Source organism: Flavobacterium sp. (assembly GCF_965262375.1).
In the GTDB taxonomy this organism is placed as follows: domain Bacteria; phylum Bacteroidota; class Bacteroidia; order Flavobacteriales; family Flavobacteriaceae; genus Flavobacterium.
Genome location: NZ_OZ253527.1, coordinates 57,672 through 115,017, shown reverse-complemented (window position 1 = coordinate 115,017; position 57,346 = coordinate 57,672). Strand labels below are relative to the sequence as shown.

The following is a 57,346-nucleotide window of genomic DNA, read 5'->3' as shown; positions in this document are numbered from 1 at the left end:
GAAAACATGTTTACTTCGTCAACTCCCTCAGCTAATTCTTTTACAATTGTTTTGTATTTTGTAAAGCCAGCTTTTATATTCCAATTGAAACCATTTTCATTTCTGATAGGGTTTAAGCCTAAATCAATTTCAAAACCTTTGTTTTCAAGTTTACCTGTGTTACTTAATCTTGTGTTTAATCCAGATGCTCTTGAAGTTGTAGCGTTGGTGATTAATTGGTTCGTATCAGTGATGTAGTAGTTTGCATCTAAAGTAATTCTGTCTTTTAACCATGCAGATGAAAAACCAACTTCTTTAGTTATTACAAATTCAGGTTGAATATTTGGATCTACATCGCCTCTTCTAGGAATGAATGACAACTGTCCGTTGAATGGGAATCCAGCACCTACTTTAACTACATCTGTAAGGTCGTAAGAAGAAACAGCAGTTGTGTTACCTACTTTACTGAAGTTAGCATAAAGCTTTAAGTAATTTAAAGTATTTTTATCTTTAAGTGCATTGATAGCTTTTGTAGGGATGAATGATACACCAGCTGATGGGTATATGAACCATTTAGGCATAACTGAGGACTTTTCATATCTTGCAGTTGCGTTTAAGAACAAATAATCTTTATAACCTAAGTCGATATTTCCAAAAAATGACGTTCTTCTTACATGATAAACTGCATTTTCTAAATCAGTGATTGTAGCTGGATTAATAACGTTTTTAATGTTGTACCATCCTGGGATTTTCAATTGTGTACCACCTTGTTCAGACACACTTCTAAAATTATCTTGAATATTATTTCCAAGGTTTGCTTTAAGGTTTAGATTTTGAGTTAAATCGTAATCAAAATTTAATAAGAAATCATTATAGTAATTTCTTGAAGAATTATTTTTAATGAAAAAATCTGATTTTTCGAAGTTTTCTGCTCCTCCCATTGCTGAGTAATGTTCAGTAGGTCCATTTGCTTCAGATAAAGTAAATGGTGAGTAATCTACTATGTAATCTTCATTAAATCCATCATTGTGCGATGTGCTAATAATGCTGTTAGTTTGAACATTTGTAGTATTGCTAGCTGAAATGTGCTTGTTGAATTTATATTCAAATCTAATGTTTCCGTTGAAATTATTGGTAACATCTTCAAATCTTTTTCTATTGATAACTTCCCAAGGATTCAAAATATATGCAGACCAGCTGCGTGCATATCCTGAATTTTTGAATTTTGTAATATCAATATGTGTTGGGGTTTGAAGTAATTCATCTAATAAATTAGAGTCTGTTTGTTGTACTGTTTGATTTGTATAGCTTGCTATACCATCTACTTTTAATTTACCAAAAGATTTTCCTGCTTTAAATAAAAAGTTGTTTCTTTTTAATTTATCATTTTCAACAATAAAATCAGTTCTTAGGTTACCCATGTTGAACATAGCATATCCATCTTCGTTACCTACGTTGATGTTTAAACCAGTTTGAAATATTGTTCCAGTTTGATAAAAATCTTTAATATTATCGTAACCTCTACTTTCGTACTTTTCAGTAATTATCGTTCCGTCTGCTTGTGGTAAACCAACAGGCACTGTGGTTCCTGTCCAATTAGAATTTGAGTAAGATGGTCCCCATCCTCCATTTTCCCAAGGAGAAAATTGAGTGTTCCCGTTTCTAGGGTCGTTTCCAGGGAATAAAAAGTCGTAGTTGTCTACCACCCATCCTTGTCCGTATTTGTCTTGTCTTTTAGGTAAGTATGATACGTTTTGAAAGTCAATAGAAGAGTTTAAAGTTACTTCTAATTTAGAAGATTTAGCTCCTTTTTTTGTAGTAACTACAATTACACCATTTGAACCTTGTTCTCCGTATAGAGCGGCGCCTTGTTGTCCTTTAATTACGTTCATTGATTCAATAATTTCAGGAGGTAATTGTTGTAATGTGTTAGCATTAGAAATAGCTCCGTCAATAACAACTAACGCTTCGCTGTTACCAGTTAATGATCTAGTTCCTCTAAGTACAATTCTACTTGTTGGATTTGCACCGTTTGAAGAGTTGTTTACTTGTAAACCAGATACCTTTCCAGCTAATGCTTGTAAGGCATTTGGGTTTGAAGCCTGCGTTAACTCCTTTGTTTTGATTTGTTGTGAAGTTGAAGTGATTGCGTCAGTTTTTTTCTTAATCCCTACAGCAGTAACCACTACCTCTGTTAATACTTTAGAGTCATCTTGTAAAATAGTGTTAATTACATTCGATGCTCCTACTTCTTTTGAAATTTCTTTCATTCCCATGAAAGAATAAACAATAGTTTCTCCTTCTTTGGCTTTGATGGTGTATTTTCCGTCAAAACCTGTTGAAACTGCTCTTTTAGTTCCTTTGATCGTAACGTTAGCCCCTGGGATTGGCCCGTTTGCGTCAGATACAATTCCTGTGATTGTTTTCTCTTGAGCAAAAGAGAACTGCATTGTAAACGCTAATAAAAGCGTAAAAATCCATTTGAATTTTGATCTCATAAAATAATTTATTGATTAGTTAGCGCAAATATGTTGATTTTTTTTGAGATTGTGATAATATTAACACTTTTTTTTTAGTCCTATAATAGGAATTTTGTTTTTATCTGAAATAATCCATTTTTTAAATTAAAATCTTGTTGGTTGTTTTTAGGGATTGCGTAAAGCAAATTGATTAAGGATTTTTTAGAAAGGAAGTAGAGTCCTAGTCCTAGGCTGTAAATTTGATTGCTTTGGGTTTGATTACTGTCTTTAAAATGAGCAAAATCGGCAACGGTGTGTATCGTAAATCCAGTGTTTATGGTGTAGCTGTATTCGGTTTGTAGTGTGCTTAGGTAATTGGCTTGTAAGCTGTTTTCTCTAAATCCTCGGATCGAATTGAATCCTCCGAATCGGAATAATTCATTGGTTAGATAATGATCGCTTATCAAATTGAAATTTTGATTCTTCATGTTTAGCGCATGTTGGTTATTTATCTTGAAATGATGTTCGATTAAAAGGTTGAGTAGAGTTTGTTTTTGTTTTTGGATGTCATCTGTTCTAGTTCCATAACCCATCTTAAAAAGGACTTGTGTTTTGTTTGGGTAGAGTAGGTCGTAGCTGTTTTTTTTTGTATATAAATAGGAGAGTGTATAAAAATGGTTTGTGAAATCACTTAATAGAAGTGAAGTGTTCTTTTGAAAACTGCTGGATTCGGTTTCTTGGTAGCCTAAATATAATCTGTGATTGTAGTTTAGGTAGTAGCCCAGTTCAATTTCTGTTTTGGTACGCTGAAATAAACTGTCTTGTCTGTAGATATTTAAGTTACCTTTTAATGCAAGCTTGCTTTTAAATAGGTAAGGGAGTTCAATGTTAGATTCGAAAGTTTTTTGTTTATTCTCGTCGTTTTTCCAATACACATTGAATTTTTCACCCGAGTTCAATAGGTTGGTGAGTTTTAAATCTAAATAGCCGTTAATTTTAAATTGATTGTTTGTGTTGTTAAAACCTATGTAGCCGTCAAAAGTGTTGCTTTTTTGTTTTTCTAAGAAGTAATAAATAGTTGTTGAGTCTTTAGTGAATAAAATTTCTGCTGGTTTTGTGGTTTTGCAAAAAGGGTATTGGTTAATTTCTTTAGTAATGTTAGCGAATGTTTCTGTGTTAAATGTTTTTTTTGTGAAAGTTTTACGGAGAATAGTAAGGTGATTTTTTGGGAAATTAGGGTAGTTTTTTATGTTGATATTATTTATTTTTCTTGGGATTTCTTTAGAAATGTGTAAGTTGGAGTAAAGTTGGTTGCTTTTGGTCTTAAAATCGGTTGCTTTGATTTGTGATAGCGAATAGCCTTTGGTTTCGATGATTTTTAATAGTTGAGTAATTTCATGCTCAAATTGACTGTATTTTATTTTCAGTGTGTCCTTATTCTGGTTTAATAATGTTTTGTGTGGTTTTATATATAAATGTACATAAGTGTATCGTTTTCCAAGGTTGAGTAAGACGCTATATGTGCTGTCATTTTTTTGAGTGGGAGTGGAATGTGTTAAATCAATAAAGCCTATTTTTTTTAGTACTGAAGTAGTTTTGGTTAATTCAGAGGAAAGACTTAAATAATTTTTGAAAATTCGCTCTTTATAAATTGAATCTATTACTTTTTGTTCTGATGAGTTACTGCTTGTTATTTTTAAATGCAGATTTTGTCCTGTGAAATTAGGATTGAATAAGATAATGAAAATGATGCTAAAAAACTGTTTCAAGGTTTTGTTTTTGAAGTAAAAATAACGCAAAAAAACGAGATAGATTGTTCATAAAACAAGGGTGCTGAAAATTAATGTTTTAGAGTTTGTTTTTTAGAAAATTATATATACATTTGCAACCCCGTAAATAGCGGGATTTTATAAACTAGTAAATAATTTAGTATTAATTATGCCAACAATTCAACAATTAGTAAGAACTGGAAGAGCCAAATTAACTAAGAAGAGTAAATCGGCTGCTTTGGATTCTTGTCCTCAAAGAAGAGGGGTTTGTACGCGTGTGTATACTACTACGCCTAAAAAGCCAAACTCAGCAATGCGTAAAGTTGCGCGTGTGCGTTTGACTAATGGTAATGAAGTAAATGCTTACATCCCAGGAGAAGGACACAATCTACAAGAGCACTCGATAGTATTAGTTAGAGGTGGAAGGGTAAAAGATTTACCAGGAGTTAGATACCACATCGTACGTGGTGCTTTGGATACTGCCGGAGTTAACGGTCGTTTACAAAGAAGATCTAAATATGGTGCTAAACGCCCTAAAGACAAAAAGTAATTTTTAATTAAGTAAAGAGTGAAAAGTGAAAAGTAGTTAGTGAAAAGCGAAGAGTGAAAAGTGAAAGTTCTTAAGGTGGTGTTATACTTGAAACCTTAAACTTGATACTTGAAACTTGAAACTTGAAACTTTTAAACTTTTAAACTTCAAACTTCAAACTTTAAAAAAGTAACAAAAAGAAATGAGAAAAAGACAGGCCAAAAAAAGACCTCTTTTACCAGATCCAAAATTTAACGATCAATTAGTTACACGTTTTGTGAACAACTTAATGTGGGATGGTAAAAAATCGACTGCTTTTGCAGTATTCTACGATGCTTTAGAGATCGTTGAAACTAAAAAGCAAGATGCTGAAAAGACATCATTAGAAATTTGGAAAGATGCTTTAACTAATGTTATGCCTCACGTAGAAGTTCGTTCTCGTCGTGTAGGTGGTGCTACATTCCAAATCCCAATGCCTATTCGTCCAGATAGAAAAATTTCTATGTCGATGAAATGGTTAATTCTTTATGCTAGAAGAAGAAATGAGAAATCTATGGCAGCTCGTTTAGCGTCTGAAATCTTAGCTGCGGCTAAAGAAGAAGGTGCTGCTGTTAAGAAAAGAATGGATACTCATAAAATGGCGGAAGCTAATAAAGCATTCTCTCACTTTAGATTTTAATTCGTAAAGAAATGGCAAGAGATTTAAAATATACTAGAAATATTGGTATTGCTGCTCACATCGATGCAGGTAAAACTACCACTACAGAGCGTATTTTGTTCTATACAGGTAAGTCTCACAAAATTGGTGAGGTGCACGATGGTGCTGCTACTATGGACTGGATGGCTCAGGAGCAAGAAAGAGGTATTACTATTACTTCTGCGGCTACTACTTGTACTTGGAATTTCCCAACAGATCAAGGAAAAGCTATTGCTGGTTCAAACCCGTACCACTTCAATATTATCGATACTCCAGGTCACGTTGACTTTACAGTAGAGGTAAACCGTTCATTACGTGTATTAGATGGTTTAGTATTCTTGTTTTCTGCGGTTGATGGTGTTGAGCCTCAATCTGAGACGAACTGGAGATTAGCTGACCAGTACAGAGTTCCTCGTATGGGATTCGTAAACAAAATGGACCGTCAAGGTTCTAACTTCCTTAATGTGTGTCAACAAGTTAAGGATATGTTACGTTCTAATGCAGTAGCTATTACGTTACCTATCGGTGAGGAAAATGATTTTAGAGGGGTAGTTGACTTAGTGAAAAATCAAGCTATTGTATGGCATGATGAAACACAAGGTGCTACTTTTGATATTATCGATATTCCTGCGGATATGGTTGATGAAGTAAAGCATTACCGTTCTATCTTAATTGAAGAAATCGCTTCTTATGATGAAAACTTATTAGATAAGTACATGGAAGATGAGAACTCAATTACAGAGGAGGAAATCAACAATGCATTACGTGCTGCGACTATTGATATGGCTATTATTCCAATGTTATGTGGATCTTCATTCAAAAACAAAGGAGTTCAGTTCATGTTAGATGCAGTTTGTAAATATTTACCATCTCCTTTAGATAAAGAAGGTATCGAAGGTATTCATCCTGATGATGCAGATTTATTAGAAGAAGATCAAAAGAAAATTTTACGTCGTCCAGATGTAAAAGAGCCTTTTGCTGCTTTAGCATTTAAAATTGCTACTGACCCTTATGTAGGTCGTTTAGCATTCTTCCGTGCTTATTCTGGTCGTTTAGATGCTGGTTCTTATATCTTAAACACGCGTTCAGGAAATAAAGAGCGTATCTCTCGTATCTACCAAATGCACGCTAACAAGCAAAACCCAATCGAATATATCGAGGCAGGTGATATTGGAGCGGCAGTAGGTTTCAAAGATATCAAGACAGGTGATACAATGTGTGATGAGAAAAATCCTATCATCCTTGAATCAATGAAATTCCCTGATCCAGTAATTGGTATCGCTATTGAGCCTAAAACTAAGGCTGACGTAGATAAAATGGGTATGGCTTTAGCTAAATTAGCTGAAGAAGATCCAACGTTTACAGTTAGAACTGATGAGGCTTCAGGTCAAACAATTATCTCTGGTATGGGTGAGCTTCACTTAGATATCTTAGTAGATCGTATGAAACGTGAGTTCAAGGTTGAAGTTGATCAAGGTGAACCTCAAGTTGAGTATAAAGAAGCTTTCACTAAAACTGCTCAACACCGTGAGGTTTATAAAAAGCAATCAGGTGGACGTGGTAAATTTGGTGATATCGTTTTCCGTTTAGAGCCTGCTGAAGCAGGAACTGTTGGATTAACGTTTGTTAATGAAGTTAAAGGTGGTAACGTTCCTAAGGAATATATTCCAGCTGTTGAAAAAGGTTTCAGAGAAGCTATGAAGCAAGGTCCTTTAGCAGGATATGTGGTAGATAGTTTAAAAGTAACTTTATTAGACGGTTCTTACCACGCGGTGGATTCAGATGCTTTATCTTTCGAATTAGCTGCTAAATTAGGTTACAAAGAAGTAGCAAAAGCTGCAGGAGCTGTAATCCTTGAGCCAATCATGAAAATTGAAGTTATCACTCCAGAAGAAAACATGGGTGATATCGTAGGTGACTTAAACCGTCGTCGTGGTCAAGTAAATGATATGGGTGATAGAAACGGTGCTAAGACTATTAAAGCAAACGTTCCATTATCAGAAATGTTTGGTTATGTAACTACTTTAAGAACTTTGTCTTCAGGTCGTGCTACATCAACAATGGAATTCTCTCACTACGAAGAAACTCCATCTAACATTTCAGAGGCAGTAATTAAGAAAGCTAAAGGTAACGCTTAATTTTTAAGAAAATGAGTCAAAAAATCAGAATAAAATTAAAATCTTACGATCATATGTTGGTTGATAAATCAGCAGAAAAAATCGTAAAAACTGTAAAAAGTACAGGTGCAGTAGTTACTGGTCCAATTCCATTACCTACTAACAAAAAGATTTTCACTGTGTTACGTTCTCCGCACGTAAACAAAAAATCAAGAGAGCAATTCGAAGTGAGTTCATACAAAAGATTGTTAGATATCTATTCTTCATCTTCAAAAACTATCGATGCTTTAATGAAATTAGAGCTTCCAAGTGGAGTAGAAGTTGAAATTAAAGTGTGATAAATCACTCAAATTAAAATATTTAAGCATTATGTTTTGAAATTCAAAACATAATGCTTACTTTTGCGCACTCAAAATTAGAGTTTTATATATTATTAATAATTAATTATTTAAGTATGTCTGGGTTAATCGGAAAGAAAATCGGAATGACTAGCATCTTCGACGAGAACGGGAAAAACATCCCTTGTACTGTTATTGAAGTTGGTCCTTGCGTTGTTACCCAAGTCAGAACCAATGAGGTTGACGGGTATGAGGCTCTTCAACTTGGTTTCGATGACAAATCTGCAAAGCACACTACAAAAGCTGCTGAAGGTCACTTCAAAAAAGCTGGTACGGTTGCGAAAAAGAAAGTTGTTGAATTCCAAGGATTTGAAACTGAGCACAAATTAGGTGATGTTATCACTGTAGACTTATTCGCTGAAGGTGAATTCGTAGATGTTCAAGGTGTTTCTAAAGGTAAAGGTTTCCAAGGGGTTGTTAAACGTCACGGATTTGGTGGTGTTGGACAAGTTACTCACGGTCAGCACAACCGTTTAAGAGCGCCAGGTTCAGTGGGTGCTTCATCTTATCCTTCTAGAGTATTCAAAGGAATGCGTATGGCTGGAAGAATGGGTGGAGACAATGTTAAAGTTCAAAATCTTAGAGTTTTAAAAGTAGTTGCTGAAAAGAACTTACTTGTTGTTAAAGGATGTGTTCCTGGTCACAAAGACTCTTACGTAATCGTTCAGAAGTAATGGAAGTAAAAGTATTAGATATCAACGGAAAAGATACTGGAAGAAAAGTTCAACTTTCTGATTCAGTTTTCGCAATTGAGCCTAATAACCATGCTCTTTACTTAGATGTGAAACAATATTTGGCTAACCAACGTCAAGGGACACACAAAGCTAAAGAAAGAGCTGAAGTTACTGGAAGTACTCGTAAAATTAAAAAACAAAAAGGTACTGGTACAGCTCGTGCAGGAAGTGTTAAATCACCTGTTTTCAAAGGTGGAGGAACAATTTTTGGTCCAAGACCAAGAAACTACTCTTTCAAATTAAATAAAGCATTAAAACGTTTAGCGCGTAAATCTGCTTTAACTTTAAAAGCGAAAGAATCTAACTTAATCGTATTAGAAGACTTCGGTTTCGAAGCTCCAAGTACTAAAAATTTCATTAACGTGTTAAAATCGTTAGGGTTAGAAAACAAAAAATCATTGTTCGTTTTAGGTGGTGAAAACAAAAATGTTTACTTGTCATCTCGTAACTTACAAAAATCTTCTGTGATCACTAACTCAGAATTAAGTACTTATGCGATATTAAACGCAAACAATTTAGTTCTTTTAGAGGGATCTTTAGAAGGAATCGAACAAAATTTAAGCAAATAATAGGCCATGAGTATCATTATAAAACCTATCGTTACAGAAAAAGTAACTAAAGACGGAGAAGTATTCAACCGTTTTGGTTTCGTTGTATCAAAAAAAGCGAACAAAGTAGAAATTAAGAAAGCTGTTGAGGCTGCTTATGGTGTTACTGTTGTTAACGTGAATACAATGAATGTACGTCCTGATCGCACTACTAAATATACAAAAAGTGGTATGATTGCAGGAAAAACAGCTTCTTACAAAAAAGCTATCGTACAAGTTAAAGAAGGAGAAACAATAGATTTTTACAACAACTAAGTAAAAAAAGATGTCAGTAAGAAAATTAAAACCTATTACCCCGGGTCAGCGTTTTAGAGTTGTTAATGGTTTTGACGCTATTACAACTGATAAGCCGGAGCGTTCATTATTAGCTCCGAAAAAAAACTCAGGAGGTAGAAATAGTCAAGGAAAGATGACTATGCGCTATACAGGCGGTGGTCACAAACAAAGATATCGTATCATCGATTTCAAAAGAACTAAAGATGGAATTCCAGCTACAGTAAAATCAATCGAGTACGATCCAAACAGAACTGCTTTTATCGCGTTATTAGCTTATGCTGATGGTGAAAAAAGATATATCATTGCTCAAAATGGTTTAAAAGTAGGGCAAACTGTTATTTCAGGTGCTGATGTAGCTCCAGAAATCGGGAACACTATGCCGTTAAGCAAAATTCCTCTAGGAACAGTAATTTCTTGTATTGAGTTACGTCCAGGTCAAGGTGCAACAATCGCTCGTTCGGCAGGTACATTTGCTCAGTTAATGGCTCGTGATGGTAAATATGCTACTATCAAAATGCCTTCTGGAGAAACAAGATTAATCTTATTAACTTGTACTGCTACAATCGGAGCAGTTTCTAACTCTGACCACCAGTTAATCGTTTCTGGTAAGGCAGGTAGATCTAGATGGTTAGGTAGAAGACCAAGAACTAGACCAGTAGCAATGAACCCTGTTGATCACCCAATGGGTGGTGGTGAAGGACGTTCATCTGGAGGTCACCCACGTTCAAGAAAAGGTTTACCAGCTAAAGGTTATAGAACCCGTGCTAAACAAAACCCGAGCAACAAGTATATTGTAGAACGTAGAAAGAAATAATAAGATATGGCACGTTCATTAAAAAAAGGACCTTTCGTACACTATAAATTAGAGAAGAAAGTATTGGAGAATGCTGAAGCAGGAAACAAGAATGTTGTTAAAACTTGGTCTAGAGCTTCAATGATTACTCCTGATTTCGTAGGACAAACAATCGCAGTTCACAACGGTCGTCAATTTGTTCCAGTATATGTTACTGAAAACATGGTAGGACACAAGTTAGGTGAGTTTTCACCAACTAGATCTTTTAGAGGTCACGCTGGAGCTAAAAATAAAGGTAAAAAATAAAAGAAGACATGGGAGTTCGTAAAAGAGAAACAGCAGAGGCAAGAAAAGAGGCTAACAAGTCTATCGCATTTGCTAAGTTAAATAACTGCCCTACTTCACCTAGAAAAATGCGCTTAGTAGCAGACTTGGTAAGAGGTCAGAAAGTTGAGAATGCACTAAACATATTACGTTTTAGTCAAAAAGAAGCTTCAAGAAAATTAGAAAAACTTTTATTATCTGCAATCAATAACTGGGAGCAAAAAAATAGTGAAGGTGATGTAGCTGAAGCAGGCTTATTTGTAAAAGAGATCAAAGTGGATGGTGGTGTGATGTTAAAAAGATTACGCCCAGCACCACAAGGTCGTGCACACAGAATTAGAAAACGTTCTAATCACGTAACAATCGTATTAGGATCAATTAATAACACACAAAGCAATTAATAAAGATGGGACAAAAGACTAATCCAATCGGAAATCGCCTTGGTATCATCAGAGGATGGGATTCTAACTGGTATGGTGGTAATGACTACGGTGATAAAATCGCTGAAGATTACAAAATCAGAAAGTATATCCACGCTCGTTTATCAAAAGCTAGTGTATCTAAAGTAATCATCGAGAGAACTTTAAAACTTGTAACCGTTACTATCACTACTGCTAGACCTGGTATCATTATCGGAAAAGGTGGTCAAGAGGTAGACAAGTTAAAAGAAGAACTTAAGAAAATTACTGACAAAGAGGTTCAAATCAACATCTTTGAAATCAAAAGACCTGAGTTAGACGCTTATTTAGTTGCTAACAGCATCTGTCGTCAAATTGAAGGTCGTATTTCTTACAGAAGAGCAATCAAAATGGCTATTGCAGCTTCTATGAGAATGAACGCTGAAGGTATCAAAGTAATGATTTCTGGTCGTTTAAATGGTGCTGAAATGGCACGTTCTGAGAATTTCAAAGAAGGACGTATTCCTCTATCAACTTTCAGAGCTGACATCGATTATGCTTTAGCTGAAGCACATACTACTTACGGTAGAATGGGAGTTAAAGTATGGATCATGAAAGGTGAAGTTTACGGAAAAAGAGACCTTTCTCCACTTGTAGGTATGGATAAAAAAGCTGCACAAGGTGGTAAAGGTGGTGATGCTCCACGTGGTGGAAAATCAAACGGTAAACAAGGAGCTCGTAAAAGAAAGTAATTTTTAAATTAAAGAAAAATGTTACAGCCTAAAAGAACAAAATACCGTAAGGTACAGAAAGGTAGAATGAAAGGGAACTCTAATAGAGGTCACGAACTTTCAAATGGAATGTTTGGAATTAAATCAGTTCACGAAACTGGTGCTTTCTTAACTTCACGCCAAATCGAAGCGGCTCGTATTGCAGCAACTCGTTTTATGAAACGTGAAGGGCAATTATGGATCAAAATTTTCCCAGACAAACCTATCACTAAGAAGCCTCTTGAAGTACGTATGGGTAAAGGTAAAGGTGCAGTTGAATACTGGGCTGCTGTTGTTAAACCAGGAAGAATTATGTTTGAGGTAGGTGGTGTGCCACTAGCAGTTGCAAAAGAGGCTTTACGTCTTGCAGCTCAAAAATTACCAGTAAAAACTAAATTCGTCGTTGCTAGAGATTTCGAAGCATAATATATAAAATTATGAAACAGTCAGAAATTAAAAATCTATCTGCAGCTGAGTTACAAGAAAAGCTAGTTCAATTGAAAAAGACCTATGCCGACTTAACAATTGCTCATGCTATTTCTCCAATTGAGAATCCACTTCAAATTAGAAGTTTAAGACGTTCAGTAGCAAGAATTGCAACTGAATTAAGCAAAAGAGAGCTTCAATAAAATTCAGCTGAAAAGATGGAAAAAAGAAATTTAAGAAAAGAAAGAATTGGTGTAGTTACTTCTAACAAAATGGATAAGTCTATTGTTGTTTCTCAAGTAACAAGAGTAAAACACCCATTATATGGTAAGTTCGTGTTAAAAACTAAGAAATATGTTGCACACGATGAAACAAACGACTGTAACATTGGTGATACAGTAAAGATCATGGAAACAAGACCTTTGTCTAAATCTAAATGTTGGAGATTAGTTGAAATTATTGAAAGAGCGAAATAATTATGGTACAACAGGAATCAAGACTAAAAGTAGCAGATAATACGGGAGCTAAAGAAGTTTTAACTATCCGTGTTTTAGGTGGAACAAAAAGACGTTACGCCTCAGTTGGTGACAAAATTGTAGTAGCTATCAAAGATGCAACTCCTAACGGTAACGTTAAGAAAGGTGCGGTTTCAACTGCAGTTGTTGTTAGAACTAAAAAAGAAGTAAGAAGAGCAGATGGATCTTACATCCGTTTCGATGATAACGCTTGTGTATTATTAAATGCAGCAGGTGAAATGAGAGGAACTCGTGTATTCGGTCCTGTAGCTAGAGAACTTCGTGAAAAACAATTCATGAAAATTGTATCATTAGCACCGGAAGTGCTTTAATTATTATTATGATGATGAAGCTAAAATTAAAATCAGGAGATACAGTAAAAGTTATCGCTGGTGACCACAAAGGTGCTGAAGGTAAAGTTTTACGTGTAATCCGTGAAAAAAACAAAGCGGTAGTTGAGGGTGTAAACATGGTGTCTAAACACACTAAGCCAAGTGCTAAAAATCCTCAAGGTGGAATCGTTAAAATGGAAGCTCCTATCCACGTTTCTAACTTAATGTTAGTAGATGCTAAAGGTAATGCTACTAAAGTTGGTTTTAAAGTAGAGGGAGATAAGAAAGTAAGATTTTCAAAAAAATCTAATCAAGTATTATAGTAATGGCTTATATACCTAGACTAAAAGAAGAATATAAGAGCAGAGTAATTGCTGCTCTTACAGCTGAATTCGGTTACAAAAACGTAATGCAAGTTCCTAAATTGGAAAAAATCGTTTTAAGTAAAGGAGTTGGAGCTGCAGTGTCAGATAAGAAACTTATCGATTACGCTGTTGAAGAGTTAACGAAAATTACTGGGCAAAAAGCGGTAGCTACTATCTCTAAAAAAGACGTTGCGTCTTTCAAATTGAGAAAAGGGATGCCAATTGGTGCTAAAGTAACTTTACGTGGAGAAAGAATGTATGAATTCTTAGACCGTTTAATCACGGCTTCTTTACCGCGTGTAAGAGACTTCGGTGGTATTAAATCTACAGGTTTTGACGGTAGAGGTAACTACAACCTTGGTGTTCTTGAGCAAATCATCTTCCCTGAAATTGATATCGATAAAGTGAATAAAATTACTGGTATGGATATCACTTTCGTAACATCTGCTCAAACAGATAAGGAAGCAAAATCATTATTAGCTGAATTAGGTTTACCTTTTAAAAAGAATTAAGACATGGCTAAAGAATCAATGAAAGCCCGCGAGGTGAAAAGACAAAAAACGGTTGAAAAATATGCAGAGAAAAGAAAAGCTTTATTAGAAGCTGGTGATTACGCTGCATTACAAAAATTACCGAAAAATGCTTCGCCAGTTCGTTTACACAATCGTTGTAAATTAACAGGTAGACCAAGAGGGTATATGCGTCAATTCGGAATTTCTCGTGTTACTTTCCGTGAAATGGCAAATTCAGGATTGATCCCAGGAGTGAAAAAAGCTTCTTGGTAGTTTAAAAAAAGTTTTGTACTTTTGCAAACTGAAAATAATTAAGTTTAACGGGTTATAGGTTCAACTCACTAAAAAGTGAGTTGAAAACCATAACCACAATTTTGTTTATATGTATACAGATCCAATTGCGGATTTCTTAACGCGAGTTAGAAATGCATCGAAAGCTAACCACAAAGTGGTTGAGATTCCTGCATCTAAGTTGAAAAAAGAAATCACAAAAATCTTATTCGATCAGGGTTATATCCTTAGCTACAAATTCGAAAATGAGACTGTTCAAGGAACAATCAAAATCGCTTTAAAGTATGATAAAGATACTAAAGAAGCGGTAATCAAGAACATTCAAAGAATTAGTAAACCAGGTTTACGTAAGTATGCAGGTGCTTCTAAATTACCTAGAATCTTAAACGGTTTAGGTGTTGCTATCGTGTCAACTTCTAAAGGAGTGATGACTGACAAGCAAGCTAGACAGTTAAATGTAGGTGGTGAAGTAGTTTGTTACGTATACTAAAAAAAGTTAAGAGATGTCAAGAATAGGAAAAAGTCCAATCGCCATTCCTGCTGGGGTAACTGTAGAATTAAATGGTTCAGTTATCACTGTAAAAGGAAAATTAGGGCAACTTTCTCAAGAGATTACTGACAACGTAACAGTAACTGTTGAAGAAAATCAAGTTCTTGTTTCAAGAGCTGCAGATAGCAAAGTAGAAAGAGCGCAACACGGTTTATACCGCGCTTTAATCAATAACATGATTACAGGTGTTTCTACTGGTTTTACAAAAGAATTAGAATTAGTGGGTGTAGGTTACCGTGCTTCTAATCAAGGAAATAAACTTGATTTAGCTTTAGGGTACTCTCACAATATTATTTTAGAAGTAGCTCCAGAGGTAACTGTGGAAACTGTTTCTGAAAAAGGTAAGAACCCAATTGTAAAGCTAACTTCTTTCGACAAACAATTAGTAGGTCAAGTTGCGGCGAAAATCCGTGGTTTCCGTAAGCCTGAACCGTACAAAGGAAAAGGTATTAAGTTTGTAGGTGAAGTATTAAGAAGAAAAGCAGGTAAATCAGCTTAAAAGATAAGATTATGTCATTAACAAAATCTGAAAGAAGACAAAGAATACAGTACAGAGTTAGAAAAATTGTAAGCGGAACTGCTGCAAGACCTCGTTTATCTGTATTCAGAAGTAACAAAGAAATCTATGCTCAGCTTATAGATGATGTGAATGGTGTTACGTTGTTAGCTGCTTCTTCTCGTGAGAAAGAAGTGGATACAAAAGGTACTAAAGTTGAAGTTGCAGCAGTAGTTGGAAAATTAGTTGCTGAAAGAGCTTTAAAAGCAGGTATCGAAACTGTAACATTTGATAGAGGTGGTAACTTATACCACGGTCGTGTTAAATCATTAGCAGAAGGCGCTAGAGCGGCTGGATTAAAATTCTAAGAAATTATGTATCATAATTATAAAAACGTAGAACTAGTAAAAGCAGCTGGTCTTGAATTGAAAGATCGTCTGGTTAATGTAAATCGTGTTACTAAAGTTACTAAAGGTGGTAGAGCATTCGGTTTCTCAGCTATCGTAGTAGTAGGTGACGAGAACGGTGTAGTGGGTCACGGTTTAGGGAAATCTAAAGATGTTTCTGAAGCTATTGCTAAAGCAGTAGAAGATGCTAAGAAAAACTTAGTTAGAATTCCTTTAAGTGGACAATCTGTACCTCACGAGCAAAAAGGTAAATTCGGTGGAGCTAGAGTATTATTAATGCCTGCTTCTCACGGTACTGGAGTAATTGCTGGTGGTGCTGTACGTGCGGTTCTTGAATCAGTAGGTGTTCACGATGTATTGTCAAAATCTCAAGGTTCTTCTAACCCTCATAATGTGGTAAAAGCAACTTTCGATGCTTTATTACAAATGAGAAGTGCTGCTACTGTAGCTAAACAAAGAGGAGTATCTTTAGAGAAAGTATTCAAAGGTTAATTCAACGAAATTATGGCTAAGATATTAGTAAAACAAGTAAGAAGCAAAATCAATTGTCCTCAAGATCAAAAGAGAACAATCGAAGCTTTAGGACTTCGTAAAATGGGTCAAGTAGTTGAGCATGAAGCAACTCCTGCAATCCTTGGAATGGTGAATAAAGTTAAACACTTAGTTTCTGTTGAAGAAGCTAAATAACAATAGATTGTTATGAATTTAAGTAATTTACAGCCAGCTGAAGGTTCAACGCATAACCAAAACAAAAGAGTAGGTAGAGGTGAAGGTTCTGGTAAAGGTGGTACTGCGGCTCGTGGTCACAAAGGAGCTAAATCACGTTCTGGTTACTCTAAGAAAATTGGTTTCGAAGGGGGTCAAATGCCTCTTCAAAGACGTGTTCCTAAGTTTGGATTCAAAAATATTAATAGAGTAGAGTATCAAGGTGTAAACTTAGATACATTACAAACTCTAGTTGATAATGGTATTGTAACAGATTCAGTAGATTTCACTACTTTAGTTGCAAACCGTTTGGCTACTAAAACTGAAGTTGTTAAAATTTTAGGTAGAGGTGAGCTAAAAGCTAAATTAAAAGTTAGTGCACACAAATTCACTGCATCTGCAAAAGCAGCTATCGAAGCAGCTGGTGGAGAAGCTATAGAATTATAATTTTCTAGACACGATGAAAAAATTTATTGAATCGTTACAAAACGTTTGGAAAATTGAGGAACTAAGAAACAGAGTCCTATTTACTTTAGGACTTCTGTTAGTTTATCGTTTCGGAGCTCACGTAACATTACCGGCAATTGATGCAACTAAGTTGCAAGGGTTAACTAATCAAACCGATAAAGGTATTGGTTGGTTAATTAACGTGTTTACGGGTGGTGCTTTTTCACAAGCATCAGTGTTTGCGTTGGGTATTATGCCTTATATTTCAGCTTCAATTGTAGTTCAGTTAATGGGAATTGCGGTTCCTTATTTACAAAAATTACAAAAAGAGGGTGAAAGTGGTAGAAAGAAAATGAACCAAATTACAAGATGGTTGACGATTGGTATTACTTTAGTACAAGGTCCTGGTTATATCTATAACTTATACCGTACTTTACCTGCTGATGCTTTCTTATTAGGATTCAATTCATTTGCTTTCTTATTCTCTTCTGTTCTTATCCTTGCTACAGGAACTATGTTCGCTATGTGGTTAGGTGAAAAGATTACAGATAAAGGTATTGGGAACGGTATTTCTTTGTTAATCTTAGTAGGTATTGTTGCTCGTTTACCACAAGCATTTGCTCAAGAGTTTTCATCTGCTGTTTCTCAAAACAACGGAGGTTTAATGAAGATTGTTGTAGAAATCATCGTGTGGTTATTAGTGATCATTGCATGTGTGTTAATGACTATGGCCGTTAGAAAAGTTGCGGTGCAATATGCACGTCGTAGTGTTTCTGGGGACTTAGAGCAAGACTTAATGGATGCAAACCGTCAGTTTATTCCATTAAAGTTAAATGCTTCTGGGGTTATGCCTATCATTTTTGCGCAAGCAATTATGTTTATTCCTGCAGCTGTAGCTGGTTTATCTTCATCGGAAACAGCTCAATCTATCAGTACAAGATTTCAAAACATATTCGGTTGGGAGTATAATTTGTTGTTTGCTACGTTAATCGTAATTTTTACGTACTTTTACACAGCAATTACAATGCCAACGAGTAGAATGGCTGATGATTTGAAAAGAAGTGGTGGTTTCGTACCAGGGGTTAAACCAGGTATTGAAACAGCAGACTTTTTAGATCATGTGATGTCTTTAATTACTTTCCCAGGAGCTATATTCTTAGCATTACTTGCTGTGTTCCCAGCAATCGTGCAAGGAGTGTTAGGTGTACAAACACAATGGGCTTTGTTTTTTGGAGGTACATCACTATTGATTTTGGTTGGAGTTGCAATCGACACTATTCAACAAATTAACTCATACTTGTTAAACCAACAGTATGATGGTTTGATGAAAACTGGTAAAAACCGTAAAGCAATAGCTTAATATGGCAAAACAATCAGCAATAGAACAAGACGGATCCATCATTGAAGCATTGTCAAATGCGATGTTCCGTGTAGAATTAGAAAATGGGCATGTGGTAATTGCTCACATTTCAGGAAAGATGCGTATGCACTATATCAAATTGTTACCTGGTGACAAAGTGAAACTTGAAATGAGCCCTTACGACTTGTCAAAAGCAAGAATTACTTATAGATACTAAAATGAAAGTAAGAGCATCAGTAAAGAAGAGAAGTGCGGAATGCATTATCGTTCGCAGAAAAGGAAGATTATACGTTATTAACAAAAAGAATCCTAGATTTAAACAAAGACAAGGATAATTATGGCAAGAATAGCAGGGGTAGATATACCTAAAAATAAGAGAGGTGTCATTGCTTTGACATATATCTTCGGAATTGGAAAAAGTAGAGCAATCGAAATTTTAGAGAAAGCTCAAGTTAGCCAAGATAAAAAAGTGTCTGAATGGAATGACGATGAAATCGGCGCAATCCGTGAAGCGGTTTCTTATTACAAAATTGAAGGAGAATTACGTTCTGAAACTTCATTAAACATCAAACGTTTAATGGATATCGGATGTTACAGAGGTATCCGTCACAGATCTGGTCTTCCTTTAAGAGGGCAAAGAACTAAGAACAATTCTAGAACAAGAAAAGGTAAAAGAAAAACTGTTGCTAACAAGAAGAAAGCAACTAAATAATAATTAGTAATATGGCGAAAGCAAATACAAAAAAACGTAAAGTTGTTGTTGAGTCTACTGGTGAGGCACACGTAAGTTCAACTTTTAACAACATCATCATTTCTTTAACAAACAAGAAAGGTGAAGTTGTAGCTTGGTCATCTGCTGGAAAAATGGGTTTCAGAGGTTCTAAAAAGAATACTCCGTATGCAGCTCAAATGGCAGCAGAAGATTGCTCAAAAGTTGCTTTAGAAGCTGGTCTTAAAAAAGTGAAGGTGTTCGTTAAAGGACCTGGAAACGGAAGAGAATCAGCTATCCGCTCACTACACAACTCAGGTATTGAAGTTACTGAAATCATCGACGTAACTCCTATGCCACACAACGGTTGTCGTCCGGCAAAAAGACGTAGAGTATAATGATTGCTGAATTTATTCAGCATTCATTATAATTTTATAATTTAAGTATAACTAGGTTGAATATAGATTATCGGAGGATAAGTAAGACCTGAATTCATAATCTCAACCTTAAAAATTTATTAAAATGGCAAGATATACTGGTCCAAAAACTAAAATTGCTCGTAAATTTGGCGAAGCAATCTTCGGAGACGACAGAGCCTTCGAAAAAAGAAACTACCCTCCAGGGCAACATGGTTTAGCTAAAAAAAGAGGTAAAAAATCTGAATATGCTATCCAGTTAATGGAAAAGCAAAAAGCTAAATATACTTACGGTATTTTAGAAAAACAATTCAGAAATTTATTCGAAAAAGCTTCTGCTGCTTCTGGTGTAACAGGTGAAATCCTTTTACAATTATGTGAATCTCGTTTAGATAACGTAGTTTACAGAATGGGTGTTGCTCCTTCTAGAAGAGCTGCAAGACAAATCGTAACTCACAGACATATTACAGTAAATGGTGAAGTGGTTAACGTTCCTTCTTACCATTTAAAACCAGGTGACAAAGTTGCTGTTCGTGAAAAATCTAAATCTTTAGAAACGATCGAACGTTCTTTAGCTGCTGCTTCTCAAGTATATGAGTGGATCGTATGGAACAATGATACTAAAGAAGGTACTTTCGTATCAGCTCCTAAGAGAATTCAAATTACTGAGAATATTAAAGAACAACTAATTGTCGAATTGTACAACAAATAATAATTGACACCAGTCGAAATTTATGGCAATATTTAATTTTCAGAAGCCCGATAAAGTTATCATGATCGATTCAACTGATTTCGAAGGAAAATTCGAATTCAGACCGCTTGAACCAGGCTACGGATTGACTGTTGGTAACGCTTTAAGAAGAGTATTACTTTCTGCTCTTGAGGGTTATGCAATCACTTCTATTCGTATTGAAGGAGTGGAGCATGAGTTCTCTACAATTCCTGGAGTAGTTGAAGATGTTACTGAAATTATCCTTAACTTAAAACAAGTGCGTTTCAAACGTCAGATTGAAGATATCGATAACGAATCAGTAACTATATCGCTTTCAGGTAAAGACCAAATTACTGCTGGTGACTTTCAAAAATTCATCTCTGGATTTCAAGTTTTGAACCCAGAATTGGTAATTTGCAACTTAGACAGTGAAGTAAGCCTTAACATGGAAATGACTATCGAGAAAGGTCGTGGTTATGTGCCTGCTGAGGAAAACAAAAAACAAAATGCTGCAATCGGTACTATTTTTACTGATTCAATCTTTACTCCAGTAAAGAATGTGAAGTACGCTATCGAAAACTTCCGTGTTGAGCAAAAAACAGATTACGAAAAATTAGTTTTCGAAATCAAAACGGATGGATCTATCCACCCTAAAGATGCTTTAACCGAAGCTGCTAAAGTATTAATTCACCATTTTATGTTATTCTCTGATGAGAGAATTACTCTTGAGGCTGATGAAATTGCTCAAACAGAATCATATGACGAGGAATCGTTACACATGAGACAGTTACTAAAAACTAAATTAGTTGATATGGACTTGTCTGTTAGAGCGTTAAACTGCTTGAAGGCTGCTGAAGTTGATACATTAGGCGATTTAGTATCGTTCAATAAACACGACTTAATGAAATTCCGCAATTTTGGTAAAAAATCATTAACTGAGCTTGATGAATTAGTAGCCAATAAGAACTTAACGTTCGGAATGGATTTGTCAAAATATAAGTTAGATAGAGAATAATTTGCTTCATATTTTGCTCTCCAAGGTGGATTGATGCAAGATGAAGTGTAAAATAGCAATGTCATGAGACACGGAAAAAAAGTAAACCATTTAAGCAGACAGACTGGACATAGAAAAGCTATGTTGGCTAATATGGCTTGTTCGTTAATCGAACACAAGCGTATTAACACTACTGTTGCTAAAGCTAAAGCGCTTAAACAATTTGTTGAGCCTTTAGTAACTAAATCAAAAGAGGATACTACTCATAATCGTCGTACAGTTTTCGCTTATTTAAGAAGCAAATATGCGGTTACTGAATTATTCAGAGATGTAGCTGCTAAAGTAGGTGACCGTCCAGGAGGATACACGCGTATCATCAAGTTAGGTAACCGTTTAGGAGATAACGCTGATATGGCAATGATTGAGTTTGTAGACTTTAACGAAATCTACAACGGTGGTAAAAAAGAAGTTAAAAAAGCTAAAAGCCGTCGTGGTGGTGTTAAAGCTAAAAAAGCTGAAGGTGCTGCTGAAACTCCTGCAACTGAAGAATCTTCTGAATCTGCAGAATAATATGATGCTCAATTCATAAATATAAAAAAGGATGAACTTATTGGTTTATCCTTTTTTTTTTGAATAAATTTGCCAAACTTTTTTAAACAATGCAACACACAACAAAACAGTCTGCTATCTTATTGCTTGCAGACGGAACAATTTTTCACGGTAAATCTGTAGGAATATCAGGCAAAACTTTTGGAGAAGTTTGTTTTAACACAGGGACTACGGGTTATCAGGAAATTTTTACCGATCCTTCTTATTTTGGTCAAATCATGGTTACTACTAATGCACACATTGGGAACTATGGTGTAAATGCAGAGGAAGTAGAATCTGAAAAAATTATGATTTCAGGCTTAGTTTGTAAAAATTTCTCTAGTTTTCATTCACGTCCAAATTCTGAAAGTAATTTATTTGACTATTTTCAAAAGGAAAATCTGATTTGTATCTCAGATTTAGATACTCGTGCTTTAGTAAGTTATATTCGTGACCATGGTGCTCAAAATGCAGTTATCTGTACCGATGGAACTCCAGTAGAAGAATTACGAAAAGAATTAGCCGCTATTCCAGATATGAAAGGACTAGAATTAGCTTCTAAAGTTTCTACTACTGAACCTTATTTCTTTGGTGATGAAAATGCAACGTATAAAATTTCAGCTTTAGATTTAGGAATCAAAAAGAATATCCTACGTAATCTTGCTAAGCGTGATTGTTATATCAAAGTTTTTCCTTACAATGCTTCTTTTGAAGATTTAAAAAGTTTTAGCCCTGATGGGTATTTCTTGTCTAATGGGCCTGGTGATCCAGATCCATTGTATAGCGCACAAGAAGTAGCACGTCAAATCTTAGCCGAAAATAAACCCTTATTCGGTATTTGTTTAGGACACCAAGTAATTGCATTGGCTAATGGTGTATCTACTTATAAAATGTTTAATGGACATCGTGGAATTAACCACCCTGTAAAAAATATTTTGACAGGACGTGGCGAGATTACTTCTCAAAATCATGGTTTTGCCGTGAATAGAGAAGAATTAGAGCAACATGGAGAGTTAGAAATCACACACGTACATTTGAATGATGGTACTGTAGCTGGGATGCACATGAAAAACAAAAATTGTTTTTCGGTACAATATCACCCAGAAGCAAGTCCAGGACCTCACGATTCGTCGTATTTGTTTGATCAATTCATAGAAAATATTAAATCAACTAAATAATTTTAGATTGGAAAAGTCTCTTTTCTTAAAGATTCTAAATTCTAAATTCTAAATTCTAAATTTTTAAAAAATGAGCATAATTATAAAAGTTCACGCAAGACAAATCTTGGATTCAAGAGGAAATCCAACAGTAGAAGTTGATGTAATTACAGAAAACGGAATTTTAGGTCGTGCGGCAGTTCCTTCTGGTGCCTCTACAGGCGAGCATGAAGCTGTAGAATTACGCGATGGCGGTAATGCATTCATGGGGAAAGGTGTTATGAAAGCTGTTGAAAATGTAAATACAACTATTGCAGAAGCTTTAGTAGGTACTTCTGTTTTCGAACAAAATCTTATCGATAAAATCATGATCGATTTAGATGGAACAGCTAATAAATCTAAATTAGGAGCTAATGCTATTTTAGGAGTATCCTTAGCAGTAGCTAAAGCTGCGGCTAACGAATTGGGCTTGCCTTTATATCGTTACGTAGGTGGGGTGTCAGGAAATACGTTACCATTGCCTATGATGAATATCATCAATGGTGGTTCGCATTCTGATGCGCCTATTGCTTTCCAAGAGTTTATGATTATGCCAGTAAAAGCAACATCTTTTACGCATGCCATGCAAATGGGAACTGAAATTTTTCATAATTTAAAGAAAGTTTTACACGACAGAAACCTTTCTACCGCAGTTGGCGATGAAGGTGGTTTTGCACCTAACTTAGCGGGTGGTACTGAAGACGCTTTAGATTCAATCAAATTAGCAGTTGAAAAAGCAGGTTATACTTTTGGTGATGATATTATGATTGCTTTAGACTGTGCCGCTTCTGAGTTTTATGTAAACGGAAACTACGATTATACCAAGTTTGAAGGCGAAACAGGAAAAGTGAGAACATCTGCGGAACAGGCAGCTTATTTGGCAGAATTATGTGCTAAATACCCTATTGTTTCTATCGAAGATGGTATGCAAGAAAACGACTGGGACGGATGGAAATTGTTAACCGAACAAGTGGGTGATAAAGTGCAATTAGTAGGTGACGATTTGTTTGTGACTAATGTAGAGCGTTTAGCTACAGGAATCGAAAAAGGAATTGCTAATTCTATTTTGATTAAAGTAAACCAAATTGGTACGTTAACCGAAACAATTGCAGCGGTAAATATGGCGCATAACGCTGGATATACCTCTGTAATGTCTCACCGTTCGGGAGAAACTGAAGATAATACGATTGCGGATTTAGCGGTAGCATTAAACTGTGGTCAAATCAAGACAGGTTCCGCTTCACGTTCGGACCGTATGGCAAAATACAACCAGTTATTGCGCATAGAAGAGGAATTAGGTGATGTGGCTTATTTTCCTGGGAAAAATGCTTTTAAGGTAAAATAATTTATTTTTTTTTAATATTTAGAAAATCCTGAGTGCTAAGAAGTGCTCAGGATTTTTTTGCATTAAATGTAAATAATCCCAGCTCCCCAAAGTCTGAGCCGTAATTTAAAGATAGATTGCTACGTAAAAGTCTCCTGACTTTGTGTTAAGCTAGTAATGTAATTCTATTTTACATCTTTGCTTTTTCATTAAAAATCAAAATAAGAGATTTATCGAAAAATCGTTTAATTTGTGGTAGCTCAAAGTCGGGAGACTTTGCGCAGCTGAATATTATTTTACTTTTAAAATGAGCGACAAGGCGAATGATGTTGATCTTAAAATTGGTGATGTTGCACCATGGTTTAATAAAAATGCAAGTTTGGCTGGTGAACAGATAGAATTTTCAAAAAAGCTTCATACACTGGATATAAGTTATTTTGATAATATTGAGGCACAAGTAAGGATAAAAGGAGAATGGAGGAAATGTATAATGGAAGGGAAGTCAGTAGTTACTGAGGTTCAAACAGCTCTTAATAAATTACCAAAAAATGTTGCAGATGATATTGTAAACTATATAAACATTGATAAATCTGGAAAGAGATTAATGTATTTTAAAAATGCAGAAAAATCAGGTAAATTAGATAAAACAATTGAAGTATATCAACTATTTAAAAAGAATAAAATAAGAGATATCCTATGTTCTTAGCATTAGATAAATCACATGTTTTTCAGTCAAAATATCATGATATCAAATTAGTTGCAACCGAATTTGATGAGCCACATTATGGCCTTACACTCTGGCGATTTAAGCTATATTGTAATAGTGAAATTTACTATCATGAGTTTTTAGATTATGAAAATAAATTTTGCGGACTGCCATCTAATCTTGAAAATTTTATATTTGAATCTTCTAAAGGGGACTATCTTTTTATACCCTATGGATTGCTAGTTCTAAATACAAAAAATCTATATTTGGATAAGTATGAAACACAAGTGGGGGCTAACAATGATTTTATTGCAAATATTTTCATTGAAAAACATCTGGTAGTTTTAAGAGAACGTGGTATATATATTGTCGATTTGATAAATAAAAAAATGGTTCAAAAATTATTTTTGTTTGAGGAATTAAAATTTGAAAAGATATGGAGTGTAAAAAACAATGCGAATTTTTTATACAAGGACAAAATATCAGGAGAAACAAAAATTATGATGTATAATTTAGAAAAAAAAGAATTTGTAAATGACTGAATTTAAAAATATTGCATTATTTTTTTGTTATTATTAACAAATTTAGCTTTTACTCAATCTTGTAATTTTGATGATTTAGTAAGAGATCTTTCTTCAGAAGGGAGTTCTTTCAAAAAAATTGTTGAACAAGAAAACGGTTTCCAAGCATGGAGGATATTAGCTGTTGAAGCTCCTGATTTTAGAACAAATTTAGACGAAATAGATTTAGTTTCTAAAAATTTGGCTGCTATAAAAAATGCGGGGGGGTATAGTAAATGGAAAAATGCTATAGGAGCAGGGAACTGGATTACATTAGAAAATAAACTTATTTCTAAACTATCTTCTACCATTGATGGAACGACTTTAAATAAGATGATTGCTCAAATGAAGAATGCTGGGGATGATGGAATGAAATTAGCACTTCGCATTGAAAAAGGTAATTTAGAAAGTATTGACGGTTATACTTCATTAATTAAGAACTCATCTGTCGATAACCATTCAATTAAAGCTGTAAATCAAGCATTGGATAAAGCTGATAATTTGGTTGTAAATGGTAAAAGTAAAGAATTGCTACGTTTTGAAGATAACCCTACAGGTTATGAAATAGATTTAGGTGTTAAAACTTCACCGAATTCAAGCACCTATTCAGAAGCGTATCAATTTAAAACAAATACGACCTATCTTTCAAAAAGTTCTATACAAGGTGCTTCAAGTCAGTTAAATAATGCACCTACTACTAAAAGAATCATCGAATTTAAACTAATTGATGGAGATAATATCAATATAATAAAAAATAATGAAGCATTAAAAACTGAATTCAAATTTCAATTATACGATAAGAGGTTGAAGCCTACCAATAATATTGTTATTGATGAATTTCATTTGTTATCAAATACTGGCGAAAAAGTAAGGGTAGTTTATCAAGACGGCAACCTTCAGTTTATTAGTTTTTAATTATGAAATTATACATATCGAGAAAAATAAGGGGGCATAGGCATTTTGATAACAGTAAGGGAATTTATGATTATGAAAATGCTCCATATACTGAAATTTTAGATGTTTTAAAAATTATATTAGAGGAGTTGGTTAAATCAAAAATGCTTATTCCTAAAAGAATAAATGGTATAGAGTCAGACTTAGAATACAGTACCGTTGATGAATTAGTAGATAAAATTTTTAAAAGTAATTTATTAGAAAATACTTTTGAATTTGATATCACTGGAGATACTATAATTTATACAAATACAGGAGAGGAACTTCATTCAGGGATCTTCGAATTGAATAGTTTTCGAACATTCCAACAATGTTTTTCCATTTTAACTAAATCTGATATATGGCTTCCAATGGCATTTGATGAAGATAGCAATGCGTTTGTTTGGAATATTGAGCGGTATAATTTGAACTACCAAAGATTACCTAATGTTTTAAATAAAATTAATGAATTATTGCATTGGGAACCCTTTCCAACTAAAATCGTCTACAATGAAATGGGTGCTTTACAAGTTAAATCAGATATATTTTTGAGTGAAGAAATAATTACACGAGAATTTAATTCTAACCCTAATACCAATTTTAATTTGATTAACTATATTTCCAAATTATCAAAAAGTCAAATTTGATTAACTATATTTCCAAATTATCAAAAAGTCAAATTTGATACACCCTATGGCTCGGATTTACACAACCCTATCGCTCGGATTTACACAATCCAAATCTAAGCGTCTAGTTTTCAACGCAACAGTTAGCACAGAATTGCATTCTGTGCCCCGCTGCCCGAAGTCTCAGTCATAATTTTAAGATAGACATGCCGGCAAATGTCTCCTGACTTTGCGTTAAGCTAGTAATGTAAAACTATTTTACATATTTGCTTTTTCATTAAAAATCAAAATAAGTGATTTAGCAAAAAAGTTTAATTTGTGGTAGCTCAAAGTAATCCATTTATGAGTCAGGTTTTAAACCTTCTAGAAAAAAAACTGCATATGTAGTATTTTTTTCTTTTCTAAAATTGTAAACTTATTGCAAAACATTTATTAAATTTGAACAAAAGCATAGGGTATGTTTTTTAGTTTAACTGCAAATCCCTATTTTTGTTCAACTTATTAATACGATAAATTCCTATATTATATTATGTCAAAAACTGCAATATTAGAGTATGATGGCAAAAAGTACGAATTCCCAGTAATGGTGGGGAGTGAGAACGAAGCTGCTATCGATATTGAAAAATTACGCGCCTTAACTGGGGCAATTACTATAGATCCAGGGTATAAAAATTCAGGTTCTTGTACCAGTGAAATTACTTTTTTAGATGGTGAAGAAGGAATTTTACGTTACCGTGGCTATGCTATTGAAGAGTTAGCAGAAAAAGCAAATTTCTTAGAAGTATCTTATTTGATTATTTTTGGGGAATTGCCTACACAAGCGCAATTAGAAAAATTTGAGAATGATATCCGTAAATATACTTTAGTTAGTGAAGAAATGAAAAGCATCATCGATGGTTTTCCTAGAACTGCGCACCCAATGGGCGTATTGTCTTCATTAACTTCGGCTTTAACAGCCTTTAATCCAAAAGTGGTTAATGTTGAAAATGAAGCAGAAATGTACGAAGCGATTTGCAAAACTATGGGGAAATTCCTTGTTATTGCAACTTGGACCTACCGCAAAATGATGGGCTTCCCGTTCAATCATTATGATAATACCAAAGGGTATGTAGAAAACTTCATGCGTTTGATGTTCGAATTGCCTACAGGACCTTATGCAACCAATCCAACGGTTATTAATGCGTTAGATAAATTGTTTATTTTACATGCCGATCACGAGCAAAACTGTTCGACTTCAACGGTGCGTATTGTAGGTTCTTCGCATGCTGGTTTATTTGCTTCTATTTCTGCGGGGGTTTCTGCTTTGTGGGGACCTTTACACGGGGGAGCTAATCAAGCCGTATTAGAAATGCTTGAGCAAATCCAAAAAGATGGAGGTGATGCACAAAAAGCCTTAGCAAGAGCTAAAGATAAAAATGATGATTTCCGTTTGATGGGATTCGGACACAGAGTGTACAAAAATTTTGACCCTCGTGCGAAAATTATCAAAAAAGCTGCGGATGAAGTATTGGCTGAATTAGGGGTGAATGATCCTATTTTAAATATCGCTAAGCAATTAGAAGAAGCTGCTTTAAGTGATCCTTATTTCGTAGAGAGAAAATTATATCCAAACGTAGATTTCTATTCAGGTATCATTTACCGTGCTTTAGGAATTCCAACGGATATGTTTACAGTATTATTCGCAATTGGTCGTCTTCCAGGTTGGATTGCGCAATGGAAAGAAATGCGTATTAACAAGGAGCCAATCGGGCGTCCACGTCAGGTATATACAGGTTATCCTTTACGTTCATTTGTAGATATGGATAAAAGATAGTTAACAATAAGTTTAAAAAAGCGGTGAGAAATCATCGCTTTTTTAGTTAGGAGTTGTAAGAGAAAAGAGAAGAGATAAAAGAGAAAAGAGAAGAGATAAAAGAGAAAAGAGAAGAGATAAAAGATGATAGACAACAGATAAAAGATAAAAGATAATAGATGATAGAAAACAGAAAACAGAAAACAGATAACAGAAAACAGATAACCGACAACAGATAACCGACAACAGATAACAGATAACCGACAACCGATAACCGATAACCGACAACAGACAGCTATTCCCCTAAAAATAAATTTCTCTAATTTTTTCCTAGCTTCAAAACCCTTTTTTATATTTGCTACCGAACAATTTTCGCTTTTTGTAGAAATGTTTCTATAAGTATCGTTTTTACAATTTCGAGCCAACCCCAAAACATATGAGTAAGTCGATTACTTTTTTAATTAACAAATCTGAAATTACAGCAGGCACCCGTGGTGCTTCATTAGGTCCAGATGCGATTATGACTGCTGCAAGAAAAAAGGAAAGTTACATTTTTGGTGAAAACCAAGTGGAAAAACTTCAAAATGTAAATACATTCTTAGATAAACCCACTCAATATCCTTATGCAAAACGTATTGATGGGTTATTAGCAATTTATGAAGCTTTAAATGAAAAAGTATCTTCGTTGCTTAAAAGTGATCAATTCCCTATTATTTTAGCAGCCGACCATGGATCAGCAGGTGGTACTATTGCAGGGATAAAATCAGCTTTTCCTGATAAGCGCATTGGAGTGGTTTGGATTGATGCACACGCGGATATTCATACGCCTTACACAACTCCGTCCGGAAATATGCACGGTATGCCTTTAGCCTCTGTGATGAATATTGATAATTTGGAAAGTAAAATCAATAAGGTTGATGATAAAACCGTGGCGTTGTGGGAACAATTAAAAAACGTTGGTGGTGTAACCCAAAAAATTAATCCAGAAGATTTAGTGTATATTGCTGTTCGGGATACTGAAAAACAAGAAGAAGCCGTTATTGAACGTCTTGGTTTGAAATGGTATACCGTACAAGATGTACGTAATTTAGGCGTTTGGACACTAGTGAATAATATCAATACGCAATTAGCAAATTGTGATGTTATTTATGTTTCTTTTGATGTAGATTCCATGGATCCTGAATTAACATCTCATGGGACAGGTACTCCAGTGCCTCATGGACTAACGCCTCAAGAAGCTCAGGATTTATTAGTGCATTTGACATCTAACCCTAAAACAGCTTGTGTGGAAGTGGTGGAAGTGAATCCGTGTTTGGATGAAAAAGTGAATACTATGGCTGAAATTACGCTTGGTGTAGTTGAATCAGTAGTAAACGTAGTGAAAAATCGCTAATCGTATTTATAATAATTTTTAATTCCTTTTTGGTATAGAATGTTGTATTTTTATTCTATATCAAAAAGGAATTTTTTAATAAAAAGCATATGCAACAGATTACAGATACAATTTTAATGGTTCGTCCCGTTTCTTTTCGCATGAACGAGCAAACCGCCGTAAATAATTATTATCAAAAATCAGACGAAAAAGTGCTTCCAGCAGCTATAACGACTAAGGCGCAACAGGAGTTTGACGCTTTTGTGGCTAAGTTACGTGCTGTGGGAGTTCGTGTATTGGTTGTAGACGATACAACGGATACAGATACGCCTGATGCGGTATTCCCTAACAACTGGGTTTCTTTTCATGAAAATGGCGATGTGGTGTTGTATCCTATGTTTGCCGAGAACCGCAGATTAGAACGCCGTGAAGATGTATTAGATGTTTTGGAAGATGAAGGGTTTGAAATTAATGACATCATGGATTATACCATTGCAGAAGAAGATGGTGTTTTTCTTGAAGGAACTGGGAGTATGATTTTAGACCGTGCTCATCAAAAAGCGTATTGTGCTTTGTCTCCACGTGCGGATGAGGAATTGTTTATAGAATTTTGTGAAGATTTCGAATTTACTCCAGTGCTTTTTAATGCCTATCAAACTGTTGACGGAGAAAGAGAATTGATTTATCATACTAATGTAATGATGAGCATAGGGGAAACTTTTGCGATTCTTTGCTCGGAATGTATCGATGATAAGACCGAGAAAAAAAATGTGGTGGAAAACCTGAAACAAGATGGAAAGGAAATTGTATATATTTCAGAAGCACAAGTAAATGCATTTGCAGGCAACATGTTGCAGGTAAAAGGGGCTGAAGGGAAAACCTATTTAGTGATGAGTGAATCGGCGTATAATGCTTTGAATAAGGGGCAAATTGCTCAAATTGAAAAACACACCGAGATTTTATATGCTAATTTAGAAACCATTGAAACTTATGGTGGAGGTAGTGCCCGTTGTATGATGGCAGAGGTTTTTTTGCCAAAAGTATAAGTCAATAAAATTCTTAAAAAATAAAACGGCAGGAATTTAATTATTTCTGCCGTTTTAATTTTTAGAAAATTTATCCTACCAAATGGCTGTTTTCTACAATTTTCAGAATAGCGTTGACAATATATTGTACACCTATGGCAATAACAAAGAATCCTACAATTCTAGAAATCGCAACGATACCAGCTTCTCCTAAATACTTAACCAAATAATGCGCACTGTTTAAAACCAAGAAAATAGAAAGAGCCACAGCTAAAATGGCTCCTACTGAGATTGAAATGGCCATCCAGTTATTGTGTTCTTGGTAAAACGCAATCAATAAGGAAATAGAACCAGGTCCTGCTAATAGAGGCATGGCTAGTGGAGTAAGAGCAATGGCGTGTTTCTGTTGGGCTTCGTCTTCTACTTTTTTGTTGATTCCTTTTCGTTTTTTAACTTTTCCAGATAATAAGCCAAAACCTGAGTTGGCTATAATCATTCCTCCAGCAATACGTAAAGCTTCTAAGCTAATTCCAAAAAAACGCAAGACATATTCGCCTATAAAATAGGCCACAATCATAATGATAAATACATTGATGGCGGTCCATTTAGAGGTTTTAGTGAGTTCTTGACGGGTGTAACCGTTGGTTAATCCTACAAACACAGGAATGGCACCTATAGGGTTGAGTACGGAAAATAAAGCAGCGAAAATGTAAAAGAATAAATCCATAGTTTTTTTGCGAAATTAGTTTTCTATATCTGTTAATAGATAAAGAGAATGTTAAGTAATGGTTTTGTTAACTTTAAAAATAGTAAATTTATTCTTAAAAAAAAGAAGAGATGAAAACTTTAGTTTTAGGAGCATCGTCTAATCCAGAGCGTTACTCGTTTTTAGCCATCAGTCGGTTGTTACAACACGACCATGCTGTAGAAGCCATAGGTTTGCGGAATGAAAAAGTTTTTGATGTAGAAATCCAAAAGGGATTTCCTGAGCTACAGGATGTACATACCGTGACCTTGTATTTAAACCCACAACGACAAAAGGAGTATTATGAATATATTCTTCAATTGCACCCCAAACGAGTAATTTTTAATCCAGGTACAGAAAATCCTGAATTCTATGAATTGCTACAAAAGCATACGATTGAAGTAGAGGTAGCTTGTACCTTAGTGATGCTGGGAACAGGGCAGTATTAAAATGGTATTCAAACCTACTGTATATGTGTAAAAAATCACCTCGGCTTTTATAAACCGAGGTGATGGATTTTTAGTCTTCTATACCCAACTTTGTTAAAATAGTTTCTAGTAAACACCACTTCGTGATGGAAGATTGCAATAAATTAGCTCCTACAAAGGCGGTAAACCAATACCAGCTCGTATCTACATAATGAGCTAAAAGTAAACTTATCAAAACAAATGAACCCGCAAAAGCTCTCACAATTCGATTTTTCATAATCTTTTTTTTTAAATTTTCATAAAATCATCTCAATCTCGACAACCGACAACTGATAACCGACAACCGATAACTGACAACCGACAACCGATAACTGACAACCGACAACTGATAACCGACAACCGATAACCGACAACCGATAACTGACCACTGATAACCAATCCCTAATTACCCTCCCATTTCTTTTTCTCCGTGATGTAATAAATTAAGGGTACCACGATTAATGTTAGCATTGTCGAAACAATTGCGCCAGCTACCAGAGATATGGCTAATCCTTGGAAGATAGGGTCAAACAAAATAATTGACGCACCTATAACTACCGCTCCAGTGGTTAATAAAATGGGTGTGGTTCTTACGGCACCAGCTTCTATGATGGCTTGTTTCATTGGTATTCCTTCGTTTAGTCTGATTTCAATAAAGTCGATGAGGAGAACCGAATTTCGTACCATAACTCCTGCTAAGGCAATCATTCCAATAAATGAAGTGGCGGTAAAATAAGCGTCTAAAAGCCAATGTCCTAATACAATACCAACCAAGGACAATGGAATAGCCACCATCATCACTATTGGGGTTTTGAAGTTTTGGAACCAACCTACAATCAACATATAAATGATGATAATTACAACTAAGAACGCAGCTCCTAAATCACGGAAAACTTCTAAAGTAATTTGCCATTCGCCATCCCATTTTACGGTAAAATTACTTTCGTCATCGGGTTGCCCCATATAGATTTCATTTACTTTATACCCTTTAGGTAATTGCATTTTTTGCAACTTTTCTTCCATACCTAAAATCGCATACACAGGACTTTCTAATGCGCCAGCCATATCTCCCGTCACATAAACGACACGTTTTTGGTCTTTTCTGTAAATGGTTTTCTGTAGTGTGTCTTGTTTTACTTGCACTAAGTCACTCACAGGAACTACAGTCCCTTTGCTACCTTTTATTTTAAGATTTTTTATATCCTCTAACGATGTTTTATCTTTATCCTCCAAGGCTAATACAATTCCAACAGGGTCATTAGAACGTTCATCGTATAAATTGCTCACGGGCATTTCTCTCAATAAATACGTTAAATTACCAACCACTTGTTGAGGAGCAATGCCATTTAACATCGCCTTTTCTTTATCAACTTCTAATTTGTATTCGGTTTGAGCATCTTCCACATACCAATCTACATCAACAATATCAGTTGTTTTATTCAGAATATCCTTTACCTGTTGTGCTACCTTAATTTGCTCTTTATAATCAGGACCATAGACTTCAGCCACTATAGTTGATAATACGGGTGGTCCCGGTGGTACTTCAATGACTTTTACATTAGCACCATATTTTTTAGCAATCTTATTAATTTCAGGACGAACAATTTTTGCCAAATCGTGACTTTGTAAATCTCTTTCTCCTTTATCTAATAAATTTACTTGTATGTCAGCCATATTACTACCTCCTCGCATATCATAATGACGAACTAATCCGTTGAAAGTGATAGGGGCAGAGGTGCCAATGTAGTTCTGATAATTTACCACTTCAGGAACAGTCGATAAATATTGAGCAATTTCTTTAGTAACAACAGCCGTTCTCTCTAAAGTAGTTCCTTCGGGCATATCAATTACTACTTGAAATTCGTTTTTATTATCAAAAGGGAGCATTTTTACAGCCACCGATTTGGTAAAGAACATCGCCATAGAACCTAATAACAAGAAAACAGTGATGGCAAACATTAGATTTCGTTTAGCGGAACTCTCCAGCATCGGTTGTTCCATTTTCTGGTAGATTTTATAAATCCAACTGGTTTCTAAACCTTGTTCTTCTTTATGTTCTTGTTCTTCTTTTTCTTCCAGTTTATTATTTGTTTTTTGGAAGTCAGGAACCCACTTTTTTTTATCATCGGAAAAATCTTCTTTTTCGTTGTGGGTTTCGTGTAATAAATGATAGCCTAAATAAGGCGTTACTGTTAATGCTACAAATAAAGACAATAACATAGCTATGGAAGCGCCAATTGGCATTGGACTCATATAAGGTCCCATCATTCCAGACACAAATGCCATTGGTAAAATAGCAGCGATAACTGTGAATGTGGCTAAAATGGTTGGGTTTCCTACTTCGTTAATGGCATAAATGGCAGCATCTTTAAATGATAATTTCTTCATTTTGAAATGTCGATGCATATTTTCGGCAATAATGATGCTATCATCAACCACAATACCCACTACAAATACCAAAGCAAATAAAGTAATACGGTTCAACGTATACCCCAACATATAATAACTAAACAAGGTCAAAGCAAAGGTTAAGGGTACTGAGAAAAATACCACTAATCCACCTCTCCAGCCCATGGCTAACATTACCAAAACTGTAACAGCTAAAATAGCGACACCTAAATGCATTAATAATTCGCTCACTTTTTCAGAAGCAGTTTCCCCATAATTACGGGTAACTTCTACGTGAACATCATCAGTAATTAAATTCTTTTTTAATTGTTCTAAACGCGTTTCTATTTTTTCTGCAATTTTCATTGCATCAGCACCTTTTACTTTAGCAATTGAAATGGTTACCGCAGGATATTCTGCGGGATTTTTACCAAATTTTTCATTTCCTTTTCCGTATCCAAAAGACACATAACTTCTTGGAGTAGATGGGCCGTCTTGTATGGAGGCTACTTGTTTTAAATACACTGGCATATTTTGATTAACGCCTACAACTAAATTTTCTACATCTTCTGAAGTAGCTAAAAACTGTCCTGTAGTCACTAAATACTCGGTGTCTTTCTGTACAAAATTTCCAGATTGGGCACTACCATTGTTGGCTTGAATCATTTGCATAATACTTAAAGCATCCACGCCATTTTCCGCCATTTTATCTTTATCTAAAACAACTTTTACCTCTCTGTTTCTTCCACCAATTTCTTTAGTGATGGCAACATCTTTTACTTTCTCGATTTCCGAAGTAACTTCTTCTGCAATCTGACGAATTTCGAAATCATCTAACTTTTCACTCCAAAGCGTTACGCCCATCATGGGTACATCGTCTATGGAACGTGTTTTTACCATAGGTTGCATCACCCCTTGTGGGAACATGCCTTGATGCTTCATTAACTCATCGTATAATTTTACATACGAACGCTCGATATCTTCTCCTACATAAAATTGCACAATCATCATAGCTTGACCATTCATAGCCATACTATGTACATGTTCCACACCTTTGATGTTGGAAACCACTTTTTCTAGAGGTTTGATAACTCTACTTTCTATTTCGGCTGGGCTTGCCCCTGGGTAACCCACCATAACGTCTGCCATAGGTATGGCAATTTGTGGTTCTTCTTCTCTTGGAATTAAGAACGAACTATATGTTCCTATAATCATCAATGCGACCATTAATAAAATGGTTAACTTCGAATTGATGAAAAAATTGGCTATTTTACCTGATATACCTTTTTCCATTTTATTAGCCCCCTAACCCCCAAAGGGGGAATTTTGTTGGGGTGATTTTTTTAGTTATACATACATTGTAGATTCCCTCCCCTTTGGGGAGGATAGGTGGGGCTTTTACTGAACACTCACTTTCGCTCCATTAAACAATTTTCCTTCGGCTGAAACGATATACGCTTCATCAGCGGTAAGTCCGGATAAAACTTCAACTTGATTTCCAAAAGTTTTTCCTAGTCGCAACCATCTTAAAATGGCAACATTTCCACTTCCTATTGTATAAACACCAGATAATTGACCTTGTTTCACTAAAGCAGTAATTGGAATTAATACGCTTTCTGAAGTTGAAGTCACAGAATTAATTTTTTCAACTGGAAATTGCACATTCACAAACATTCCAGATAAAATGGATTTGTCTTGTTGATTCAAATTTACTTTTACTAAATATTGACCACCTGTATTTTTAGCAGACAAACTGATTTCTGTTACTTTACCTGTAACATCTTTATTCAACGATTTGATAGTTACTTTTACAGGCATTCCTTGTTTTACATTAGCAATATCACTTTCGGAAACCATTGCAGTAACTTGTAATCTTGAAGCCCCTTCTACACTTACAAGTGGCATTCCAGGATTAGCCATATCACCTTCTTTTACAAAAGTATTCGTAACTACGCCACTAAAAGGAGCTGTAATATTCGAATAGGAGAATTGTGCTTGAATTTCATTACGCATTTGTTTAGCAGCTTCTAATCCAGCTTTTGCCATTTCATAGCGAGCGGTCATGTCATCCAATTCTTTTTGAGAGGCACTTTGTTGAGCAAATAAATTCACAAAACGGTCGTAATCTTTTTTGGCGTTATTATAAGCGGCTTGCGCTTGAGTGATAGAGGCATTTACCTGTGCTTTTTTAGCTTGCAAATCTGTACTATTCACGCTAACTAATAATTGTCCTATGCGAACATTTTGACCTACTTTTACGTGAAGTTTCGTAACATAGCCCATCATTCTAGTGCTTAAATTGGCACTGTTCTCCGCTTCAATTTTTCCACTAGCAGTAATGAATGGACTATTATTAGTATCTAATTTTCCATTTATTTTTACTGGAATCACTGCTAATTCGGCTTTTTTTTCTTTTTTATCACCGCCACATGAGGTTAAAATGGAAGTAAATATTACTAGAGTTGCTATTATTTTTCTCATCTTTTATCTATTTGTCTTTTATCTATTTGTCTTTTACCTATTTCGTTAAAAATTCGGCATATTCTTTAGTGAAATTATATTCGAAAACAGCCTGTAAATACTCTAATTCTATTTGAGCCATTTGAGTTTCCGAAAGCAATAAATCGGTTGTTTTTTCTAGGCCTTGTTTGAAACGGTTCTCTCGAATTCGAAAAGCTTCTTGTGATTGTTCGTGCGCCAGTTTCGATAAATTCACTTTGTTTTCTGCATCTTTCAGCTGACGAGCTGTTTTGTTTATTTCTAGCTGGCTTTGTTTTTTATATTGTACCGTTTCTATTTCCGCTTTTTGAAAATCGGTTTTCGCTTTTTCAGTTTTACCAATGGTTTTAAAACCATCAAAAACATTCCAAGATAATTGAGCACCTACTACATAACCATTGGCACGCATGTCAACAATATTTTTATCATACATTTCATAACTTCCAAAAGCGTTTAAGCGTGGTAGAAATCCAAAACGAGAAGATTGGAACATGTTACGATAGGCTTCAGACGATTTTTGCATAGCCTGAATATCTTTTCTGTTTTCAGGTAATGTTGTATCGAAGGATTGTAATGTTATTGAGCCCTCTAGTGCTTCTGTAGGTTTGTATATTTTGCCATTGGTATCTTCGTTGAATAGAAAAGCCAAATAATCGGATGCATTTTGCACATTCGACTTCGCATAGTGCAATTGATTGGATATTTCATTGACACGAACTTGCACATTTAATAAATCGGTTTTTTGAAGCATTCCGTTTTTGAAATAGTTTTCCACCAATTTCAAGTTGGCTTTTGCTGTACTTTCCGCTTTTTGTAATACTCCTACAGCTTTATAAGCTAATTGTAGTTGCATATACGCCTTATTGATTTCTAAGGCTAAGTAATCTTTAGTACGTTCGGTTTGCAACTGATAGGCTTCCATTTTCGATTTAGCGGCTTGTCTACCATAATAACCATCCACATTGATTAAAGGTTGCTGGATTTCGATTTTAGTCGCAAAATTTTGAGTTTGCTTCGGGTCATTCAGTAAGGCAGGATTAAAATCGGCAGGAGTTAAAATTTCCTGATTCAATTTAGAACCAAATGCCATTAAAGGATTGTTAGTTACTATGCCTGTATGAGAGGCGGTGATGTTGGGTAAGAATAATGATTTTGATTGGTTGTAATCGGCTTTCGCAGATTCGTAACTTTTCTCCGCAATTTTAATTTGCAGGTTGTGCTCTAAAACTTTGGAATGTAAATCGGTTTTAGAGAGGGGCAAGGTGTCTTGTGCGTAGACATTTATAATGCCACTTATTGATGTTAAAAGGATATATAAATTTTTCATAATAGAAAATGATAATTATGAAGCAAATTTATATTGTTAAAAGCTATTGTTTGGTAACTATAGTCACAATGCTGTGTTTTTAAGATTAATTAATGGAGAAGAGCTTGTTTTTATTAGAAAATCAAAGGTGATTATTGCTGAAATTTTGGTTTTGATTAATAAGTAGGAATAAAAAAGGCTACCGATAATCGATAGCCTTAATTGTGTGAGTTAAAAATGAGTAAGATTATTTTTTGATAATTCTTCGTACTGATTTTTTAGTTCCATCAGTTACACTAATCAAATAGATGCCATTTTGTAACTGACCTAATCTTAGAGTATGGTTAAAAATACCATCGTTTTCAAAATCTTGGTTAAAAATTTCTCTACCTGAAATATCATTAACTTTGATTTCAATTTTTGCTTCTTGAGAAGTTAATTGTACTGTGAAATTATCTTCAGATGGATTAGGATAAATGTTGAAACTTTCGAATTCTTCTTGTTTGTTGCTTAAAGTTGCAGTAGTTCCAAAATAATAAGTACCGTTGAACCCATTAGTTACATTACCTGTTAAAGTGATGTTAGTTCCGTAATTACCTAGAGTTACTGAAATAGGGGTGTTTACACCATCTTTAATGATTTTTAAATTCGTTCTAGAATTCCCTGTAGCAGTTTCCCATGCAGCAATTTCAGCTTCAGTAAAATAAAATGCAACTTTTTCATTTCCTGATGGATTATTATTTGTAGGAGTAATGATAAAAGTTTTTGCCATTACTTTTGCGTTAGTAGCCGTGTTTGCTCCATAGTTTACAGCAGCAGCACCAGCGGTTGCTTGGTCTCTATTAACATTAACTGAGGTACAACCGTAGTTGAAGTTAGAGTTGTTTGTTAAATCAGCCATAATTTTTCCTGATGTAGCATCAGTAGCATAAGCAATGCCGGTTTGGTTTACATTAGATTGGTATTTTGTTGCTGAATTTACAGTGGTTTGAACATAGTTAACATCTACAGGTAATAATTTAATTACTTTAATGTTGTCTACCATCAAAAAGTTTTGATCCGTACAATTGAAATGTCTGAATGATAAGTAAATATTTTGTCCTAAAAATGCGCTAAGGTCTATTTCCTTAGTTAAAAGTGTTCTTCCTTTAGAAAGAGTTTCTTCTAATACAGGTGCATTTGTAATAATAGTGCTTGCGTTTGTTGTAGTTGTGATATATACAGCATAATGTTCTTCAAAATAAGTTGCGTCATTTGAGGCGATATTGAAACGTAATTTTGCATTTCCATTAGGTACAGCAATAGCATTACTAAATGTTATTAGGTTATCAGGAGTTAAGGGGTTAGTTTCCCAAGAACGAGATCCCATGTGTCTTCCTGTGAAGCCTATAGTGTTACTAGTTGTAGTTGCGTTATAAAATCCCCAGTTTTTTGTATCGCCATCTCTGTCTGTCGTAATTACAGCAGGAAGAACAGCTCCATCAAAATTTTCGCTAAAAACAACATTTTCGTATGTTGTTGAAGGTGTCGAAATGTTGTCTTTTAGTGTAGTTGTTAAAATAGAAGGTGATTCACAGTTTGTATAAGCATTAATGATTTGGGCATCTCCACCATTGTTATTCACTGTCATTCCTATTTTTACAATTTTATTTGCGTCTTTTACCGCATCATTATAATAACGTAAGGTAAAAGTTTTGTCTGCTACATCACCTGTGTTAAATGTTACGCTAGGGGTCATTAATTCAAAATCAATTCCTCGAACGGCTGTTGTGCCTGAGGCTACATTAAAAGTAATAACAGCATTTGCAGAAGGAGCTTTTAGGATTGAAACTTTGTACGTTACATCTGTGTAGTTACAATTGTTAGCCTCTGTGTAGGTATAGGTGTTTTTTTCTTGTTTAAAGTAGATACCTGCTTTAGTTATAGTAGCAACTTGTGAAATATTTAAGGAGCCTCTTCGGTCTGCTACTTGCATTACTGTTTGCATTCTTGTTTTTTGGTCATTAGTAAACGTATCCATACAAGAATCAGGTGTGTAATCCATATAATTTTGGATCATATCTAGACCAGGGATTGATTTACAAGAATCTGTATTTGCAGTACATTTGTAGTTAGCAGCTGCAGCTGCAGGGGTATCTGCACAGAAATCTTCATTTGTATTGTTGTTTGTTAAATCTACAGTTGGACAAGCATCGTCACCCCAAATGTGTCTTAAGCCTAACCAGTGACCTACTTCGTGTGTCATCGTACGTCCTAAATCATATGTCGGATTAAGAATAAAAGATCCATCATTTAATGCACTTGTTCCAAAAACATCATAACCTGCTACTACACCATCAGTTGAGGCTAAGCCTCCATTAGCTTGCATTCCTGTAAGTCCAGAATTACTAGGGAATTGCGCATAGCCTAAAAGCCCACTCATCCCACCTTGGTTAAGGGGGATTCCACCAGGTCGAATTGTCCACATGTTTAGGTAACGTGCAGGATCCCATTGGGTATTGGTTTTCATAGTTTGAACATCAGCTCTTGTTTCCCAGTCTGGTCCTCCGTCACCATCTGCGACAGCATTAGTATAAGGTGTAATGTTGTGTCTTACTACACCAGTTGTAGGATTACCGTTTGGATCTTGCTTTGCTAATACAAAGTTTATTTCGCAGTCAACTGCTAATCCAGTTGAATTAGCACCACCAGGTGTTCCTGCTAATCTTCTGTAGTCATTGTTCATTACAGTAATCTGTGAGATTGCTTGAGCATCAGTGATATTTTCACCTGTTCCTATATCGTCACCATTATGGATAATATGGATTACAACAGGGATGTTGTAGATGATTTTTCCGCTTTTTCCTGATTTTCTGTCAGCTTTAAATTTTTCAATATGCGGTGCAAGAAAATTTTCAAATTGTTGAACATTCATCATTTGGGGATGTTCAGCACGTAATGCTTCCTCAAACTCCACAGTTGAACAACGATGGTATTGGATGTCTTTTTTTTCTTCTTGTGCAAACGATACTATTGGCGCAAGGAATACTAAAGATTTCCAAAAAAAGTGTTTGGTAATTTTTTTCATTTTTTATGCTTTTGCGAAATTAAATTAAATTAAATTTTATGATTTGTAAAATTAAATATTTTATATGAATTGATATGTTAAAATTTTGGATTGTTTTTAGAGTTTGTTTTATTTTCTTAAAATTTGGTTGAGCTTAAAGCGGGTTTACTGATGAAAAATAATCCAATAAAAGTAATAAGTCCATTGAATATAATTAATTCCTCAGCAATTGTATAACCATTAAGCCATTCTGAGGAATAGGTTGACAATATATAACATAGTACTGGTGAAATTAAACATATAAAAGGAACGAGTTTGTCGTTCACAGTTTTGTTTTGCATAAATAAACCAAAGGCATACAACCCTAATAATGGTCCGTAAGTGTAAGACGCAATTTTAAAAATCATTTTTACCACAGAGGCATCGTTTACCGAGTTAAAAAATACAATGACTAAAAACATCAAAAACGAAAAGCCTATGTGTACCAAATGTCTTGTTTTAACAATATTAGGATTGTTAACATTTTCTTCTTTTTCCATTCCTAAAAAGTCAATGCAGAAAGAAGTGGTTAAAGCTGTTAAAGCTGAATCGGTAGTCGCAAAGGTAGCTGCTGTTAGTCCCAATAAAAATACAATAGCAGGAACTAATCCTAAAGATTTTAAGGCGATTTCAGGAAATAGAAAGTCGGTTCTGGCTACATCATCAACCATTGGAACTGTAATGCCATTCTTCTCAGCATACATATATAGTAATGCGCCCACACTTAAAAAGAAAATGTTGATAATTACGAAAATTCCTGTGAAGGTGAACATGTTTTTTTGGGCCTCGCCAATGTTCTTACAGCTTAAATTCTTTTGCATTAAGTCTTGGTCAAGCCCCACCATAGCAATCGTTACAAAAATTCCACCTAGTAGTTGTTTCCAAAAATAATTGCCTTTCATGTAATCGTCAAAGAAGAAGATTTTTGAATATTGACTTTCTTTTACGCTTTCAAAAGCTTGAAAAATGGATAAATCTAAACTTTTACAAATAAAGAAAATCGTTAGGAATACCGATGAAACCAAGAAAAAAGTTTGTAACGTATCTGTTATAATAATCGTCTTTAAACCACCTTTATAGGTATAAGCAAAAATTAATAATAAAGATAAAAATACCGTCATCGTAAAAGGAATTTGGTAGTAGTCAAAAACATAACGTTGCAATACGATGACTACTAAATACAAACGGAAAGCGGAACCTATGGTTCTACTAATAAGGAAAATAGAGGCCGCGGTTTTGTAACTGGTTTTTCCCAGTCGTTGTTCGATATAACCGTAGATTGAAGTCAGGTTCATACGGTAATACAACGGTAGAAGTACCGTTGCGACGATTATAAATCCAATCGCGTTTCCTAAAACGAATTGGAAGTATTTAAATTGTAAATCAGGATTACCTACTTCACCAGGGACAGATATAAAAGTTACCCCTGAAAGTGCAGTGCCTATCATTCCAAAAGCAACCAAATACCATTTAGAGTTTTTATTGGCTTTAAAAAAAGCATCATTACCACTGTCATTCTTACTCATGAAGTGGGAGATGAGGAATAAGATTCCGAAATAAATAATGATTAGTGATAAAATGGCAAAAGGTGTCATGTTTGTAAATAGTTTTATAGCTCGCAATATAGTAAATAGTTTCGAGGTTTTGTAGTTCGATTCTTGTAAAAAATAATCTTCAAAATAAAGGGTTTTTTAAAATATAGAAAATCTTCTACAACCCTTGTGAATGCTGATGTTGTAGAAAGATTTCGAGCGTGTTTTTTGTGTCAAAATTAGTTATACATTTGTCTTGTCAATGTGAAATAATTAAACAATGAGATATATAAAATTTATGGTTTTAATGTTAGCGTTTAACATGAACCAAGTAGAAGCTAAAACAATACAACCAGAAAGTTTAAATGCTTTTTTTGCAGGTAATTTTTTAGGATTGAGTGGTGCTAAATTCGTTTCTAAAGCTGGAAGTGAGTTGGTTTTTAATCAAAAAGGGAAAACCAAGTTTGAGTTGACAGGCGTGTCTGGATGTAATTTTAAAATTTCAGACTTGGTGTTAATATTAGAAGAAGAAACTGAGAATACAAAAACTTTTAGTTTTCAAAAATGTAAAATTGATTTCTTAGGAGGGACTGTGAGTGACGAATTTGGTGCTTTATCCTATTTGTTAGCAAAAGGTGGTAGGTTAATAATGGATGCAAATGGGAATATCCAAATTGTAGGAGAAAATGCCGTTTCAACATTAAAAATAGAATTTAAAAGAAGTTGATTTTTTAAATAGTGTTTTATATTTTTTTGGATGGAATCTCGTTTGATGTTTTTCAAACGAGATTTTTATTTTATGAGCGTAAGGTAGCTATTTGAAGTACAAGAGATAAATGTTTAAATTTGTAACATGGAATTTTCTTCAAAAATATTAGAAAAAGCGGTTGCAGAAATAGCACAATTGCCAGGAATTGGAAAACGTACAGCCTTACGATTAGCTTTACATTTATTGAAACAACCAAGTGAGCAATCTGAATTTTTAACCACAGCAATTATGAAAATGCGAACAGAAATAAAATTCTGTCAATCGTGTCACAATATTTCAGATACAGATTGTTGTGAAATTTGTGCCAATCCAAATCGCAATCATGCCTTAGTTTGTGTAGTTGAGGATGTTCGTGATGTTATGGCTATTGAAAATACAGGGCAATATCGCGGTGTTTACCATGTTTTAGGAGGTAAGATTTCACCTATTGATGGGGTTGGACCGAGTCAGTTGAAAATTGCAACTTTAATTGATAAAGTGAAACAAGGAGAAGTAAGTGAAGTTATTTTTGCTTTGAGCCCTACGATGGAAGGAGATACCACCAATTTTTATATCTACCGTCAAATAAAAGAATTTGGTATTGTTACTTCTTCAATTGCTCGAGGGATAGCTGTAGGGGATGAATTAGAATATGCCGATGAGGTTACATTAGGCCGAAGCATTTTGAATCGCATTCCTTTTGAAAATTCCTTGAAAACTCCTTAGAAATTAAATTTTTAAAGTATTTCTATTTCTAAAATGAAAAACTATATTTGTTTTTTGAAACTAGATTATAAATGAACAAATTATATAAATTTTTTTTCCTTACCCTATTCATTGCGTTAACATCATGTGTGCCTCATAAAGATGTGGTTTATTTGCAAGGAAATTTGAATAATGAGCCCATTGAGCAAGTTGCTCAGAAGCCTTATAGATTGCAGATTAATGATGTAGTGGCTATACAAATTAAAGCGCTTGATCCTAAGTTAGTCGAAATGTTTGCTATGTCTGAAGGTCAAGGAGGAAATAGTGATTTGTATATGAGTGGTTATACCATAAACGATCATGGAAGCATAAGAATACCCGTTTTGGGAGAAATTAATGCTATTGGGCATACTACAGAAGAACTTCGACTAAAAATTGAAAAGCAGTTACTTTCCGATTATTTTCATAAAGAAGCAGATATTTTTGTTAACGTAAAGCTGGGAGGGATTCGTTATACTATTAATGGGGAAATAGGAACGCCAGGAACTAAAAATATTATGCAGGATAAGCTTACTATTTTAGAAGCCATTGCTAATAGCGGAGATGTTCCTATTACAGGTAATAAAAAAGAAGTCATGCTAATCAGGCAACTTCCACAAGGAACGCAAATACATACCCTAGATTTAACGAGTGTAGATTTGTTGAAATCACCCTATTATTATATTCAACCCAATGATTATATCTATATCAAGCCTATAAAACAAAAGAATTGGGGTGTTGGAACCAATGGATTGCAGTCATTTACTACAGTTTTAAGTGCCTTAACGCTAGTTTTTACAACTTATTTATTAATTAAGAGAAATTAACCAATGCTTGATATTAAAGATTTTAATTTCATCGATAATCAAACGACTTTTGATTTTAAAGCTTTTTTAAATAGAGTAATAGGGCTTTGGTACGTTTTTTTAATAACTTTAATTATAACTTTTACTATTGCCTATCAAGTAAACATCCGTAAGCAAAAAATTTACGGTATGGCAACCACTGTAGCCTATAAAGAGGAAAGTAATCCTTTTTTTACTTCAAATACGAGCTTGGTTTTTAATTGGGGCGGAACTTCTGATCAAGTACAAACTTTGATGAGTACGATACGATCTCGTTCACACAATGAAAAAGTGGTTAAAGAATTAAAATATTATATAGGCTATTACCAACAAGGAAAATATAATCTGGAAGACGTCTATGGTATAACTCCCTTTGTTGTTGAACCTGTTGTGAATGCACCTCAAATTTTAGGAAAACATTTAGAGATCCAATTTTTAAATGCTACGGAGTTTACTTTGTCAACTCAATTTGATGAAAACACAACAACTTTATACAATTATAAAGACGATAAAATTTCTACAATACCTGTGCCCATTGGAAGTTTTAAACGAAAATATAAAATAGGACAATCTATTAAATTGCCATTTTTAAATGTTAAATTAGTTTTGACACCCAATCCAGGGTTTTACGAAGGGGCAAAGTACTTAATTAATTTTGCCGATTTTAACGGGACTGTCGCAGGGTATCAAGGGATAAATGTAGAGAGCGATCCTAAATCGCCAGCTGTTTTAGTTTTAAGTATGCAAGGAACCAATAAGCTAAGAATGGTTGATTATTTAAATGGGACAGTAAATTTTTTGATCAAAAGTCAATTGATGGCAAAAAACCAGTTTGCTCAAAATACTATTGATTTTATCGATAGTACATTGGTTGCAATGGAATCTCAAATGAAAGACACTGAAAACGAATTAAAAGATTTTTCAAAAGGTAAAAATATTTATGAAGTTGAAGCAGGTGGTGAAAAATTTGTAGATCAACTGACTGATTTAGATGTTGAAAAAGAGCTAATTGAAAGAAAGCAAGGCTATTATGTTTCTTTAAAAAAGTATCTAATTAAAAATTCTGATTTTTCAAAATTACCTGCGCCTTCGGTTGCTGGAATTGAAGATCCTAATGTTTTACTCAATGTAGCCAAATTGACTCAGCTATCCGCTGAAAGAGCAGAATTAGCTTATACTTTAAAAAATGATAAAAAGTTTAAAGATTTTGATGCTCAAATGGAAGCTGTGAAAAGTGTCCTTTTAGAAAATATTGAAACCGCTACAAGATCGATTCGTATTGATTTATCCAGAATTGCTAATAAGATTAATCAGGCGGAATATCGAGTGAAAAAGTTGCCAGAGCAACAACAAGAATTGGTTAAAATAAATAGAAAATACGATTTACATAAAAATATCTATAATAATTTTCTTGAGAAAAGAAGTGAAGCAGACATCGTTAAAGCTGCAAATTTATCAGATATTCAGTTTGTGGATCCAGCAAAAGATACAGGCGGAGGACTTATAGGACCTAAAACCAGTACCAATTATGTCTTGGCTCTTTTTATAGGTTTAATATTGCCTCTAACGATTATATTTGTTTTGTCTTTGTTAGACACTTCAATCAATAAATTAGATGATATAACCCGATTAACACAAATTCCAATACTTGGAGTTTTAGGAGTCAAACATTTACAATCTAATTTAGCTGTTTTTGAAAAGCCTAAATCGCCTTTAGCTGAAAGTTTTAGAGGTATTCGCTCTTCCTTGCAGTTTATTTATAAAAAGCAAAAAGAACACAACGGTGGGAAAGTATTGATGCTTACTTCTTCTGTCAGTGGCGAAGGGAAGACGTTTTGTTCAATTAATATCGCTTCGGTTTTTGCTTTAAGTGAGAAGAAAACTGTAATCGTTGGATTGGATTTGAGAAAACCGAGAATTTTTCAAGATTTTAATTGTGAAAACACTTATGGTGTTGTAAACTATCTTATTGGGCAAAAGAGTCTGAGGGAAATTGTGAAAAACACACACATACCATTTCTTGATTTTATTTCCTCAGGACCTATACCACCTAATCCTTCAGAATTGATAGCAAGTGAAGCCATGGAGGTGTTTATTAGTGAACTAAAAGCGAAATATGATTATATTATATTAGACACCCCTCCTATAGGTTTAGTAGCTGACGCACTTGAATTGACTCCGTATTGTGATGCATCCATATATGTAGTACGTCAAGGGACTACAAAAAAAGACATGCTCCGCATAGTAAATGAAAAGCACAAAAGAGGAGAGCTTAAAAATATTAGCATTATTTTTAACGGATTTCAAAACAAATCGAAATACGGTTATGGTTATGGAGACTCTTATGGGTACGGCTATGGCTACGGGGCTTATGGGGAAGGATATTTAGATGTTGAAGAGGAAAAAACAGTTTTGAGTAGATTGTTAAGTCAAATTTTAAAAATTTTTAAAAAGAAGTAAAGTGAAGATTGTAATAACTGGTTGTGCAGGTTTTATCGGTTCTAATTTAACTGAGTATTTTTTAAATAAAGGTTATCAGATAGTTGGTCTTGATAACTTTGCTACAGGACATTTGAAAAATATTCAACATTTAATGGCTAATGCTAATTTTGAATTTTTTGAAGGGGATATTAGAGATCTTGATACCTGTCATAAAGTATGTGTTGGTGCTGATTATGTATTGCATCAAGCTGCGCTTGGTTCAGTACCTCGTTCTTTAAAAGATCCATTAACATCGAATGAAGTTAATGTAAACGGTTTTTTGAATATGCTATGGGCTGCTAAAGAAGCAGGTGTCAAGCGTTTTGTGTACGCCGCTAGTTCATCAACTTATGGGGATTCAGAAAGTTTGCCAAAAGTAGAAGAAGTCATAGGGAAGCCATTGTCTCCTTATGCCATTACAAAGTATGTAAATGAACTATATGCTCAAATATTTGGAAAAGCTTATGGAATAGAGACTGTAGGATTGCGTTATTTTAATGTTTTTGGTAGAAAACAAGATCCTAATGGTGCTTATGCAGCAGTAATTCCTAAATTTGTGATGCAGTTTATGAAGTATGAAAGTCCGGTGGTAAATGGTGACGGTAATTATTCTAGGGATTTTACCTATATAGACAATGTGATTCAAATGAATGAATTAGCCATGTTATCAGAAAATCCAGAAGTGGTCAATTCAGTTTTTAATACTGCTTTTGGAGAGCGCACTACGTTAAATGATATGATTCATATTTTAAAAGAAGAATTGTCTAAAAAAGATGCAAAAATAGCCAATGTTGATATAGTTTACGGGCCAACCAGAGCAGGTGATATACCGCACTCTTTGGCATCAATTGATAAAGCCAAAACAATTTTGAGGTATCAACCTGAATTTTCATTGAAACAAGGGTTAGCTGAAGCTGTGAATTGGTATTGGGAAAATTTAAAATAAATAAGTGAAAGAAATGAAAATTGGGGTAATAGGATTGGGTTATGTAGGGTTGCCATTAGCTAGATTATTAGCAACTAAATATAATGTAGTTGGGTTTGATATAAATAAAACTCGAGTGAATGAGTTAAATAATGGGGTAGATTGTACTTTAGAAGTAACTTCTGAACTCCTAAAAACAGTTTTAAAATCTGAAAACAATAGTGATTTAGGTTTGTATTGTGCTTCAGAATTGGAAGAAATTGCAAATTGTAACTATTATATAGTAACTGTGCCTACGCCAGTTGACAAGCATAATAAACCTGATTTAACGCCTTTGTATAAAGCCAGTGAAACGGTAGGTAAAGTACTCAAAAAAGGCGATATTGTTATTTATGAATCTACGGTTTATCCTGGAGTAACAGAGGAAGAGTGTGTTCCTGTTTTAGAGAAAATTAGCGGATTGAAATTTAATGTTGATTTCTTTGCAGGCTATTCACCAGAACGCATCAATCCTGGAGATAAAGAGCATACGGTTGAAAAAATATTAAAAGTAACTTCTGGTTCAACACCTGAAATAGGACAAAAAGTAGATGCGCTTTATAAATCGGTTATTACTGCAGGAACACATTTAGCACCTACTATAAAAGTGGCCGAAGCAGCCAAAGTTATCGAGAATTCGCAACGCGATATTAATATTGCCTTTGTGAATGAACTGGCTAAAATATTTAATTTGTTAGATATTGATACCCATGATGTTTTGGCAGCTGCAGGGACTAAATGGAATTTTTTACCATTCAAACCTGGATTAGTAGGGGGGCACTGTATTGGCGTCGATCCGTATTACTTGGCTCAAAAGGCTCAAGAGAAAGGGTATCATCCAGAAATTATTTTAGCAGGAAGACGATTAAATGATAGTATGGGAGAATACGTTGCTTCGCAGGTAGTAAAACTGATGATCAAAAAAGGGATTTCTGTAAATGGGGCTAAAGTATTAATGCTTGGAATTACCTTTAAAGAAAATTGTCCTGATGTGCGTAATACAAAAATAGTAGATGTAATAACGGCTCTTAAAGATTATGGAGTAGAAGTCGTAATTTATGATCCATGGGTAAATGCTGCTGAAGTTAAACATGAATATGGATTAGAAGCTTTAACCGTTCTGCCTTCAGATCAGTTTGACGCAATTGTTTTAGGAGTTGCCCATCAGCAATTTTTAGAGATGGATTTAACAGCTTTACAAACCCGAAATTCTGTGATTTATGATGTAAAAGGGGTTTTGTGCGAAAATGTAGATGGAAAATTATAAATTTGCAGTTGCTTAAAAAGGAAAAATGAAAGTTAAAAATATTTGTTGTATCGGTGCAGGTTATGTTGGAGGCCCCACTATGGCTGTTATTGCACAAAAGTGTCCTAACGTTAATGTAACAGTTGTTGATCTAAATGAAGCTCGTATAAATGCATGGAATGATGCTGATTTGTCTAAATTACCGGTTTATGAACCTGGTTTAGATGTCGTTGTTGGAGAAGCCCGTGGACGAAATTTGTTTTTCTCTACTGAAGTTGATAAAGCAATTGATGAAGCTGAGATGATTTTTATTTCAGTGAATACACCTACAAAGATGTATGGGGCAGGTAAAGGTATGGCTGCCGATTTGAAATACATCGAACTTTGTGCTCGTCAAATTGCTAGAGTAGCTAAAACAGATAAAATAGTTGTTGAAAAATCTACTTTGCCGGTTCGTACCGCTGAGGCTCTAAAAAGTATTTTAGATAATACAGGAAATGGTGTTAATTTTCAAATTTTATCGAATCCTGAGTTCTTAGCCGAAGGGACTGCTGTAGAAGATTTGCACGCACCAGATAGAGTTTTAATTGGTGGGGAAAACGAAGCAGCTATTCAAGCTTTAGTAGCTATTTATGCAACTTGGGTGCCTAGAGAACGTATTTTGACAACCAATGTATGGTCTTCAGAATTATCTAAATTAACCGCTAATGCATTCTTAGCGCAGCGAGTTTCTTCTATCAATGCCATTTCTGAATTGTGTGAAAAAACAGGAGCTGATGTTAATGAAGTGGCTAAAGCTATAGGGATGGACTCGCGTATTGGTGCTAAATTCCTTAAATCTTCTGTTGGTTTTGGCGGTTCTTGTTTTCAAAAAGATATTTTGAATTTGGTATATATTGCTAAGTCGTATGGATTAAATGAAGTAGCTGATTATTGGGAGCAGGTGGTGATTATGAATGATCATCAAAAGCATCGTTTTGCAAAAAATATTGTAAAAACACTTTATAATACTGTTTCAGGAAAGAAAATAGCCATGCTTGGTTGGGCTTTCAAGAAAGATACTAATGATACACGCGAATCAGCAGCTATTGATGTTGCTAAAGATTTGGTGGCAGAACAAGCTAATGTAGCAGTTTATGATCCAAAAGTAGATTTCAAACAAATTGAAATGGATATGAATTATGAAATGAGCGAAGTGAGTGTTTTTGAAGAACCTTACCTAGCTTGTCAAAATGCACATGCTGTTGCCATTTTAACAGAATGGGATGAGTTTAAAAACTACGATTGGCAAAAAATTTATGATACCATGTTAAAACCTGCTTTTGTTTTTGATGGTAGAAACATATTAGATCGAAAAAAAATGCAAGAAATTGGGTTTGTTTATGCTGCTGTAGGTTCTTCAAACGAATAATTCAAAAAAGATGAAAAAAAATATTTTAATTACTGGTGGTGCTGGTTTTATAGGGTCGCATGTTGTAAGACAATTTGTAACTAAATATCCAGAATATGCAATCTTCAATCTAGATGCATTGACTTATGCAGGAAATCTAGAAAATATAAAAGATATCGAAAATTATCCAAATTATACTTTCCTGAAAGGAGATATAGTAGATGAAAATTTTATCAACGAAATTTTTGCTAAATATCAATTTGATGGTGTTTTGCATTTGGCTGCTGAATCGCATGTGGATCGTTCGATAACTGATCCATTAGCATTTGTAAAAACCAATGTGATTGGAACCATGAATTTGTTAAATGCGGCTAAAAATCTTTGGAAAGATAATTTCGAGGGCAAACGCTTCTATCATATTTCAACCGATGAGGTGTATGGTTCATTAGGGGATACAGGTTTGTTTACTGAAACCACTTCCTACGATCCTAATTCACCGTATTCTGCTTCAAAAGCAAGTTCGGATCACTTTGTGCGTGCATATGGCGAAACCTATGGTTTACCCTATGTGTTGACAAATTGTTCTAATAACTACGGGCCTTATCATTTTCCTGAAAAATTGATTCCGCTTTTTATCAATAACATTATCAATAAAAAACCATTACCTGTTTATGGCGATGGAAATTATACGCGTGATTGGTTGTTTGTGAAAGACCATGCCGTAGCTATTGACTTAGTATTCCACGAAGGTAAAAATCACGAAACCTATAACATCGGTGGATTTAACGAATGGAAAAATATCGATTTAGTTAAACTATTGTGTGCAAGAATGGATGAAAAGTTAGGTAGAAATGAAGGTGAATCCGCTCAATTGATTACCTATGTAAAAGATCGTCCAGGTCACGATTTGCGTTATGCTATTGATGCAACTAAAATTAATAAAGAGTTAGGATGGAAACCTTCTGTAACTTTTGAAGAAGGTTTAGAAGAAACCATTAACTGGTATTTAGAAAATACCGAATGGTTGAATAACGTAACCTCAGGAGAATACGCAAACTATTACGAAAAACAATATCAATAAACAAATACGTTTTTAGACTTATCAGAATTGAAAAATTCTAATTTCTAATTTCTAAATTCTAAATTTCTATGAAAGGAATTATATTAGCCGGAGGCTCAGGAACCCGATTGCATCCACTTACCCAAGTGGTTTCAAAGCAATTGTTACCGATATATGATAAGCCCATGATTTACTATCCATTATCAGTATTGATGTTGGCAGGTATCAAGGAGGTATTAATCATTTCTACACCGCACGATTTACCCAACTTTCAACGCTTATTTGGTGATGGAAGCCAGTTAGGAATGCAATTGTCTTATGTAGAACAGCCTTCTCCTGATGGATTAGCACAAGCTTTTATATTGGGTGAAGAGTTCATAGGTGATGATGATGTGTGTTTGATTTTAGGGGATAATATTTTCTACGGAGCAGGATTACAAAATTTATTGAATAATGCGGTTAATACCGTAAAAGACAAGAATGAAGCGACTGTTTTTGGCTATTATGTAGATGATCCAGAGCGTTATGGCGTTGCTGAATTTGACGCAAATGGTAAAGTATTATCAATCGAAGAGAAACCTCTGGAAGCTAAATCTAACTTTGCCGTGGTAGGTTTGTATTTTTACCCGAATTCAGTAGTTGAAATTGCTAAAAACGTAAAACCTTCACATCGTGGTGAATTAGAAATTACCACCGTTAATCAAACGTACCTAGAACAAGGTGCATTGAACTTACAGTTAATGGGACGTGGTTTTGCTTGGTTAGATACGGGTACTCATGAATCACTGACCGAAGCGACCGAATTTGTTAAGGCAGTTGAGAAACGTACAGGTTTAAAAATTGCGTGTATTGAAGAAGTGGCTTATCGTAAAGGGTTTATTTCTAAGGAAGAGTTTAATAAATCTGCAGATGGGTTAGGTAAAAGTACGTATGCAGAGTATTTGAGAAAGTTAGCTCTGTAACATTAATGAAGTTTTTACAAATAAATTTGTTAAAAGAGTTTTTAACTCAATCTTTAAAGTTATTGAGTTCAGGATTAATTACATCAATAGGTTTTGTTGTGTTATCCTCTGGTAGATTAGAATTTGTAAATTCAGATATTGTATTAGAAATTCTGATTTTTACGCAATACTTAATGATTGGTTTGACAGTTTGTAAATTTGGTGTTGATAATCTCCTATATGTTAACTTTTTAGTTGATGAAACTAAGAAATATAGTCCGTTTAATTATATAAAAAAAAACGGACTATATTTGATTTTAATTTTCTCTTTAATAATTTATTTTATAGAGAAGGATTTAGTGAATTCCATTCTAGTTTTTTTATGTCTTTTACTAGACGTTATGTCCATTTTAATAATTGTCCAATTGGGTGCAAGAAAATTTTTTGGACAAGTTTTTATAGGTAATTTTTTATCTTATCCACTTTTTTTTGTGAGTTTTTTAATATTAGGATTTTTTTTTAATTTTAATAAAATTGCATTTGTTTTACTTTTTTTAAGTTGTGCAACTCTAAGATTTTTGGTTGTAGGTAAATTTTATAGAGACATTAATGCAGTTGAAATGAATCCAAAGTTCGAATTTAAACTAGGATTTCAACAGTTGTTAAATTACGTGCTTTTTAAATCAGATCAAATTTTATTTTCATTAGGAACTCTTTCGATGATATGGTTTGGTTATAATAAAAATGAGTTGCAGAAATATATGTTTTTATCAAGATTTCCTGAATTGATTTCAGGTGTTTTGGTTTCTCTTGTATTTTTGTATGGTTCAAAAATGACGATTACTAATAAAAATGATTTTGTTGAACTGATTAAGAAATATAAGTTATCTCTAATAGGTTATATTTTCCTACTTTTGTTTTTTTTCTTGGCTTATACACTTTTTTGGAAAGGAGATTCATTTATTTCTATAGGCGAATTTTTACCCTATCTATTAATTTCAATATTAATTTTCTTTGTTAATATGGTTACATTAGGTTTTTTGAAACATGAGAAAATAAATAAATTGAATTTTAATTTAAGTATAAGTATTTTTTTAGCTGTACTTTTTCAATTTTTCTTATTGTTTATAAGTGTAAAATCCTCATTGCTTTGGATTACCCCGATGCAAATGATAATTTTTGTTTTTTTAATTTTATTTGAGAAAAATGAGATTAACTGATTTTAAATATTTAATCTATGTGCCTTCCTTTCATGGGTTTGCCACATTTCTTTTTTTTTATATATGTTATTTTTTAGGAATAATTGAATATAATAATTGTGATAATTATACGCATTTAATTTATATTACTTGTATTTTCTTTTTTTTGATTTCAAGTTTTCTTTTTGTTAATCGATTTAAAACTAGATTACAGAATACATATGTTTCTAATTTTACATGTAATTTCTATGATTCTGTTACAATGAGAAGATATGTGTATATATTTTATGCAATTGGGAATTTAGGATTTGTATTATACTTGCAAAAAGTTATTTCTTTTTTTGGTGGGGTTTCAATATTTTTAGCGATTTTATTATCAGAAGACTCTACACAAATTAGGATAGAAAGCGATAATTTTTCGGATTCAATAGGTATTCAATTAAGTTATTTTTCTTGGATAGCAGCGGCAATTTCATTAATCGTTTTGCGACAATCGAAAAACAAAAAAAAGTATATAGCTCTAATTGTTTTTACTTTTTTACAAAACGTTTTATTTATTGATAGGACAAGACCAATGTGGATTATTTTAACTTTGTTGATATCTGTTTTTCCTTTTTCTCATAGAAAGATTAGTAATGTAAAAGTAGTTTTGACTACCTTTTTTTTAGGTGTTGGTTTTTACGGCTTATTTTCAATAATTGCAGTCTTAGCGGGTAAGAGTTTAACCGAAAAGCAATTTAAAGGTTGGGATATTTCTCCTTCAGCACAGAATTTTATTTATTATGGGACTTCTTCTTTTGCATATTTTAATAATATGGTTGAGAATGAAGAAATTGATTCATTTAAGCTTGACAGAACAGTCTATCCATTGTTGAAAATTACCAGTTCACTTGGAATAACGGACCAACCGAGTTCATTAGTTAATGACTTCTATTTTATTCCATCACCAACAAATGTAGGTACCTTTTTAGAACCTTTCTACCGTGATGGAGGGTTCTTATTTGTGTTCTTTGGTATGTTTTTTCATTCCGTAATTTTAAATGCGTTAGGTGTTTTTTTTCTTAAGAATGCAAACCCTTTCGGATTATTTGCTTATGCAAATATTTGTTATGTCAATTTAATGGCATTCTTTACGCCTAAAATTAATAATTTTCCTATTTGGCTTTTTTTGACCTTAGGAATTTATTTTATGATATATCTAAAGAAAAAATTAAAAACAAATTAGTTTGATGGAATTCTTTTTTTTTACAAAATATGATATGTCTGGCCCGAGTAGCAGATATAGAACTTACCAATATCTGCAACATTATGAAAATGAAGGTATAGTATGTAAGGTTTTTCCTTTATTTGAAAAAGAGTATTTTGAGTTAAAAGGTTCAAGGAAAGTAGTTTATGTTTTAAAGCAATATTTTACAAGGTTTTTTCATTTGCTATCATTATTGAATGGGAAAAAAGTTTACATTGAGTACGAATTATTTCCTTATTTTTTTTCTTTTTTTGAATTTATTCTATATCTATTTAATGTTAAGTACATAGTAGATTATGATGATGCTATATTTCATAATTATGATAACAATAAAAGTGGAATTATCAGATTTCTTCTTAAAAAGAAGATTAAAAATGTAATCAAATTTTCTTCAGTTGTAATAACAGGAAGCCCATATTTAACTTCTTATGCAAAAAAACACAGCAAAAATGTTATAGAAATTCCTACCTCTGTTAGTAGTGAAAAGTACAATAAAATTGTGGCTAATTTTAATGAGGTTTTTATAATCGGTTGGATAGGATCTAAGTCAACAAGTGTTAATATTGTTGAAATGATTGAAGTATTCAAGAATATTAGTGATATTAATTATTGTTTATATTTAGTAGGTTTTGATGCTGATTTAGAATTTAAGCTGAAAGGTGTAAATTATAAAATTATATCTTGGACTTCAGAGTTTGAAGTAAGTTGGATTAACAAATTTGATGTTGGAATAATGCCTCTTGTTGATAACTCTTTCAATAAAGGAAAATGTGGGTTTAAACTAATTCAATATATGGCTTGTGCTAAGCCAACAATTTCTACGCCTCTTGAAGCTAATGTTAAAATTAATAGAAATAAAAAAAATCTTCATGCTAGTTCTATCTCTGAATGGGAGATTGAAATAAGAAAAGTTTTTGAAAGCAGGGAGGTTTTTAAGCGCGTAGGAATGGATAATTATAATTGTTTTCTTGATTTTTATTGTGTTGAAAACAATAAAAATGAATACATATCTATTTTGAAAAAACTATAAAGATATCAGTTATGTGCGGAATAAATGGTTTTGTATTACAATCGATAAATGAACAAGAAGCTATGAATAAGTTAGAGCGCATGAATGCTCTAATACACCATAGAGGGCCTGATCAAAATGGTTTTTTTGTTAAGTCCTTAGAAAATTGTATCCTTGGTTTTGCCATGCAACGATTATCAATTATCGACTTGTCATCAGGTAAACAGCCCATATCAAGTAC

General features: G+C 34.1%; 64 protein-coding genes (2 of these 64 only partly in view). 55 read left to right on the top strand and 9 right to left on the bottom strand.

The window, feature by feature from the left end; all coding sequences use genetic code 11:
- On the bottom strand, window positions 1–2,477 hold the 5' portion of the coding sequence (locus tag ACQY29_RS00610) for a SusC/RagA family TonB-linked outer membrane protein (protein WP_428223347.1). 727 nt of this gene lie to the left of the window's left edge; the window shows 2,477 of its 3,204 coding nt (coding positions 1–2,477); its start codon is at window positions 2,475–2,477; the stop codon falls past the left edge of the window.
- Window positions 2,478–2,557: 80 nt separating this feature from the next.
- The gene (locus tag ACQY29_RS00605; protein ID WP_428223346.1) at window positions 2,558–4,207 is read right to left on the bottom strand and encodes a hypothetical protein; all 1,650 of its coding nucleotides are present in this window, start codon (window positions 4,205–4,207) and stop codon (window positions 2,558–2,560) included.
- Between the two features lie 169 nt (window positions 4,208–4,376).
- On the opposite strand from ACQY29_RS00605, the gene rpsL reads away from it, so the two are divergent.
- The 41 genes from rpsL to ctlX all read left to right on the top strand — a co-directional run bounded on the left by rpsL (window position 4,377) and on the right by ctlX (window position 31,231).
- Entirely contained in the window at window positions 4,377–4,757 is a 381-nt protein-coding gene (rpsL, locus tag ACQY29_RS00600; protein WP_014166289.1) for a 30S ribosomal protein S12, read from the top strand.
- Between the two features lie 181 nt (window positions 4,758–4,938).
- Window positions 4,939–5,415 (top strand): 30S ribosomal protein S7, encoded by a 477-nt coding sequence (rpsG, locus tag ACQY29_RS00595; RefSeq protein WP_060383168.1) that lies wholly within the window; start codon window positions 4,939–4,941, stop codon window positions 5,413–5,415.
- An 11-nt stretch (window positions 5,416–5,426) separates the two neighbouring features.
- Window positions 5,427–7,571, top strand: a complete 2,145-nt coding sequence (gene fusA, locus ACQY29_RS00590; RefSeq protein ID WP_428223345.1) for an elongation factor G — start codon at window positions 5,427–5,429, stop codon at window positions 7,569–7,571.
- 11 nt (window positions 7,572–7,582) lie between these two features.
- The gene (rpsJ, locus tag ACQY29_RS00585) at window positions 7,583–7,888 is read left to right on the top strand and encodes a 30S ribosomal protein S10 (protein ID WP_014166286.1); all 306 of its coding nucleotides are present in this window, start codon (window positions 7,583–7,585) and stop codon (window positions 7,886–7,888) included.
- A 116-nt stretch (window positions 7,889–8,004) separates the two neighbouring features.
- Window positions 8,005–8,622: a 50S ribosomal protein L3 gene (gene rplC, locus ACQY29_RS00580; protein ID WP_428223344.1), complete on the top strand. Its 618-nt coding sequence runs from the start codon at window positions 8,005–8,007 to the stop codon at window positions 8,620–8,622.
- A complete protein-coding gene (gene rplD, locus ACQY29_RS00575; protein WP_428223343.1) occupies window positions 8,622–9,251 on the top strand; it encodes a 50S ribosomal protein L4 in 630 nt (209 codons plus the stop codon). Before rplC ends, rplD begins: the two co-directional genes overlap by 1 nt.
- 6 nt (window positions 9,252–9,257) lie before the next feature.
- Entirely contained in the window at window positions 9,258–9,545 is a 288-nt protein-coding gene (gene rplW / locus ACQY29_RS00570) for a 50S ribosomal protein L23 (protein WP_428223342.1), read from the top strand.
- A 10-nt stretch (window positions 9,546–9,555) separates the two neighbouring features.
- Window positions 9,556–10,380 (top strand): 50S ribosomal protein L2, encoded by an 825-nt coding sequence (gene rplB, locus ACQY29_RS00565; RefSeq protein WP_428223341.1) that lies wholly within the window; start codon window positions 9,556–9,558, stop codon window positions 10,378–10,380.
- Between the two features lie 6 nt (window positions 10,381–10,386).
- Window positions 10,387–10,665, top strand: coding sequence for a 30S ribosomal protein S19 (gene rpsS / locus ACQY29_RS00560; protein ID WP_014166281.1), 279 nt, complete (start codon window positions 10,387–10,389; stop codon window positions 10,663–10,665).
- 8 nt (window positions 10,666–10,673) lie between these two features.
- Complete coding sequence (gene rplV, locus ACQY29_RS00555; protein ID WP_428223340.1) at window positions 10,674–11,084, top strand: 50S ribosomal protein L22; 411 nt, start codon at window positions 10,674–10,676, stop codon at window positions 11,082–11,084.
- Window positions 11,085–11,089: 5 nt separating this feature from the next.
- A complete protein-coding gene (gene rpsC, locus ACQY29_RS00550; protein WP_428223339.1) occupies window positions 11,090–11,833 on the top strand; it encodes a 30S ribosomal protein S3 in 744 nt (247 codons plus the stop codon).
- 18 nt (window positions 11,834–11,851) lie between these two features.
- Window positions 11,852–12,277: a 50S ribosomal protein L16 gene (gene rplP / locus ACQY29_RS00545; RefSeq protein ID WP_088390179.1), complete on the top strand. Its 426-nt coding sequence runs from the start codon at window positions 11,852–11,854 to the stop codon at window positions 12,275–12,277.
- Between the two features lie 11 nt (window positions 12,278–12,288).
- Window positions 12,289–12,480, top strand: a complete 192-nt coding sequence (rpmC, locus tag ACQY29_RS00540; RefSeq protein ID WP_088390181.1) for a 50S ribosomal protein L29 — start codon at window positions 12,289–12,291, stop codon at window positions 12,478–12,480.
- 15 nt (window positions 12,481–12,495) lie between these two features.
- Window positions 12,496–12,753, top strand: a complete 258-nt coding sequence (gene rpsQ / locus ACQY29_RS00535; RefSeq protein WP_073311703.1) for a 30S ribosomal protein S17 — start codon at window positions 12,496–12,498, stop codon at window positions 12,751–12,753.
- Between the two features lie 2 nt (window positions 12,754–12,755).
- Window positions 12,756–13,124, top strand: a complete 369-nt coding sequence (gene rplN / locus ACQY29_RS00530) for a 50S ribosomal protein L14 (protein ID WP_014166275.1) — start codon at window positions 12,756–12,758, stop codon at window positions 13,122–13,124.
- An 11-nt stretch (window positions 13,125–13,135) separates the two neighbouring features.
- Complete coding sequence (gene rplX, locus ACQY29_RS00525) at window positions 13,136–13,447, top strand: 50S ribosomal protein L24 (protein WP_088390183.1); 312 nt, start codon at window positions 13,136–13,138, stop codon at window positions 13,445–13,447.
- 2 nt (window positions 13,448–13,449) lie between these two features.
- A complete protein-coding gene (gene rplE / locus ACQY29_RS00520; protein WP_428223338.1) occupies window positions 13,450–14,001 on the top strand; it encodes a 50S ribosomal protein L5 in 552 nt (183 codons plus the stop codon).
- Window positions 14,002–14,004: 3 nt separating this feature from the next.
- On the top strand, window positions 14,005–14,274 hold the full coding sequence (gene rpsN, locus ACQY29_RS00515) for a 30S ribosomal protein S14 (protein WP_073311697.1): 270 nt from the start codon (window positions 14,005–14,007) through the stop codon (window positions 14,272–14,274).
- Window positions 14,275–14,383: 109 nt separating this feature from the next.
- A complete protein-coding gene (gene rpsH / locus ACQY29_RS00510; RefSeq protein WP_428223337.1) occupies window positions 14,384–14,782 on the top strand; it encodes a 30S ribosomal protein S8 in 399 nt (132 codons plus the stop codon).
- Between the two features lie 13 nt (window positions 14,783–14,795).
- On the top strand, window positions 14,796–15,341 hold the full coding sequence (rplF, locus tag ACQY29_RS00505) for a 50S ribosomal protein L6 (protein WP_428223336.1): 546 nt from the start codon (window positions 14,796–14,798) through the stop codon (window positions 15,339–15,341).
- 11 nt (window positions 15,342–15,352) lie between these two features.
- Window positions 15,353–15,706, top strand: a complete 354-nt coding sequence (gene rplR / locus ACQY29_RS00500) for a 50S ribosomal protein L18 (protein WP_428223335.1) — start codon at window positions 15,353–15,355, stop codon at window positions 15,704–15,706.
- A 6-nt stretch (window positions 15,707–15,712) separates the two neighbouring features.
- Window positions 15,713–16,237: a 30S ribosomal protein S5 gene (gene rpsE, locus ACQY29_RS00495; protein WP_428223334.1), complete on the top strand. Its 525-nt coding sequence runs from the start codon at window positions 15,713–15,715 to the stop codon at window positions 16,235–16,237.
- Between the two features lie 12 nt (window positions 16,238–16,249).
- On the top strand, window positions 16,250–16,432 hold the full coding sequence (gene rpmD / locus ACQY29_RS00490; protein ID WP_428223333.1) for a 50S ribosomal protein L30: 183 nt from the start codon (window positions 16,250–16,252) through the stop codon (window positions 16,430–16,432).
- A 12-nt stretch (window positions 16,433–16,444) separates the two neighbouring features.
- Window positions 16,445–16,897 (top strand): 50S ribosomal protein L15, encoded by a 453-nt coding sequence (rplO, locus tag ACQY29_RS00485; RefSeq protein ID WP_428223332.1) that lies wholly within the window; start codon window positions 16,445–16,447, stop codon window positions 16,895–16,897.
- A 13-nt stretch (window positions 16,898–16,910) separates the two neighbouring features.
- Window positions 16,911–18,257, top strand: a complete 1,347-nt coding sequence (gene secY, locus ACQY29_RS00480; RefSeq protein WP_428223331.1) for a preprotein translocase subunit SecY — start codon at window positions 16,911–16,913, stop codon at window positions 18,255–18,257.
- 1 nt (window position 18,258) lies between these two features.
- A complete protein-coding gene (gene infA / locus ACQY29_RS00475) occupies window positions 18,259–18,474 on the top strand; it encodes a translation initiation factor IF-1 (RefSeq protein ID WP_026714631.1) in 216 nt (71 codons plus the stop codon).
- A gap of 1 nt (window position 18,475) precedes the next feature.
- A complete protein-coding gene (gene ykgO / locus ACQY29_RS00470) occupies window positions 18,476–18,592 on the top strand; it encodes a type B 50S ribosomal protein L36 (protein WP_002987490.1) in 117 nt (38 codons plus the stop codon).
- A 2-nt stretch (window positions 18,593–18,594) separates the two neighbouring features.
- On the top strand, window positions 18,595–18,969 hold the full coding sequence (gene rpsM, locus ACQY29_RS00465) for a 30S ribosomal protein S13 (RefSeq protein WP_088390201.1): 375 nt from the start codon (window positions 18,595–18,597) through the stop codon (window positions 18,967–18,969).
- Between the two features lie 11 nt (window positions 18,970–18,980).
- Window positions 18,981–19,364 (top strand): 30S ribosomal protein S11, encoded by a 384-nt coding sequence (gene rpsK / locus ACQY29_RS00460; RefSeq protein ID WP_428223330.1) that lies wholly within the window; start codon window positions 18,981–18,983, stop codon window positions 19,362–19,364.
- Between the two features lie 124 nt (window positions 19,365–19,488).
- The gene (rpsD, locus tag ACQY29_RS00455; protein ID WP_428223329.1) at window positions 19,489–20,094 is read left to right on the top strand and encodes a 30S ribosomal protein S4; all 606 of its coding nucleotides are present in this window, start codon (window positions 19,489–19,491) and stop codon (window positions 20,092–20,094) included.
- A gap of 22 nt (window positions 20,095–20,116) precedes the next feature.
- Complete coding sequence (locus ACQY29_RS00450; protein WP_428223328.1) at window positions 20,117–21,109, top strand: DNA-directed RNA polymerase subunit alpha; 993 nt, start codon at window positions 20,117–20,119, stop codon at window positions 21,107–21,109.
- 63 nt (window positions 21,110–21,172) lie between these two features.
- On the top strand, window positions 21,173–21,658 hold the full coding sequence (rplQ, locus tag ACQY29_RS00445) for a 50S ribosomal protein L17 (RefSeq protein WP_428223327.1): 486 nt from the start codon (window positions 21,173–21,175) through the stop codon (window positions 21,656–21,658).
- A gap of 89 nt (window positions 21,659–21,747) precedes the next feature.
- On the top strand, window positions 21,748–22,854 hold the full coding sequence (gene carA, locus ACQY29_RS00440; protein WP_428223326.1) for a glutamine-hydrolyzing carbamoyl-phosphate synthase small subunit: 1,107 nt from the start codon (window positions 21,748–21,750) through the stop codon (window positions 22,852–22,854).
- 70 nt (window positions 22,855–22,924) lie between these two features.
- Window positions 22,925–24,217, top strand: a complete 1,293-nt coding sequence (gene eno, locus ACQY29_RS00435; protein ID WP_428223325.1) for a phosphopyruvate hydratase — start codon at window positions 22,925–22,927, stop codon at window positions 24,215–24,217.
- Window positions 24,218–24,503: 286 nt separating this feature from the next.
- Window positions 24,504–24,902: a hypothetical protein gene (locus tag ACQY29_RS00430; RefSeq protein WP_428223324.1), complete on the top strand. Its 399-nt coding sequence runs from the start codon at window positions 24,504–24,506 to the stop codon at window positions 24,900–24,902.
- Window positions 24,893–25,444 (top strand): hypothetical protein, encoded by a 552-nt coding sequence (locus ACQY29_RS00425; RefSeq protein ID WP_428223323.1) that lies wholly within the window; start codon window positions 24,893–24,895, stop codon window positions 25,442–25,444. The genes ACQY29_RS00430 and ACQY29_RS00425 overlap by 10 nt, the downstream gene beginning before the upstream one ends.
- 24 nt (window positions 25,445–25,468) lie before the next feature.
- Complete coding sequence (locus tag ACQY29_RS00420) at window positions 25,469–26,377, top strand: hypothetical protein (protein ID WP_428223322.1); 909 nt, start codon at window positions 25,469–25,471, stop codon at window positions 26,375–26,377.
- Between the two features lie 2 nt (window positions 26,378–26,379).
- Entirely contained in the window at window positions 26,380–27,042 is a 663-nt protein-coding gene (locus ACQY29_RS00415; protein ID WP_428223321.1) for a hypothetical protein, read from the top strand.
- Between the two features lie 508 nt (window positions 27,043–27,550).
- Window positions 27,551–28,834, top strand: coding sequence for a citrate synthase (locus ACQY29_RS00410; protein ID WP_428223320.1), 1,284 nt, complete (start codon window positions 27,551–27,553; stop codon window positions 28,832–28,834).
- A 415-nt stretch (window positions 28,835–29,249) separates the two neighbouring features.
- Entirely contained in the window at window positions 29,250–30,206 is a 957-nt protein-coding gene (locus ACQY29_RS00405) for an arginase (RefSeq protein ID WP_428223319.1), read from the top strand.
- Between the two features lie 89 nt (window positions 30,207–30,295).
- Entirely contained in the window at window positions 30,296–31,231 is a 936-nt protein-coding gene (gene ctlX / locus ACQY29_RS00400; protein WP_428223318.1) for a citrulline utilization hydrolase CtlX, read from the top strand.
- Window positions 31,232–31,301: 70 nt separating this feature from the next.
- On the opposite strand, the gene ACQY29_RS00395 is transcribed toward ctlX, so the two are convergent.
- On the bottom strand, window positions 31,302–31,937 hold the full coding sequence (locus ACQY29_RS00395) for a MarC family NAAT transporter (RefSeq protein ID WP_428223317.1): 636 nt from the start codon (window positions 31,935–31,937) through the stop codon (window positions 31,302–31,304).
- A gap of 110 nt (window positions 31,938–32,047) precedes the next feature.
- On the opposite strand from ACQY29_RS00395, the gene ACQY29_RS00390 reads away from it, so the two are divergent.
- On the top strand, window positions 32,048–32,404 hold the full coding sequence (locus ACQY29_RS00390; protein WP_428223316.1) for a CoA-binding protein: 357 nt from the start codon (window positions 32,048–32,050) through the stop codon (window positions 32,402–32,404).
- Between the two features lie 70 nt (window positions 32,405–32,474).
- Here ACQY29_RS00390 and ACQY29_RS00385 read toward each other — a convergent pair whose 3' ends face one another.
- From ACQY29_RS00385 to ACQY29_RS00360, 6 genes are all read right to left on the bottom strand, one after another.
- Complete coding sequence (locus ACQY29_RS00385) at window positions 32,475–32,660, bottom strand: YgaP family membrane protein (protein ID WP_428223315.1); 186 nt, start codon at window positions 32,658–32,660, stop codon at window positions 32,475–32,477.
- A 164-nt stretch (window positions 32,661–32,824) separates the two neighbouring features.
- Complete coding sequence (locus ACQY29_RS00380) at window positions 32,825–36,103, bottom strand: efflux RND transporter permease subunit (protein ID WP_428223314.1); 3,279 nt, start codon at window positions 36,101–36,103, stop codon at window positions 32,825–32,827.
- A gap of 105 nt (window positions 36,104–36,208) precedes the next feature.
- Window positions 36,209–37,291, bottom strand: coding sequence for an efflux RND transporter periplasmic adaptor subunit (locus ACQY29_RS00375; protein ID WP_428223313.1), 1,083 nt, complete (start codon window positions 37,289–37,291; stop codon window positions 36,209–36,211).
- 37 nt (window positions 37,292–37,328) lie between these two features.
- Window positions 37,329–38,636 carry a TolC family protein gene (locus ACQY29_RS00370; protein ID WP_428223312.1) on the bottom strand — a complete coding sequence of 436 codons (1,308 nt, stop codon included), beginning with the start codon at window positions 38,634–38,636 and terminating at the stop codon, window positions 37,329–37,331.
- Between the two features lie 226 nt (window positions 38,637–38,862).
- Entirely contained in the window at window positions 38,863–41,682 is a 2,820-nt protein-coding gene (locus tag ACQY29_RS00365) for a choice-of-anchor J domain-containing protein (protein WP_428223311.1), read from the bottom strand.
- Between the two features lie 116 nt (window positions 41,683–41,798).
- Window positions 41,799–43,295: a sodium:solute symporter gene (locus ACQY29_RS00360; RefSeq protein ID WP_428223310.1), complete on the bottom strand. Its 1,497-nt coding sequence runs from the start codon at window positions 43,293–43,295 to the stop codon at window positions 41,799–41,801.
- Between the two features lie 217 nt (window positions 43,296–43,512).
- On the opposite strand from ACQY29_RS00360, the gene ACQY29_RS00355 reads away from it, so the two are divergent.
- From ACQY29_RS00355 to asnB, 13 genes are all read left to right on the top strand, one after another.
- On the top strand, window positions 43,513–43,959 hold the full coding sequence (locus ACQY29_RS00355; protein ID WP_428223309.1) for a hypothetical protein: 447 nt from the start codon (window positions 43,513–43,515) through the stop codon (window positions 43,957–43,959).
- A gap of 126 nt (window positions 43,960–44,085) precedes the next feature.
- Entirely contained in the window at window positions 44,086–44,706 is a 621-nt protein-coding gene (recR, locus tag ACQY29_RS00350) for a recombination mediator RecR (protein ID WP_428223308.1), read from the top strand.
- 71 nt (window positions 44,707–44,777) lie between these two features.
- The gene (locus tag ACQY29_RS00345) at window positions 44,778–45,551 is read left to right on the top strand and encodes a polysaccharide biosynthesis/export family protein (protein WP_428223307.1); all 774 of its coding nucleotides are present in this window, start codon (window positions 44,778–44,780) and stop codon (window positions 45,549–45,551) included.
- Window positions 45,552–45,554: 3 nt separating this feature from the next.
- Entirely contained in the window at window positions 45,555–48,029 is a 2,475-nt protein-coding gene (locus ACQY29_RS00340) for a polysaccharide biosynthesis tyrosine autokinase (RefSeq protein WP_428223306.1), read from the top strand.
- 1 nt (window position 48,030) lies between these two features.
- A complete protein-coding gene (locus tag ACQY29_RS00335) occupies window positions 48,031–48,996 on the top strand; it encodes an SDR family oxidoreductase (protein ID WP_428223305.1) in 966 nt (321 codons plus the stop codon).
- 13 nt (window positions 48,997–49,009) lie between these two features.
- On the top strand, window positions 49,010–50,281 hold the full coding sequence (locus ACQY29_RS00330; RefSeq protein ID WP_428223304.1) for a nucleotide sugar dehydrogenase: 1,272 nt from the start codon (window positions 49,010–49,012) through the stop codon (window positions 50,279–50,281).
- A gap of 25 nt (window positions 50,282–50,306) precedes the next feature.
- Window positions 50,307–51,671, top strand: coding sequence for a nucleotide sugar dehydrogenase (locus ACQY29_RS00325; protein WP_428223303.1), 1,365 nt, complete (start codon window positions 50,307–50,309; stop codon window positions 51,669–51,671).
- Between the two features lie 10 nt (window positions 51,672–51,681).
- The gene (gene rfbB / locus ACQY29_RS00320; RefSeq protein WP_428223302.1) at window positions 51,682–52,731 is read left to right on the top strand and encodes a dTDP-glucose 4,6-dehydratase; all 1,050 of its coding nucleotides are present in this window, start codon (window positions 51,682–51,684) and stop codon (window positions 52,729–52,731) included.
- A gap of 68 nt (window positions 52,732–52,799) precedes the next feature.
- A complete protein-coding gene (gene rfbA / locus ACQY29_RS00315) occupies window positions 52,800–53,672 on the top strand; it encodes a glucose-1-phosphate thymidylyltransferase RfbA (protein ID WP_428223301.1) in 873 nt (290 codons plus the stop codon).
- A gap of 5 nt (window positions 53,673–53,677) precedes the next feature.
- A complete protein-coding gene (locus ACQY29_RS00310) occupies window positions 53,678–54,871 on the top strand; it encodes a hypothetical protein (RefSeq protein ID WP_428223300.1) in 1,194 nt (397 codons plus the stop codon).
- Window positions 54,858–56,075 (top strand): O-antigen polymerase, encoded by a 1,218-nt coding sequence (locus ACQY29_RS00305; RefSeq protein WP_428223299.1) that lies wholly within the window; start codon window positions 54,858–54,860, stop codon window positions 56,073–56,075. The genes ACQY29_RS00310 and ACQY29_RS00305 overlap by 14 nt, the downstream gene beginning before the upstream one ends.
- Before the next feature lie 4 nt (window positions 56,076–56,079).
- A complete protein-coding gene (locus ACQY29_RS00300) occupies window positions 56,080–57,126 on the top strand; it encodes a glycosyltransferase (protein WP_428223298.1) in 1,047 nt (348 codons plus the stop codon).
- A gap of 11 nt (window positions 57,127–57,137) precedes the next feature.
- Window positions 57,138–57,346: the 5' portion of an asparagine synthase (glutamine-hydrolyzing) gene (asnB, locus tag ACQY29_RS00295; RefSeq protein ID WP_428223297.1), read on the top strand. Its footprint extends 1,684 nt past the window's final position; only the first 209 of its 1,893 coding nucleotides appear in the window; its start codon is at window positions 57,138–57,140; its stop codon lies beyond the right edge, outside the window.

What these genes read in the sequence shown, in the direction of transcription:
- rpsL (WP_014166289.1), top strand. Translation starts at nt 4,377, where the DNA reads ATGCCAACAATTCAACAATTAGTAAGAACTGGAAGAGCCAAATTAACT.
- rpsG (WP_060383168.1), top strand. Translation starts at nt 4,939, where the DNA reads ATGAGAAAAAGACAGGCCAAAAAAAGACCTCTTTTACCAGATCCAAAA.
- fusA (WP_428223345.1), top strand. Translation starts at nt 5,427, where the DNA reads ATGGCAAGAGATTTAAAATATACTAGAAATATTGGTATTGCTGCTCAC.
- rpsJ (WP_014166286.1), top strand. Translation starts at nt 7,583, where the DNA reads ATGAGTCAAAAAATCAGAATAAAATTAAAATCTTACGATCATATGTTG.
- rplC (WP_428223344.1), top strand. Translation starts at nt 8,005, where the DNA reads ATGTCTGGGTTAATCGGAAAGAAAATCGGAATGACTAGCATCTTCGAC.
- rplD (WP_428223343.1), top strand. Translation starts at nt 8,622, where the DNA reads ATGGAAGTAAAAGTATTAGATATCAACGGAAAAGATACTGGAAGAAAA.
- rplW (WP_428223342.1), top strand. Translation starts at nt 9,258, where the DNA reads ATGAGTATCATTATAAAACCTATCGTTACAGAAAAAGTAACTAAAGAC.
- rplB (WP_428223341.1), top strand. Translation starts at nt 9,556, where the DNA reads ATGTCAGTAAGAAAATTAAAACCTATTACCCCGGGTCAGCGTTTTAGA.
- rpsS (WP_014166281.1), top strand. Translation starts at nt 10,387, where the DNA reads ATGGCACGTTCATTAAAAAAAGGACCTTTCGTACACTATAAATTAGAG.
- rplV (WP_428223340.1), top strand. Translation starts at nt 10,674, where the DNA reads ATGGGAGTTCGTAAAAGAGAAACAGCAGAGGCAAGAAAAGAGGCTAAC.
- rpsC (WP_428223339.1), top strand. Translation starts at nt 11,090, where the DNA reads ATGGGACAAAAGACTAATCCAATCGGAAATCGCCTTGGTATCATCAGA.
- rplP (WP_088390179.1), top strand. Translation starts at nt 11,852, where the DNA reads ATGTTACAGCCTAAAAGAACAAAATACCGTAAGGTACAGAAAGGTAGA.
- rpmC (WP_088390181.1), top strand. Translation starts at nt 12,289, where the DNA reads ATGAAACAGTCAGAAATTAAAAATCTATCTGCAGCTGAGTTACAAGAA.
- rpsQ (WP_073311703.1), top strand. Translation starts at nt 12,496, where the DNA reads ATGGAAAAAAGAAATTTAAGAAAAGAAAGAATTGGTGTAGTTACTTCT.
- rplN (WP_014166275.1), top strand. Translation starts at nt 12,756, where the DNA reads ATGGTACAACAGGAATCAAGACTAAAAGTAGCAGATAATACGGGAGCT.
- rplX (WP_088390183.1), top strand. Translation starts at nt 13,136, where the DNA reads ATGATGAAGCTAAAATTAAAATCAGGAGATACAGTAAAAGTTATCGCT.
- rplE (WP_428223338.1), top strand. Translation starts at nt 13,450, where the DNA reads ATGGCTTATATACCTAGACTAAAAGAAGAATATAAGAGCAGAGTAATT.
- rpsN (WP_073311697.1), top strand. Translation starts at nt 14,005, where the DNA reads ATGGCTAAAGAATCAATGAAAGCCCGCGAGGTGAAAAGACAAAAAACG.
- rpsH (WP_428223337.1), top strand. Translation starts at nt 14,384, where the DNA reads ATGTATACAGATCCAATTGCGGATTTCTTAACGCGAGTTAGAAATGCA.
- rplF (WP_428223336.1), top strand. Translation starts at nt 14,796, where the DNA reads ATGTCAAGAATAGGAAAAAGTCCAATCGCCATTCCTGCTGGGGTAACT.
- rplR (WP_428223335.1), top strand. Translation starts at nt 15,353, where the DNA reads ATGTCATTAACAAAATCTGAAAGAAGACAAAGAATACAGTACAGAGTT.
- rpsE (WP_428223334.1), top strand. Translation starts at nt 15,713, where the DNA reads ATGTATCATAATTATAAAAACGTAGAACTAGTAAAAGCAGCTGGTCTT.
- rpmD (WP_428223333.1), top strand. Translation starts at nt 16,250, where the DNA reads ATGGCTAAGATATTAGTAAAACAAGTAAGAAGCAAAATCAATTGTCCT.
- rplO (WP_428223332.1), top strand. Translation starts at nt 16,445, where the DNA reads ATGAATTTAAGTAATTTACAGCCAGCTGAAGGTTCAACGCATAACCAA.
- secY (WP_428223331.1), top strand. Translation starts at nt 16,911, where the DNA reads ATGAAAAAATTTATTGAATCGTTACAAAACGTTTGGAAAATTGAGGAA.
- infA (WP_026714631.1), top strand. Translation starts at nt 18,259, where the DNA reads ATGGCAAAACAATCAGCAATAGAACAAGACGGATCCATCATTGAAGCA.
- ykgO (WP_002987490.1), top strand. Translation starts at nt 18,476, where the DNA reads ATGAAAGTAAGAGCATCAGTAAAGAAGAGAAGTGCGGAATGCATTATC.
- rpsM (WP_088390201.1), top strand. Translation starts at nt 18,595, where the DNA reads ATGGCAAGAATAGCAGGGGTAGATATACCTAAAAATAAGAGAGGTGTC.
- rpsK (WP_428223330.1), top strand. Translation starts at nt 18,981, where the DNA reads ATGGCGAAAGCAAATACAAAAAAACGTAAAGTTGTTGTTGAGTCTACT.
- rpsD (WP_428223329.1), top strand. Translation starts at nt 19,489, where the DNA reads ATGGCAAGATATACTGGTCCAAAAACTAAAATTGCTCGTAAATTTGGC.
- ACQY29_RS00450 (WP_428223328.1), top strand. Translation starts at nt 20,117, where the DNA reads ATGGCAATATTTAATTTTCAGAAGCCCGATAAAGTTATCATGATCGAT.
- rplQ (WP_428223327.1), top strand. Translation starts at nt 21,173, where the DNA reads ATGAGACACGGAAAAAAAGTAAACCATTTAAGCAGACAGACTGGACAT.
- carA (WP_428223326.1), top strand. Translation starts at nt 21,748, where the DNA reads ATGCAACACACAACAAAACAGTCTGCTATCTTATTGCTTGCAGACGGA.
- eno (WP_428223325.1), top strand. Translation starts at nt 22,925, where the DNA reads ATGAGCATAATTATAAAAGTTCACGCAAGACAAATCTTGGATTCAAGA.
- ACQY29_RS00430 (WP_428223324.1), top strand. Translation starts at nt 24,504, where the DNA reads ATGAGCGACAAGGCGAATGATGTTGATCTTAAAATTGGTGATGTTGCA.
- ACQY29_RS00425 (WP_428223323.1), top strand. Translation starts at nt 24,893, where the DNA reads ATGTTCTTAGCATTAGATAAATCACATGTTTTTCAGTCAAAATATCAT.
- ACQY29_RS00415 (WP_428223321.1), top strand. Translation starts at nt 26,380, where the DNA reads ATGAAATTATACATATCGAGAAAAATAAGGGGGCATAGGCATTTTGAT.
- ACQY29_RS00410 (WP_428223320.1), top strand. Translation starts at nt 27,551, where the DNA reads ATGTCAAAAACTGCAATATTAGAGTATGATGGCAAAAAGTACGAATTC.
- ACQY29_RS00405 (WP_428223319.1), top strand. Translation starts at nt 29,250, where the DNA reads ATGAGTAAGTCGATTACTTTTTTAATTAACAAATCTGAAATTACAGCA.
- ctlX (WP_428223318.1), top strand. Translation starts at nt 30,296, where the DNA reads ATGCAACAGATTACAGATACAATTTTAATGGTTCGTCCCGTTTCTTTT.
- ACQY29_RS00395 (WP_428223317.1), bottom strand. Translation starts at nt 31,937, where the DNA reads ATGGATTTATTCTTTTACATTTTCGCTGCTTTATTTTCCGTACTCAAC.
- ACQY29_RS00390 (WP_428223316.1), top strand. Translation starts at nt 32,048, where the DNA reads ATGAAAACTTTAGTTTTAGGAGCATCGTCTAATCCAGAGCGTTACTCG.
- ACQY29_RS00385 (WP_428223315.1), bottom strand. Translation starts at nt 32,660, where the DNA reads ATGAAAAATCGAATTGTGAGAGCTTTTGCGGGTTCATTTGTTTTGATA.
- ACQY29_RS00380 (WP_428223314.1), bottom strand. Translation starts at nt 36,103, where the DNA reads ATGGAAAAAGGTATATCAGGTAAAATAGCCAATTTTTTCATCAATTCG.
- ACQY29_RS00375 (WP_428223313.1), bottom strand. Translation starts at nt 37,291, where the DNA reads ATGAGAAAAATAATAGCAACTCTAGTAATATTTACTTCCATTTTAACC.
- ACQY29_RS00370 (WP_428223312.1), bottom strand. Translation starts at nt 38,636, where the DNA reads ATGAAAAATTTATATATCCTTTTAACATCAATAAGTGGCATTATAAAT.
- ACQY29_RS00365 (WP_428223311.1), bottom strand. Translation starts at nt 41,682, where the DNA reads ATGAAAAAAATTACCAAACACTTTTTTTGGAAATCTTTAGTATTCCTT.
- ACQY29_RS00360 (WP_428223310.1), bottom strand. Translation starts at nt 43,295, where the DNA reads ATGACACCTTTTGCCATTTTATCACTAATCATTATTTATTTCGGAATC.
- ACQY29_RS00355 (WP_428223309.1), top strand. Translation starts at nt 43,513, where the DNA reads ATGAGATATATAAAATTTATGGTTTTAATGTTAGCGTTTAACATGAAC.
- recR (WP_428223308.1), top strand. Translation starts at nt 44,086, where the DNA reads ATGGAATTTTCTTCAAAAATATTAGAAAAAGCGGTTGCAGAAATAGCA.
- ACQY29_RS00345 (WP_428223307.1), top strand. Translation starts at nt 44,778, where the DNA reads ATGAACAAATTATATAAATTTTTTTTCCTTACCCTATTCATTGCGTTA.
- ACQY29_RS00340 (WP_428223306.1), top strand. Translation starts at nt 45,555, where the DNA reads ATGCTTGATATTAAAGATTTTAATTTCATCGATAATCAAACGACTTTT.
- ACQY29_RS00330 (WP_428223304.1), top strand. Translation starts at nt 49,010, where the DNA reads ATGAAAATTGGGGTAATAGGATTGGGTTATGTAGGGTTGCCATTAGCT.
- ACQY29_RS00325 (WP_428223303.1), top strand. Translation starts at nt 50,307, where the DNA reads ATGAAAGTTAAAAATATTTGTTGTATCGGTGCAGGTTATGTTGGAGGC.
- rfbB (WP_428223302.1), top strand. Translation starts at nt 51,682, where the DNA reads ATGAAAAAAAATATTTTAATTACTGGTGGTGCTGGTTTTATAGGGTCG.
- rfbA (WP_428223301.1), top strand. Translation starts at nt 52,800, where the DNA reads ATGAAAGGAATTATATTAGCCGGAGGCTCAGGAACCCGATTGCATCCA.
- ACQY29_RS00310 (WP_428223300.1), top strand. Translation starts at nt 53,678, where the DNA reads ATGAAGTTTTTACAAATAAATTTGTTAAAAGAGTTTTTAACTCAATCT.
- ACQY29_RS00305 (WP_428223299.1), top strand. Translation starts at nt 54,858, where the DNA reads ATGAGATTAACTGATTTTAAATATTTAATCTATGTGCCTTCCTTTCAT.
- ACQY29_RS00300 (WP_428223298.1), top strand. Translation starts at nt 56,080, where the DNA reads ATGGAATTCTTTTTTTTTACAAAATATGATATGTCTGGCCCGAGTAGC.